Annotated in this window: 52 protein-coding genes and 1 tRNA gene (1 of these 53 only partly in view); 20 read left to right on the top strand and 33 right to left on the bottom strand. The window is 63.5% G+C overall.

Going from position 1 to position 56079, the window contains the following annotated elements; genetic code table 11:
* Nucleotides 1-800: the 5' portion of a tyrosine recombinase XerC gene (locus tag B5V03_RS10390; RefSeq protein WP_129269819.1), read on the bottom strand. It extends 166 nt beyond the left edge of the window; 800 of the gene's 966 nt are visible here — the first part of the coding sequence; the start codon lies at nucleotides 798-800; its stop codon lies beyond the left edge, outside the window.
* A gap of 122 nt (nucleotides 801-922) precedes the next feature.
* Between B5V03_RS10390 and B5V03_RS10385 the strand changes: the two genes are divergently transcribed.
* Nucleotides 923-3133, top strand: a complete 2211-nt coding sequence (locus tag B5V03_RS10385) for a primosomal protein N' (protein WP_129269817.1) — start codon at nucleotides 923-925, stop codon at nucleotides 3131-3133.
* A 389-nt stretch (nucleotides 3134-3522) separates the two neighbouring features.
* Here B5V03_RS10385 and B5V03_RS10380 read toward each other — a convergent pair whose 3' ends face one another.
* The gene (locus tag B5V03_RS10380; protein WP_129269815.1) at nucleotides 3523-4032 is read right to left on the bottom strand and encodes a septal ring lytic transglycosylase RlpA family protein; all 510 of its coding nucleotides are present in this window, start codon (nucleotides 4030-4032) and stop codon (nucleotides 3523-3525) included.
* 660 nt (nucleotides 4033-4692) lie between these two features.
* Here B5V03_RS10380 and B5V03_RS10375 point away from each other — a divergent pair.
* From B5V03_RS10375 to B5V03_RS10350, 6 genes are all read left to right on the top strand, one after another.
* Complete coding sequence (locus B5V03_RS10375) at nucleotides 4693-5253, top strand: F0F1 ATP synthase subunit delta (RefSeq protein WP_129269813.1); 561 nt, start codon at nucleotides 4693-4695, stop codon at nucleotides 5251-5253.
* Complete coding sequence (atpA, locus tag B5V03_RS10370; RefSeq protein ID WP_129269811.1) at nucleotides 5253-6782, top strand: F0F1 ATP synthase subunit alpha; 1530 nt, start codon at nucleotides 5253-5255, stop codon at nucleotides 6780-6782. The genes B5V03_RS10375 and atpA overlap by 1 nt, the downstream gene beginning before the upstream one ends.
* A gap of 173 nt (nucleotides 6783-6955) precedes the next feature.
* Nucleotides 6956-7831: a F0F1 ATP synthase subunit gamma gene (locus tag B5V03_RS10365; RefSeq protein ID WP_129269809.1), complete on the top strand. Its 876-nt coding sequence runs from the start codon at nucleotides 6956-6958 to the stop codon at nucleotides 7829-7831.
* A gap of 52 nt (nucleotides 7832-7883) precedes the next feature.
* The gene (atpD, locus tag B5V03_RS10360; protein ID WP_129269807.1) at nucleotides 7884-9326 is read left to right on the top strand and encodes a F0F1 ATP synthase subunit beta; all 1443 of its coding nucleotides are present in this window, start codon (nucleotides 7884-7886) and stop codon (nucleotides 9324-9326) included.
* 86 nt (nucleotides 9327-9412) lie between these two features.
* The gene (locus B5V03_RS10355) at nucleotides 9413-9820 is read left to right on the top strand and encodes a F0F1 ATP synthase subunit epsilon (protein WP_129269805.1); all 408 of its coding nucleotides are present in this window, start codon (nucleotides 9413-9415) and stop codon (nucleotides 9818-9820) included.
* 150 nt (nucleotides 9821-9970) lie between these two features.
* Nucleotides 9971-11653: an adenylate/guanylate cyclase domain-containing protein gene (locus B5V03_RS10350; RefSeq protein ID WP_129269803.1), complete on the top strand. Its 1683-nt coding sequence runs from the start codon at nucleotides 9971-9973 to the stop codon at nucleotides 11651-11653.
* A gap of 73 nt (nucleotides 11654-11726) precedes the next feature.
* Here the strand turns inward: B5V03_RS10350 and B5V03_RS10345 are convergent, their stop codons facing one another.
* From B5V03_RS10345 to proB, 10 genes are all read right to left on the bottom strand, one after another.
* On the bottom strand, nucleotides 11727-12227 hold the full coding sequence (locus B5V03_RS10345; RefSeq protein WP_129269801.1) for an RNA pyrophosphohydrolase: 501 nt from the start codon (nucleotides 12225-12227) through the stop codon (nucleotides 11727-11729).
* A gap of 64 nt (nucleotides 12228-12291) precedes the next feature.
* A complete protein-coding gene (locus B5V03_RS10340; protein WP_129269799.1) occupies nucleotides 12292-12795 on the bottom strand; it encodes an RNA pyrophosphohydrolase in 504 nt (167 codons plus the stop codon).
* Nucleotides 12796-12868: 73 nt separating this feature from the next.
* On the bottom strand, nucleotides 12869-14095 hold the full coding sequence (locus tag B5V03_RS10335) for a divergent polysaccharide deacetylase family protein (protein ID WP_129269797.1): 1227 nt from the start codon (nucleotides 14093-14095) through the stop codon (nucleotides 12869-12871).
* Between the two features lie 146 nt (nucleotides 14096-14241).
* A complete protein-coding gene (locus B5V03_RS10330; RefSeq protein WP_129269795.1) occupies nucleotides 14242-15600 on the bottom strand; it encodes a S41 family peptidase in 1359 nt (452 codons plus the stop codon).
* A complete protein-coding gene (locus B5V03_RS10325; RefSeq protein ID WP_129269793.1) occupies nucleotides 15597-16916 on the bottom strand; it encodes a murein hydrolase activator EnvC family protein in 1320 nt (439 codons plus the stop codon). Before B5V03_RS10325 ends, B5V03_RS10330 begins: the two co-directional genes overlap by 4 nt.
* A 33-nt stretch (nucleotides 16917-16949) precedes the next feature.
* The gene (gene rlmH, locus B5V03_RS10320; protein ID WP_129269791.1) at nucleotides 16950-17432 is read right to left on the bottom strand and encodes a 23S rRNA (pseudouridine(1915)-N(3))-methyltransferase RlmH; all 483 of its coding nucleotides are present in this window, start codon (nucleotides 17430-17432) and stop codon (nucleotides 16950-16952) included.
* Between the two features lie 80 nt (nucleotides 17433-17512).
* Entirely contained in the window at nucleotides 17513-17878 is a 366-nt protein-coding gene (gene rsfS, locus B5V03_RS10315; RefSeq protein ID WP_129269789.1) for a ribosome silencing factor, read from the bottom strand.
* A 206-nt stretch (nucleotides 17879-18084) separates the two neighbouring features.
* Complete coding sequence (locus B5V03_RS10310) at nucleotides 18085-18729, bottom strand: nicotinate-nucleotide adenylyltransferase (protein WP_129269787.1); 645 nt, start codon at nucleotides 18727-18729, stop codon at nucleotides 18085-18087.
* A gap of 18 nt (nucleotides 18730-18747) precedes the next feature.
* Complete coding sequence (locus tag B5V03_RS10305; RefSeq protein WP_129269785.1) at nucleotides 18748-20043, bottom strand: glutamate-5-semialdehyde dehydrogenase; 1296 nt, start codon at nucleotides 20041-20043, stop codon at nucleotides 18748-18750.
* A gap of 134 nt (nucleotides 20044-20177) precedes the next feature.
* Complete coding sequence (gene proB / locus B5V03_RS10300; RefSeq protein ID WP_129269783.1) at nucleotides 20178-21299, bottom strand: glutamate 5-kinase; 1122 nt, start codon at nucleotides 21297-21299, stop codon at nucleotides 20178-20180.
* A 201-nt stretch (nucleotides 21300-21500) separates the two neighbouring features.
* Here proB and B5V03_RS10295 point away from each other — a divergent pair, with 201 nt between their 5' ends.
* Complete coding sequence (locus B5V03_RS10295) at nucleotides 21501-22466, top strand: Bug family tripartite tricarboxylate transporter substrate binding protein (protein WP_129269781.1); 966 nt, start codon at nucleotides 21501-21503, stop codon at nucleotides 22464-22466.
* Between the two features lie 45 nt (nucleotides 22467-22511).
* Here B5V03_RS10295 and B5V03_RS10290 read toward each other — a convergent pair whose 3' ends face one another.
* The 3 genes from B5V03_RS10290 to B5V03_RS10280 all read right to left on the bottom strand — a co-directional run bounded on the left by B5V03_RS10290 (nucleotide 22512) and on the right by B5V03_RS10280 (nucleotide 25974).
* Nucleotides 22512-24146, bottom strand: coding sequence for an alkaline phosphatase family protein (locus tag B5V03_RS10290; protein ID WP_129269779.1), 1635 nt, complete (start codon nucleotides 24144-24146; stop codon nucleotides 22512-22514).
* Between the two features lie 219 nt (nucleotides 24147-24365).
* A complete protein-coding gene (gene obgE, locus B5V03_RS10285; protein ID WP_129269777.1) occupies nucleotides 24366-25406 on the bottom strand; it encodes a GTPase ObgE in 1041 nt (346 codons plus the stop codon).
* A gap of 85 nt (nucleotides 25407-25491) precedes the next feature.
* Nucleotides 25492-25974: a MaoC family dehydratase gene (locus tag B5V03_RS10280; RefSeq protein WP_129269775.1), complete on the bottom strand. Its 483-nt coding sequence runs from the start codon at nucleotides 25972-25974 to the stop codon at nucleotides 25492-25494.
* Nucleotides 25975-26242: 268 nt separating this feature from the next.
* Here B5V03_RS10280 and B5V03_RS10275 point away from each other — a divergent pair, with 268 nt between their 5' ends.
* Nucleotides 26243-27157, top strand: a complete 915-nt coding sequence (locus B5V03_RS10275) for a DMT family transporter (protein ID WP_129269773.1) — start codon at nucleotides 26243-26245, stop codon at nucleotides 27155-27157.
* A 161-nt stretch (nucleotides 27158-27318) separates the two neighbouring features.
* Here the strand turns inward: B5V03_RS10275 and B5V03_RS10270 are convergent, their stop codons facing one another.
* The 3 genes from B5V03_RS10270 to rplU form a co-directional block, all read right to left on the bottom strand.
* Nucleotides 27319-27912 (bottom strand): GNAT family N-acetyltransferase, encoded by a 594-nt coding sequence (locus B5V03_RS10270; protein ID WP_164987920.1) that lies wholly within the window; start codon nucleotides 27910-27912, stop codon nucleotides 27319-27321.
* A 150-nt stretch (nucleotides 27913-28062) separates the two neighbouring features.
* Nucleotides 28063-28332: a 50S ribosomal protein L27 gene (gene rpmA, locus B5V03_RS10265; protein WP_045004325.1), complete on the bottom strand. Its 270-nt coding sequence runs from the start codon at nucleotides 28330-28332 to the stop codon at nucleotides 28063-28065.
* A gap of 98 nt (nucleotides 28333-28430) precedes the next feature.
* Nucleotides 28431-28820 (bottom strand): 50S ribosomal protein L21, encoded by a 390-nt coding sequence (gene rplU, locus B5V03_RS10260; protein ID WP_129269769.1) that lies wholly within the window; start codon nucleotides 28818-28820, stop codon nucleotides 28431-28433.
* A 330-nt stretch (nucleotides 28821-29150) separates the two neighbouring features.
* On the opposite strand from rplU, the gene B5V03_RS10255 reads away from it, so the two are divergent.
* On the top strand, nucleotides 29151-30290 hold the full coding sequence (locus B5V03_RS10255; protein WP_129269767.1) for an ROK family protein: 1140 nt from the start codon (nucleotides 29151-29153) through the stop codon (nucleotides 30288-30290).
* Between the two features lie 429 nt (nucleotides 30291-30719).
* Here the strand turns inward: B5V03_RS10255 and B5V03_RS10250 are convergent, their stop codons facing one another.
* Nucleotides 30720-31583 (bottom strand): alpha/beta fold hydrolase, encoded by an 864-nt coding sequence (locus B5V03_RS10250; RefSeq protein WP_129269765.1) that lies wholly within the window; start codon nucleotides 31581-31583, stop codon nucleotides 30720-30722.
* Between the two features lie 199 nt (nucleotides 31584-31782).
* On the opposite strand from B5V03_RS10250, the gene B5V03_RS10245 reads away from it, so the two are divergent.
* From B5V03_RS10245 to hsdR, 4 genes are all read left to right on the top strand, one after another.
* Nucleotides 31783-31872 (top strand) — tRNA-Ser (locus B5V03_RS10245).
* 195 nt (nucleotides 31873-32067) lie between these two features.
* Entirely contained in the window at nucleotides 32068-33522 is a 1455-nt protein-coding gene (locus B5V03_RS10240) for an N-6 DNA methylase (protein WP_129269764.1), read from the top strand.
* Nucleotides 33519-34877, top strand: a complete 1359-nt coding sequence (locus B5V03_RS42020; RefSeq protein ID WP_206736138.1) for a restriction endonuclease subunit S — start codon at nucleotides 33519-33521, stop codon at nucleotides 34875-34877. Before B5V03_RS10240 ends, B5V03_RS42020 begins: the two co-directional genes overlap by 4 nt.
* A complete protein-coding gene (hsdR, locus tag B5V03_RS10225; RefSeq protein WP_129269763.1) occupies nucleotides 34874-37201 on the top strand; it encodes an EcoAI/FtnUII family type I restriction enzme subunit R in 2328 nt (775 codons plus the stop codon). Before B5V03_RS42020 ends, hsdR begins: the two co-directional genes overlap by 4 nt.
* A 505-nt stretch (nucleotides 37202-37706) precedes the next feature.
* Here hsdR and B5V03_RS10220 read toward each other — a convergent pair.
* Genes B5V03_RS10220 through B5V03_RS10195 form a run of 6 tightly spaced genes read right to left on the bottom strand, consistent with a single transcriptional unit; the run spans nucleotide 37707 to nucleotide 42274 of the window.
* Nucleotides 37707-38516 carry an ABC transporter ATP-binding protein gene (locus tag B5V03_RS10220; protein ID WP_129269761.1) on the bottom strand — a complete coding sequence of 270 codons (810 nt, stop codon included), beginning with the start codon at nucleotides 38514-38516 and terminating at the stop codon, nucleotides 37707-37709.
* The gene (rutD, locus tag B5V03_RS10215) at nucleotides 38513-39304 is read right to left on the bottom strand and encodes a pyrimidine utilization protein D (protein WP_129269759.1); all 792 of its coding nucleotides are present in this window, start codon (nucleotides 39302-39304) and stop codon (nucleotides 38513-38515) included. Before rutD ends, B5V03_RS10220 begins: the two co-directional genes overlap by 4 nt.
* Nucleotides 39305-39338: 34 nt before the next feature.
* Nucleotides 39339-40136, bottom strand: coding sequence for an ABC transporter permease (locus tag B5V03_RS10210; RefSeq protein WP_129269757.1), 798 nt, complete (start codon nucleotides 40134-40136; stop codon nucleotides 39339-39341).
* Nucleotide 40137: 1 nt separating this feature from the next.
* On the bottom strand, nucleotides 40138-40524 hold the full coding sequence (rutC, locus tag B5V03_RS10205; protein ID WP_129269755.1) for a pyrimidine utilization protein C: 387 nt from the start codon (nucleotides 40522-40524) through the stop codon (nucleotides 40138-40140).
* Nucleotides 40521-41261, bottom strand: a complete 741-nt coding sequence (rutB, locus tag B5V03_RS10200) for a pyrimidine utilization protein B (protein WP_129269753.1) — start codon at nucleotides 41259-41261, stop codon at nucleotides 40521-40523. The genes rutC and rutB overlap by 4 nt, the downstream gene beginning before the upstream one ends.
* Nucleotides 41258-42274, bottom strand: coding sequence for an ABC transporter substrate-binding protein (locus tag B5V03_RS10195; RefSeq protein WP_129269751.1), 1017 nt, complete (start codon nucleotides 42272-42274; stop codon nucleotides 41258-41260). Before B5V03_RS10195 ends, rutB begins: the two co-directional genes overlap by 4 nt.
* 137 nt (nucleotides 42275-42411) lie before the next feature.
* Between B5V03_RS10195 and B5V03_RS10190 the strand changes: the two genes are divergently transcribed.
* The 3 genes from B5V03_RS10190 (at nucleotide 42412) to B5V03_RS10180 (ending at nucleotide 45284) form a co-directional block, all read left to right on the top strand.
* The gene (locus tag B5V03_RS10190; RefSeq protein WP_129269748.1) at nucleotides 42412-43350 is read left to right on the top strand and encodes a LysR family transcriptional regulator; all 939 of its coding nucleotides are present in this window, start codon (nucleotides 42412-42414) and stop codon (nucleotides 43348-43350) included.
* Nucleotides 43351-43419: 69 nt separating this feature from the next.
* Nucleotides 43420-44691 carry a DUF2157 domain-containing protein gene (locus B5V03_RS10185; protein ID WP_129269746.1) on the top strand — a complete coding sequence of 424 codons (1272 nt, stop codon included), beginning with the start codon at nucleotides 43420-43422 and terminating at the stop codon, nucleotides 44689-44691.
* A complete protein-coding gene (locus tag B5V03_RS10180) occupies nucleotides 44688-45284 on the top strand; it encodes a GDYXXLXY domain-containing protein (RefSeq protein WP_129269744.1) in 597 nt (198 codons plus the stop codon). Before B5V03_RS10185 ends, B5V03_RS10180 begins: the two co-directional genes overlap by 4 nt.
* On the opposite strand, the gene B5V03_RS10175 is transcribed toward B5V03_RS10180, so the two are convergent.
* Complete coding sequence (locus tag B5V03_RS10175) at nucleotides 45281-46651, bottom strand: PLP-dependent aminotransferase family protein (protein ID WP_245502191.1); 1371 nt, start codon at nucleotides 46649-46651, stop codon at nucleotides 45281-45283. The two genes, B5V03_RS10180 and B5V03_RS10175, sit on opposite strands and share 4 nt — an antisense overlap.
* Before the next feature lie 163 nt (nucleotides 46652-46814).
* On the opposite strand from B5V03_RS10175, the gene B5V03_RS10170 reads away from it, so the two are divergent.
* Nucleotides 46815-47675, top strand: a complete 861-nt coding sequence (locus B5V03_RS10170) for a DMT family transporter (RefSeq protein ID WP_129269740.1) — start codon at nucleotides 46815-46817, stop codon at nucleotides 47673-47675.
* An 11-nt stretch (nucleotides 47676-47686) separates the two neighbouring features.
* Here the strand turns inward: B5V03_RS10170 and B5V03_RS10165 are convergent, their stop codons facing one another.
* The 3 genes from B5V03_RS10165 to B5V03_RS10155 all read right to left on the bottom strand — a co-directional run bounded on the left by B5V03_RS10165 (nucleotide 47687) and on the right by B5V03_RS10155 (nucleotide 51096).
* Nucleotides 47687-48901, bottom strand: a complete 1215-nt coding sequence (locus tag B5V03_RS10165) for an EAL domain-containing response regulator (RefSeq protein ID WP_129269738.1) — start codon at nucleotides 48899-48901, stop codon at nucleotides 47687-47689.
* Nucleotides 48902-49184: 283 nt separating this feature from the next.
* Complete coding sequence (locus tag B5V03_RS10160; RefSeq protein ID WP_129269736.1) at nucleotides 49185-49610, bottom strand: hypothetical protein; 426 nt, start codon at nucleotides 49608-49610, stop codon at nucleotides 49185-49187.
* Between the two features lie 322 nt (nucleotides 49611-49932).
* Nucleotides 49933-51096 carry a hypothetical protein gene (locus B5V03_RS10155; protein WP_129269734.1) on the bottom strand — a complete coding sequence of 388 codons (1164 nt, stop codon included), beginning with the start codon at nucleotides 51094-51096 and terminating at the stop codon, nucleotides 49933-49935.
* A gap of 341 nt (nucleotides 51097-51437) precedes the next feature.
* On the opposite strand from B5V03_RS10155, the gene B5V03_RS10150 reads away from it, so the two are divergent.
* Nucleotides 51438-52061 (top strand): helix-turn-helix domain-containing protein, encoded by a 624-nt coding sequence (locus B5V03_RS10150; RefSeq protein ID WP_129269732.1) that lies wholly within the window; start codon nucleotides 51438-51440, stop codon nucleotides 52059-52061.
* Between the two features lie 77 nt (nucleotides 52062-52138).
* Here the strand turns inward: B5V03_RS10150 and B5V03_RS10145 are convergent, their stop codons facing one another.
* The 4 genes from B5V03_RS10145 to B5V03_RS10130 form a co-directional block, all read right to left on the bottom strand.
* Complete coding sequence (locus B5V03_RS10145; RefSeq protein ID WP_129269730.1) at nucleotides 52139-52387, bottom strand: hypothetical protein; 249 nt, start codon at nucleotides 52385-52387, stop codon at nucleotides 52139-52141.
* Nucleotides 52388-52487: 100 nt separating this feature from the next.
* Nucleotides 52488-52865, bottom strand: a complete 378-nt coding sequence (locus B5V03_RS10140) for an Hpt domain-containing protein (protein WP_164987919.1) — start codon at nucleotides 52863-52865, stop codon at nucleotides 52488-52490.
* Nucleotides 52866-53019: 154 nt separating this feature from the next.
* A complete protein-coding gene (locus tag B5V03_RS10135; protein ID WP_206736137.1) occupies nucleotides 53020-53718 on the bottom strand; it encodes a Crp/Fnr family transcriptional regulator in 699 nt (232 codons plus the stop codon).
* 189 nt (nucleotides 53719-53907) lie between these two features.
* Nucleotides 53908-54618, bottom strand: coding sequence for a Crp/Fnr family transcriptional regulator (locus B5V03_RS10130; RefSeq protein ID WP_129271166.1), 711 nt, complete (start codon nucleotides 54616-54618; stop codon nucleotides 53908-53910).
* A 435-nt stretch (nucleotides 54619-55053) separates the two neighbouring features.
* Here B5V03_RS10130 and B5V03_RS10125 point away from each other — a divergent pair, with 435 nt between their 5' ends.
* Nucleotides 55054-55533 (top strand): response regulator, encoded by a 480-nt coding sequence (locus B5V03_RS10125; protein WP_129269724.1) that lies wholly within the window; start codon nucleotides 55054-55056, stop codon nucleotides 55531-55533.
* Nucleotides 55534-56079 lie beyond the last annotated feature (546 nt).

The raw sequence follows: 56079 nt of genomic DNA, 5'->3' as shown, positions 1-56079 counted from the left end.
TGCGGCGTGGCGCTGTCAGGCAGGCCGAGCGCGCCGCGCAACCGCTCCATCGCGAGCTGGATGATGCGCGGGCTGAGCGGGCCGCCGCGGGCGCCGAGGAAGATCGGGCCTTCCGCCGGCAGCGGATACGGGCACATCCCAACATATTCGTCGACCAGCGCCAGCACGTTTTGCAGCACCGGCACCATGCGGGTCTTGTTGCCTTTGCCTGTGACGATCAGCACGTCGCCTTCGCCGGGCCGCGGCACCTCGCGGCGCTTCAGGCCGAGCGCCTCGGAGATGCGCAGGCCCGATCCATACAACAGCGCCATCACCGCAGCGTCGCGTGCCAGGATCCAGGTCTCGCGGTCCTCGCCGGCGCGCTCGTCGGCATCGGCCAGACGCTTTGCGGATGCCATCGGCAGCGGCTTCGGCAAGGTCTTGGCCACCTTCGGCGCGCGGATCGCCGAGAGCGCGCCGACCTTGCCCTTGCCCTCGCGTTCGAGAAAGCGGCCGAACGAGCGCAGGCCCGCGAGCGCGCGCATCAATGAACGTCCCGCAATATCGTCAGCGCGGCGCATCGCCATGAAGGCGCGCACGTCGGTGGCCTCCAGCGACGCGAAACGTGCGAGCGTCACGCGTTCGCCCCAATAGGCGCAAAGAAAATCCAGGCACTGCCGCAAGTCGCGGCCATAGGCCTCCAGCGTCTTCGGCGACAGCCGCCGCTCGGCGCCGAGATGCGACAGCCAGCGCGTCATCTCCAGCGCGATCGAGGGATCGGCGCTGGCGAGCTCGATTTGTGGGGCCGCGGCTTTGCTCATGCGCTCTGGACGTAATGATTCCGCACAGTATATCGCATCACACCAGTTTACTGTTCGCTAAGGCTGCCCCGGGGCGCTAGCCTCAAGGCCCAAGGTTCCGATTCTTCCTCCAAAGACCATTGATGGATCACTCGTCCCGCAGCACGACGACCCCCGCCAACGCGACCCGCATGGTCGACGTGCTGGTGCCGGTCGCGCTCGACCAGACCTATTCCTACAAGGTGCCGCGCGGGATGGAGTTGAAGGCGGGCGATCTCGTCGGTGTGCCGCTCGGCCCGCGCGAGGTGCTGGCCGTGGTCTGGGCGGAAAACGCCAATCCCGATCCGCGCCTGCACAATCGCCTGAAGGAAGTCAGCGAGAAGCTCGACCTTCCGTCTTTGAAGCCAGAGTTGCGCTCCGTCGTCGACTGGGTCGCCAATTACACGCTCAGTCCGCGCGGCATGGTGCTGCGCATGTGCCTGCGGATGGGCGAGAATCTCGGCCCCGAGCGGGTCCGCGCCGGCGTGCGCCTGGTCGGCGATCCCCCCAAACGGCTGACGCCGGCGCGGCAGCGCCTGATCGAGGTGCTGTCGGACCGGCTGCTGCACGGCAAGTCGGAAGCCACCAAGGAAGCCGGCGTTTCCGCCGGTGTGGTCGACGGGCTCGTCGACGAAGGCACGCTGACGGTCGAGCCGATGCCGCCGCCTGCGCCGCCGCCCGCGCCCGATCCGGATTTCGGCCGGCCGGATTTTTCGCCGCTGCAGCGCGCTGCGGCCGATACGTTGCGCGCGCTCGCGGCCAACGGCACGTTCCACGTCGCGCTGCTCGACGGCGTCACCGGTTCGGGCAAGACCGAGGTCTATTTCGAGGCGGTCGCGGAAGCGATCCGACGCGGAAAACAGTCGCTGATCCTGATGCCGGAGATCGCGCTCACCGGCCAGTTCCTCGATCGCTTCGCGCAGCGCTTTGGCGTGCGGCCGATCGAATGGCATTCGGAGCTGACGCCGCGCACCCGCGCGCGCAATTGGGCGGCGATTTCGGAAGGTTCCGCGCCGGTCGTGGTCGGGGCGCGCTCGGCGCTGTTTCTGCCTTACGGCAATCTCGGCCTCATCATCGTCGATGAAGAGCACGATCAGGCCTACAAGCAAGACGAGGGCGTACATTACCACGCCCGCGACATGGCGGTGGTGCGCGCGCATATCGCAAAGATTCCGATCGTGCTGGCCTCGGCGACACCCTCCGTCGAATCCGAGGTCAATGCACGCAAGAATCGCTATCAGCGCATCGCGCTGCCGTCGCGGTTCGGCGGCCAGCATATGCCGCATATCGAGGCCATCGACATGCGCCGCGAGCCGCCTGCGCGCGGCCGCTATATTTCACCACGTTTGGCCTCCGAGATCAGAAGAGCGATCGAGAAGCGCGAGCAGGCGCTGCTGTTCCTCAATCGCCGCGGCTATGCGCCGCTGACGCTGTGCCGTGCCTGCGGCCATCGCTTCGCCTGCACCATCTGCGATGCCTGGCTGGTCGATCACCGTTTTCGCCAGCGGCTGGTCTGCCATCATTGCGGCTTCTCGATGCCGCGGCCGCCGACCTGTCCGCATTGCGCGGCGGAAGAATCGCTGGTGGCGGTCGGGCCGGGCGTCGAGCGCTTGCAGGAGGAGGCGGCCGCGCTGTTCCCGGACGCACGCACCATGGTGCTGTCGAGCGATCTCATCACCTCGATCGAGACGATGCGCAGCGAGCTTGCCGAGATCGCGGAGGGCCGCGTCGACATCATCATCGGCACGCAACTCGTCGCCAAGGGCCACAATTTTCCGCGGCTCAATCTGGTTGGCGTGGTCGATGCCGATCTCGGTCTTAGCAATGGCGATCCGCGCGCGGCGGAACGCACCTGGCAATTGCTCAACCAGGTGATCGGCCGCGCCGGCCGCGAGCAGGGCCGCGGCGTCGGCTATTTGCAAACGCACCAGCCCGATCATCCCGTGATGAAGGCGCTGATCGCCTGCGACCGCGAGGCCTTTTACGACAGCGAGATCGATCTGCGCGAGCGCACGCTGTATCCGCCGTTCGGCCGGCTCGCGAGCCTGATCATCTCGGCCGGCGACCGCCCGAGCGCCGAGGGCCTTGGCCGCAGGCTCGTGGCCCTCGCGCCGCGCGACGAGCGCGTGGTGGTGCTGGGCCCGGCGGAAGCCCCGCTCGCGGTGATCAAGGGCCGTTATCGTTTCCGCATCCTGGTGAAATCGGCGCGCGGTTTCGACCTCTCGGATTATCTGCGCAACTGGCTCGCGGTGTGCCCGAAGCCGAAGGGCAATCAGAAGCTCGAAGTGGACATCGATCCGCAGAGCTTTTTGTAGAAGCCACCGCACTCTCCCCGTCATTGCTTCGCTGCGCTCGCGATGACGGTGTTGATGCAGCTGTGAGCGAAAACCCAGTCTCGTGCCCCGGACGCAGCGCAGCGCCTCTTCGGCGGTGCGGTGCAGAGCCGGGGCCCATGCCGTAGCGGTCCGTGTCGCTTTCTGGGTCCCGGCTCTGCGCAGCAACGCTACGCGCTGCAGCGCGTCCGGGACACGAGCGAGACGAGTGCCGCTGCTCTAATGAAAAGGCAAACAAAAAGCCCGCCGTCCCCCAAGACGGCGGGCTTGTTTCGGCCGTGCTGATCTCGCCGCTCACATGTCCCCGGACAATGACGAGAATCCCCGGACAATGACGAGAACTGCGCTTTGAGGTGAGGCGCTGAGCGCCGTTAGGAGACGACTTCCGCGGTGACGCGGCCGACGCCGGCGCCGGTGAGGCCGATGGCGCGGGCGGCACCGGTGGAGAGGTCGAGGACACGGCCGCGAATGAACGGGCCACGGTCATTGATGGTGACGATGACGCTCGAGCCGCCATGGGTGACGCGCAGCTTGGTGCCGAACGGCAGCGAACGGTGCGCTGCGGTCATGGCGTTCTGGTTGAAGCGCGCGCCCGAGGCCGTGCGGCTGCCGGACTCGTTGCCGTAATAGGAGGCCATGCCGGAGAAGCTGTGGCCCGAGCCCGACGACGGCGTCATCGCCGCGTTGGCGTTGCGCCAGTCGGAGGTCGCGTTGATGTCAGCCTGGGCGTGGTGGCGGTGATGATGGTGAGAGGCCCGGTGGTGATGCCGGGATTTGGCGGAAGCTTCGGTGGCAGTTCCACCAACGAGGAAAGTTGCAGCAACGAAAGCGATCGCCGTACGCGGCCGGGTCACAGAGCCCAGCGTCTTCAAAGACAGCATTTAGTGGTCCCTAAGCTAGTATTGCCACATATGTGGCCAGTGGAGCCCCCATCGGTTTGTGAGCGATTTGGCGTTTCGTTGGGCAATGAGGCGTGAATTGGGCAGTAAATCTGTTCCGTGTCATCATGAAACATCTTGTTACTGGCATCGATATTGCAGCCGATGTTCCGTAAGCTTGCGCTTTAATAACTCCTTAACCGAATTATTACTTCTGAATACTGTAAAATAAAGTCATTCCATTCCAAGTTTAGAATTGCGTAAGTATTCGGGAGGAGTTGGCAACTCGCCGGGAATCACGCCTCAGCGATCCGTGTTCATGGCCGCTATGCGCTGAGGGCGGGAACGAATGGGAGGCGAATGGGCGGGATGGCGCCGTCAGGCTCACGGCAATTCCGTGGCGTGGCAGGTCGTCATCCGGATCACCGTCGAAGCGTCGTGGACTGCGACGAACTGGCGAGAAAGAGCCGGGCCTTTAAGTTGCCGTCATGTTGCACGTGCGCGCCTGCTATGTTAGCAAAGCCGCGATTTTAACGGACCCGGCACTTCCCGTGTCGGCCGAAAATCGAAGTCCCGCTTGAATTCCAAGGGCTTGGATCGCTAGGCGCCGCTTTGTGGCGACGGTTTTTCCCTTGCGAATTTGACAGCACAAAGAGCGCGTCTGTGGCTGCAGAAGATACCTCCGTTTCCGGTGTGTCCGGCCGTTATGCAACGGCCTTGTTTGAACTGGCCCGCGACCAGAAAGTGGTCGACGAGGTCAAAGCCGATCTTGAGAGGTTCGAGGGCCTGCTGAACGAAAGCGCCGATCTCAAGCGCCTCGTCCGCAGCCCGGTGTTTGCGGCCGAGACCCAGTCCAAGGCCCTTTCGGCCGTGCTGGATAAGGCCGGTATCGCCGGCATCTCCGCCAATTTCCTCAAAGTGCTGACCGCCAACCGCCGCCTGTTCGCGGTGGCTGACGTCATCCGCGCCTACCGCGCCCTGGTCGCAAGGTTCAAGGGCGAGGTGACGGCCGACGTCACCGTGGCGGAAGCGCTTTCGGACAAGAATCTCGACGCCCTCAAGGTTGCCCTGAAGTCGGTGACCGGCAAGGACGTCGCGCTCAACGTGAATGTCGACCCCTCGATCATCGGTGGCCTCGTGGTGAAACTTGGCAGCCGCATGATCGATAGTTCGCTTCGCACCAAACTCAATTCGATCAAGCACGCGATGAAAGAGGCAGGCTGATGGACATCCGCGCCGCGGAAATTTCCGCGATCCTCAAGGACCAGATCAAGAATTTCGGCCAGGAAGCTGAAGTCTCCGAAGTCGGACAGGTGCTGTCCGTCGGCGACGGCATCGCCCGCGTCTACGGTCTGGACAATGTCCAGGCCGGTGAAATGGTCGAGTTCGAGAACGGCACGCGCGGCATGGCGCTGAACCTCGAGACCGACAACGTCGGTATCGTTATTTTCGGCGGCGACCGTGAGATCAAGGAAGGCCAGACCGTCAAGCGCACCCGCGCCATCGTGGACGCGCCGGTCGGCAAGGGCCTGCTCGGCCGCGTCGTCGACGCGCTCGGCAACCCGATCGACGGCAAGGGCCCGATCCAGGCCGACAAGCGCATGCGCGTCGACGTCAAGGCGCCCGGCATCATTCCGCGCAAGTCGGTGAGCGAGCCGATGGCGACCGGCCTCAAGGCGATCGACGCCCTGATCCCGATCGGCCGTGGCCAGCGCGAGTTGATCATCGGTGACCGTCAGACCGGCAAGACCGCGATCGCGCTCGACACCATCCTGAACCAGAAGCCGCTCAACGCGCAGCCCGACGAGAACATCAAGCTGTATTGCGTCTACGTCGCGATCGGCCAGAAGCGTTCGACGGTTGCCCAGTTCGTGAAGGTGCTGGAAGAGCAGGGCGCGCTCGAGTACTCGATCATCGTCGCCGCCACCGCGTCCGATCCGGCGCCGATGCAATACATCGCGCCGTTCACCGGCTGCACCATGGGCGAGTATTTCCGCGACAACGGCATGCACGCGGTCATCATCTATGACGATCTGTCCAAGCAGGCCGTCGCCTACCGCCAGATGTCGCTACTGCTGCGCCGCCCGCCGGGCCGCGAAGCCTATCCCGGCGACGTGTTCTATCTGCACTCCCGCCTGCTCGAGCGCGCGGCGAAGCTGAACAAGGACCAGGGCTCGGGCTCGCTGACGGCGCTGCCGGTCATCGAAACCCAGGCCAACGACGTGTCGGCCTACATCCCGACCAACGTCATCTCGATCACCGACGGCCAGATCTTCCTGGAAACCGACCTGTTCTTCCAGGGCATCCGTCCTGCCGTGAACGTCGGTCTGTCGGTGTCGCGCGTCGGTTCGTCGGCGCAGACCAAGGCCACCAAGAAGGTCGCCGGCAAGATCAAGGGTGAGCTCGCGCAGTACCGCGAAATGGCGGCGTTCGCGCAGTTCGGCTCCGACCTCGACGCCTCGACCCAGCGCCTGCTGAATCGCGGCTCGCGCCTGACCGAACTTCTGAAGCAGCCGCAATTCGCGCCGCTGAAGATGGAAGAGCAGGTCTGCGTGATCTGGGCCGGTACCAACGGCTATCTCGATCCGCTCCCGGTCAACAAGGTGCGCGCGTTCGAGGATGGTCTGTTGTCGCTGCTGCGCGGCAAGAACGTCGAGATCCTCAATGCGATCCGCGACAGCCGCGATCTCTCGGACGACACGGCCGGCAAGCTGAAGTCGGTTGTCGAGGGCTTCGCGAAGTCTTTCGCATAAGTGGGCCGTCATGGCCGGGCTGAAGCGCGAAGCGCGTCTTCGCACTTCAAGTCCCGGCCATCCACGCCTTGACTGCGTGGAGACGAAGACGTGGATGCCCGGGACAAGCCCGGGCATGACGACAAGATAGGGTCGCGGTCCAGCCACAGGCTGATCGCCGGGGTGAACGAAGAATGGCGTCACTTAAAGACATGCGGGTCCGCATCGCCTCCACCAAGGCGACGCAGAAGATCACCAAGGCCATGCAGATGGTCGCCGCGTCCAGATTGCGTCGCGCCCAGCAAGCGGCCGAAGCGGCGCGGCCCTATGCCGACAAGATGAGCGCGGTGATCTCCAACATCGCCAGCGCTGCTGCGGGTTCGCCCGGCGCGCCGGCGCTGCTGGCCGGCACCGGCAAGGACCAGGTTCATTTGCTGCTGGTTTGCACTGGCGAGCGCGGCCTGTCCGGCGCCTTCAACTCCTCGATCGTGCGCCTCGCGCGCGAGCGCGCCCAGGCGCTGATGGCGCAGGGCAAGGACGTCAAATTCTTCTGCGTCGGCCGCAAGGGCTATGAGCAGCTTCGCCGTCTGTTCGACAAGCAGATCGTCGAGCATCTCGACCTGCGCAGCGTTCGTCAGCTCGGCTTCGTCAACGCCGAGGACATCGCCAGGAAGGTTCTGGCGCGCTTCGACGCCGGCGAGTTCGACGTCTGCACGCTGTTCTACGCGCAGTTCAAGTCGGTGATCGCCCAGATCCCGACCGCGCAGCAGATCATTCCGCTGGTCGTGGAAGAAAAGGCGGCGAACGCGCCGTCGACGTCCTACGAATATGAGCCGGAGGAGGACGAACTCCTCACGGGCCTTTTGCCGCGCAACATCGCGGTGCAGATCTTCCGCGCGCTGCTGGAAAACAACGCTTCGTTCTACGGCGCGCAGATGAGCTCGATGGACAACGCCACCCGCAACGCCGGCGAAATGATCCGCAAGCAAACCCAGATCTACAACCGAACCCGTCAAGCCCAGATCACCAAGGAGCTGATCGAGATCATCTCCGGCGCCGAGGCGGTCTGACGCACGAACCAAACGACGGTCGTTCAAGTAAAGAATTTCGAAGGAGAGCTTCATGGCTACAGCAGCTAACCCGGTCGGTCGCGTCACCCAGGTCATGGGCGCCGTCGTCGACGTTCAGTTCGAGGGCCACCTCCCGGCCATTCTCAATTCGCTGGAAACCAAGAACGGCAGCATCCGCCTCGTGCTGGAAGTTGCGCAGCATCTCGGTGAATCCACCGTGCGCACCATCGCGATGGACGTGACCGAAGGTCTGGTCCGCGGCCAGGAAGTGACCGACACCGGCCAGCCGATCGCGGTTCCGGTGGGCGCCGGCACGCTCGGCCGCATCATGAACGTCATCGGCGAGCCGATCGACGAGGCCGGTCCGATCCAGGCCGAAGGCAAGCGCGCCATCCACCAGGAAGCGCCGAGCTACACCGACCAGTCGACCGAAGCTGAAATTCTCGTCACCGGCATCAAGGTCGTCGATCTCTTGGCTCCGTATGCGAAGGGCGGCAAGATCGGCCTGTTCGGCGGCGCCGGCGTCGGCAAGACGGTGCTGATTCAGGAGCTGATCAACAACGTCGCGAAGGCGCACGGCGGTTACTCTGTGTTCGCAGGCGTCGGCGAGCGTACCCGCGAGGGCAACGACCTCTATCACGAGTTCATCGAGTCCAAGGTCAATGCCGATCCGCACAATCCGGATCCGAGCGTGCAGTCGAAGTGCGCGCTGGTGTTCGGCCAGATGAACGAGCCCCCGGGCGCCCGCGCCCGCGTCGGCCTCACCGGTCTGACCGTCGCCGAACATTTCCGCGACCAGGGCCAGGACGTGCTGTTCTTCGTCGACAACATCTTCCGCTTCACCCAGGCCGGCTCGGAAGTGTCGGCTCTGTTGGGTCGTATTCCTTCGGCCGTGGGTTATCAGCCGACGCTCGCCACCGACATGGGCGCGCTCCAGGAGCGCATCACCACCACGCAGAAGGGCTCGATCACCTCGGTGCAGGCCATCTACGTTCCGGCCGACGACTTGACCGATCCGGCGCCCGCGACCTCGTTCGCGCATTTGGACGCGACCACGGTGTTGAACCGCGCGATCTCGGAAAAGGGCATCTACCCGGCCGTGGACCCGCTCGACTCGACCTCGCGCATGCTCTCGCCGCTCGTCGTCGGTCAGGAGCATTACGACACCGCGCGCATGGTTCAGCAGGTGCTGCAGCGCTACAAGTCGCTCCAGGACATCATTGCCATTCTCGGCATGGACGAGCTTTCGGAAGAGGACAAGCTGACGGTGGCCCGCGCCCGCAAGATCGAGCGCTTCCTGTCGCAGCCGTTCCACGTCGCCGAAATCTTCACCGGCTCGCCCGGCAAGTTCGTCGACCTCGCGGACACCATCAAGGGCTTCCGCGGCCTCTGCGAAGGCAAGTACGATCACCTGCCCGAAGCCGCCTTCTACATGGTCGGCACCATCGAAGAAGCCGTCGAGAAGGGCAAGAAGCTGGCGGCGGAAGCAGCCTAAACTGGCGAATTGCGAATGGGGAGTGGCGAACAGCCGCTCCCTGTTTTTGCACTCGCCATTCGCTACTCACCATTCGCAGGTTCTCCATGGCCACCTTTCACTTCGATCTCGTCTCACCGGAAAAGCTCGCATTCTCGGGCGAGGTCGACCAGGTCGACATCCCCGGCATCGAGGGTGATTTCGGCGTGCTGGCAGGACATGCCCCGGTCGTGGCTGCAATCCGCCCGGGCATCCTCACCATCACCACCGCTGGCCGCCACGAGAAGGTCATCGTGCTCGGCGGCCTCGCCGAAGTCTCCGAAAAGGGCCTGACCGTGCTCGCCGACGTCGCAACGTCGCTGGCCGAACTCGACCGCGCGCAATTCGCCGCGACGATCTCGGAGATGGAAGAGGGTCTGAAGGAGCACGAAGGCGGCGAGCTCGATCAGGCCATCGAGCGGCTCGACCACTACAAGAGCATCCAGCAGCAGCTCAACTCCACGGCTATGCATTAAGCCCCGGCGCACTGCTCCGGGGCTCAAGCCTAAAATTCCTGAACAGGCTCAGCGCTCGTCACGAAAGTGGCGGGCGCTGAAACTTTGTTGCGCCGCGCCGGAGATAGCGGCATTCTGCCGCCGCGGATGAGGTTCCAAGGCGGGTCGCAGATGAAGCGCAAGATCGCAGCGATTTTCGCGGCCGATATTGCCGGCTATTCAAGGCTTGTGGCGGAAGACGAGGAGGAGACGCTGCGGCGTCTGGCGTCCTACCGTGAAGTCATCGACGACTTCATCGCAAAGGCAAACGGGCGCATCTTCAATACGGCGGGCGACGCCGTGCTCGCGGAATTTCCGAGCGCCGTCGACGCGGTGCGCTGCGCGATCGACATCCAGGAATCCTTGCGAACCCGCAACATGGCCTATCCGCCGAGCCGGCAGATGTCGTTCCGGATCGGGATCACCATCGGCGACGTGGTCGAGCGCGACGGCGATCTCCTAGGGGATGGCGTCAACATCGCAGCACGGCTGGAGGGCCTCGCCGAGGTCGGCGGCATCTGCGTCTCCCGCGCCGTGCACGAGCAGGTCGCCAACAAGCTGTCGGTGCAGTTTGCCGATATCGGCGCACAGGAAGTGAAGAACATCCCGACGCCGGTGCACGCCTACATGGTGGCGATGCGGCGCGAGGATGGGACCTACACCACGCCGAAGGTGAAGAAGGCGGCCTCCAAGATGGCCGCGGCACCCGTGTGGATGTGGCCGCTGGTGGTTGCAATCGTCTCGGTCGTCGCCATCCTTGTCACCGGCTTCCTCTACAACACCAAGCTCAAGCAGACGGTCACCGCGGCCGTGACGCCGGCCGCCGCGCCAAGTGCTGCACCGATCCCGGCGCCGACGGCAGTGGCTGCGGCGCCGAGTCCAGCTCCGGCTCCCGCGCCGACCCAGCTCGCCAAGGCGCAGATGGCTCCGTCGAATGCCGGCGCCGCCATGGCGCCGGTGCCCGCGCCGTCACCATCCGCATCGCAGCTCACAGGCAAGCTTGCTGCCGACAGCGTGCCCTTCATCAACGAGCGCGTGCGCAGCTATCTGGCGGGCGACTACTCCGCCTCCGGTGACTACAAGGCCTTCGCACTCAATATCGGCGGCTTCACCGGCTCGGTGTTGAACCAGCCGAGCGAAGAGGCCGCGCGCAACGGCGCGCTCGAGCAGTGCCAGAAGCGCGCCGATGCCGCGCAATCGCCGCGGCGCTGCGAGCTCTATGCGGTCGGCAACAATGTGGTCTACACGCACGGCAAGCCGCCGATGCCGCCGTCTCCTTTTTTCCGGCACGATGCCATGACCGAGCGGGCCTTCGTGTCGAAGGATTTTCCGATGGTGCGGGATCCGGCAAAGGTCCGGCTCGAGAACATGTTTGTGCCGGCGGCGAAATCGCGGACGGTCGCGCTCGGCCCGGGCGGTCAATATTTCATGACGTTGGGCGCACCATCAACCGACGATGCGGCGCGGCGTTCGCTGGAATCCTGCGGCGCGATCGCCGGCGTCGCCTGCATGATCGTCGCGGTCGACGATAATTTTGTCGTGCCGATCCCGACCCTGCTCAGGATCACCGGCTTCTTCCATGCTGCCAGCAATTCCTCGATCGTGGCGGACGCCCGCGACGAGGTCGTACGCAAGCTCGGCGATGCCATGGGCTGGAACGCCGTCGCGGTCGGCACCGCGGGCCGGCCCGGCCTCGGCCTGAAGGCCGCAGATGAGCAGACCGCGGTCAATTCCGCCCTCGCCGACTGCGTCAAGCGCGACAGCGACTGCCACGTCATCGCGATCGGCCCGTTCACGGTGGGGCCGACGAATTAGGGCCGCCGATCGCGGCGAAAATCCCCTAATGATTTCAAACCCATTCCACTGTGCATGGGGTTGTTTCGCAGTTTCAGTTTGCGAAGGGCGCGAACTGCTTCGCCACGGCCTGATAAACCTCGCGCCGGAACGGCACGACGACATCGGGGACACGCTCGAGCCGCTCCCAGCGCCAGGCATCGAACTCCGCCGGCTGGTCGTTGCGCGGCGTCAGCGGGTCGATCTCGTCGTCCTTGCCGGTGAAGCGCAGCGCGAACCATTTTTGCCGCTGGCCGCGGAATTTCGCCAGCCGATGCGTCTGGGGTCCGTCGTAAGGCGGGAACTCGTAGGTGAGCCAGTCCGTCTCGCCAAGATAGCTCGCGCTCTTGACGCTGGTCTCTTCCCAGAGCTCGCGCATCGCCGCATCGCGCAGATCCTCGCCCTCGTCGACGCCGCCCTGCGGCATCTGCCAGTCGAGGCCCGGCAGGATGATCTCGGGTCCGTCGCCCTTGAAGCGATGGCCGATCAGCACGCGGCCTTCGGCATTGAACAGCGCAATGCCGACATTGGGACGGTAGGGCTTTTCATTGGTCACGCGCGGATCTCTCGTCGTCATTCCAGGCGATGCCTTAGCACCGAACTCGGGATGACAATTTGATTTACTGGTCCGCCAGCGCAGAAAATTCCTTCACCACGCGCTCATAGACCGGGCGCTTGAACGGAATGATCAGCTCGGTCAGGTTCTTCATCGGTTCCCAGCGCCAGCTGACGAATTCGGCCTTGTGACCGCCGCCGGGGTTCTCGACATTGATCTCGCTGTCCTTGCCGGTGAAGCGGACCGCGAACCATTTCTGGCGCTGGCCGCGATAGCGGCCCTTCCAGGCGCGCCCCGCGACCGTGCGCGGAATATCGTAGATCAGCCAGTCCTGGACCTCACCAAGCCGCTCGACCGAGCGCACGCTGGTCTCCTCGTAGAGTTCACGCTTGGCGGCGGCCCAATTGTCCTCGCCGGGATCGACGCCGCCCTGCGGCATCTGCCAGACATGGGTGTCGTCGATAGGGTCGATGCCACCGGCACGGCGGCCGATGAACACCAGCCCCTTCGTGTTGATCAGCATCACGCCAACGCAGGTCCGGTAGGGCAGATCCTCGTAACGCGCCATTCCGCCAGACCTCTTGTGCTCTCGGTAGGGCTCGAACAGGCCCGCCGGACCCCTGCCATACCAATCCGTTGATTTAGCTGGATTTTGATTTCAGCATCGCGGTTGTCAATGGCACCAAAAGGATACCTCGGTCGCCCAATGTCTTGGTCCAGGCGCCGATGCGTTCGATCGAGACGGGCAGGGCCGAGGCGGTACCGACGGCGACGCCCCGCTCGCGAGCCGCCGATTCGAGCTTGTTCAGGGCGCGGTCGATCTCGGTCGGGGTCGGAACTGCGTCGATCGCGATGTCGCCCTTGCCGAACGGCATCGCCGCGCTGGCGGTGGCCTGGGGCGCGATGCTGCGGGGCGAGGCGCCATCGTCGAAGAAGCCGAGGCCGCGCTTGGCCGCCTCGCGGATGATCGGCTGCATCGCCGCATCCGTCGCGATGAAGCGGGCGCCCATGAAATTGGCGAGGCCGGCATAGCCCTGCATTCGGCTCAGATGCCAGTACAGGCGGTCCATGTTCTGGTCGGCGCTGAGCGAGGTCAGCAGGGTCTGCGGCCCCGGATCGTTGTCCGGGAAGTCGTAGGGCTCCATCGGGATCTGGAGGAAGATCTCGTGGCGCTGGGCGCGGGCCCGCTCGGCGAGCTTTCCCGGATCGGAGCCATAAGGCGTGAACGCCAGCGTCACCGCCGGCGGCAGCTTCATGATCGCGTCGGTGGTCTTGGCGGCGCCGACGCCGAGGCCGCCGATCACGATCGCGACCACCGGCATCTTGGCGGCCTTGGCGCGGTCGGCCTCGGCCGCATAGACGTTGAACGGCTTCAGGTCGCCGGCGACCACCGGGATCATGCCGTAGCGCGATTTCTCCAGCAGTTTTTGGTCGATCCCGGCCATGACCGGCGGCGGAGCGGAAGCGGCCGCCGCCTCGCCCTTGTCGGCGGCATCGCCGGCGCCGATCACCACGTCGTGGCGCGCACCCGTAGAGCCGTCGATCATGGTGACGGTCTTCTGGTCGCCCGCCTGCTTCGGCGCTTCCTTGGTCTCGTGCTTGTTCTCCTGCTTGGTCTCCTGGCCATGGCCGGAGGCCGCGGGTTTCTCGTCGGCGGCCTTGCCGGGTTCGCGAATCGCGAGCCGCGTCATCGGCTCGCCGCCGAGCGGATCCTTGTTGAAGATGGCGAAGCCGGCAAAGGCGACCAGGAACAGGCCGAGCAGGGTGGCGAGCAGCTGCATGGCCGTGAACGGAAGCCGCAGCCGCCGTTTTCGGCGCGGCTTGTCCTGTCCGAGCGGGGTGCTCAGATCATCGGCCGTTTCAGTCATGCGCGATCCCGAATCACTCACCCATGACGATACCACGCCGGGGTCAAGCGGCGGCAGGCCGGGAGAGGCCGGGGATGTCAGCGTTCCAAGCAAAAAGGGCGGCTCTGGGAGCCGCCCTTTCGTGAGATCGCGTGGATCGCGCCGACCTAGTTCGCCGCCTTCGGCCTGTCGGCCGTGGCCTTGTTGTCGTTGCCCGGCGTCGGCGCCGCGGAGGCGCTGTTCTTGATGCCGTGGAGCAGATCGTCGGCGAGCTTGAGCGCCTTGTCGTCCTTGGCGTCCGGCGGGACGTAGGACTGCGAGCCGGTCTTCTCATCGCCGTCGTTCTTGAGATGGCCGCGCAGCGAAGCCTCGCCCTTGGTGTCGGTGCGCGACTTCAGCTCGTCCGGCACGTCCTGCAGCACCTCGATGTCGGGCACGATGCCCTTGGCCTGGATCGACTTGCCCGACGGCGTGTAGTAGCGCGCCGTGGTCAGACGCAGCGCGCCATTGCCCGAGCCGAGCGGAATGATGGTCTGCACCGAGCCCTTGCCGAACGAGCGCGTGCCGACGATGGTCGCGCGCTTGTGGTCCTGCAGCGCGCCGGCGACGATTTCCGACGCCGAGGCCGAGCCGCCATTGACCAGCACGATGACAGGCTTGCCCTTGGTGAGGTCGCCGGCATGCGCGGCGCGGCGCTGGGTTTCCTCGGCATTGCGGCCGCGGGTCGACACGATCTCGCCCTTCTCCAGGAACGAGTCGGAGACAGTGACCGCTTCCTCGAGCAGGCCGCCCGGGTTGTTGCGGAGGTCGATGACGTAGCCCTTGAGCTTGTCGCCGATCTGATTCGAGAGGTTGGCGACCTCGCGCTTCAGGCCTTCGGTGGTCTGCTCGTTGAAGGTGGTGATGCGGATATAGGCGATGTCGTCGGCCTCGATGCGGGCGCGCACCGAGCGGACCCGGATGTTGTCGCGCACCAGCGTGACGTCGATCGGATTATCCTGGCCCTTGCGGATGATCTTCAGCTTGATCTTGGTGTTGACGGGGCCGCGCATCTTCTCGACCGCCTGGTTCAGGGTCAGGCCCTGCACCGCTTCGTCGTCGAGATTGGTGATGATGTCGTTGGCCATGACGCCGGCGCGCGAGGCGGGCGTGTCGTCGATCGGCGAGACCACCTTGATCAGGCCGTCTTCCATCGTGACCTCGATGCCGAGGCCGCCGAACTCACCGCGGGTCTGCACCTGCATGTCGCGGAAGCTCTTGGCGTCCATGTAGCTCGAATGCGGATCGAGGCCGGTGAGCATGCCGCTGATGGCCGATTCGATCAGCTTGGTGTCGTCGGGCTTCTCGACATAGTCGGAGCGCACGCGCTCGAAGACGTCGCCGAACAAATTGAGCTGGCGATAGGTGTCTGCGGTCGCGGCCCGTGCGCTGGAGCCCATGAAGACCGCGCGCGGCTGGGTCACGAACAGCGTCAGCGCCGCACCGGTGGCCGCGCTGAGGAGGATAACTGAAGTCTTGCGCATCATCCGCGAACCTTCTCGCCTTCATTTGCGGCCCACCATGGGCCTGGATCGATTGGAGTGCCGTCCTTACGGAACTCGACATACAGCACAGGTTGACTCGCGTTCGTGGCGAGAATGGAAGCGACTTGAGAGGTCGACCCCATCGTCGCCACCGGCTCCCCCGTGAGCACAAACTGACCGATGTTGACCGAAATGCGCTCCATCCCGGCGATCAGGACATGATACCCGCCACCGGCGTTGAGGATCAAGAGTTGTCCATAGCTGCGGAACGGGCCTGAATAGACCACCCAGCCGTCACACGGCGTTGTGACCTGGGAGCCGGGCTTGGTTGCCAGCGAAATGCCCTTCTGGACCCCGCCGACCCCGTCGGAACCGCCAAAGTCCCTGATCTTGTTACCGTTAACCGGAAGCGGCAGGAGGCCCTTGGCCGACGCGAAGGCGATCGCCGGGGTGGTCCGGGACCGGTCCTTGAAAGTGCCCGGGCCGGGTTTGGCGTTGGCGGCGGCTTTTGCCTCGGCCTGCCTTGCGGCCTCGGCCGCCTTCTCGGCAGCCTTGGCGGCGCTTTGCAGGTCCTGCTCCATCTTGGCGATCAGCCCCTGGAGATCGCCGACCTGCCTTGAGAGTGTGATCGCGCGCGCGTTCTCGGCATCGAGGTCTTTTTCGCGCGAGGCCTGCTGGCGTTGCCGCTCGTCGACCAGGGCGGTGAGTCGGGTCTGGTCGGTGCGAACCTTGTCGCGATCGGAGGCGAGCTGATCGCGTTCGGCGGCGATGGTCTTGCGCAGGGCCACGAGCTCGCCGAGCTCGCCTGCGATCTTTTCCGCGCGGCCGCGCAATTCCGGCACGACGGCGCCGAGCAGCATCGCGGTGCGCAGGGATTGCAGCGCGTCTTCGGGGCGGACCAGCAGCGCCGGCGGCGTGCGCCGGCCGGCGCGCTGCAACGCTGCCAGCACCTCGACGATGTCGGCGCGGCGCGAATCAAGCGAAGAGCGCATCTGCTGCTCGCGGCCGTTCAACGTCTTCAGCCGCGTTTCGGCTTCGTCGATCTTGGTTTCGACGGCGCGCACATTGGCGGCGGTGTCGATCAATTGCTGATTGAGCTGGGTGCGGTCCTGGCCGAGCGAAGAGATCTCCGACTTCAGCTTGGCCTGCGCCTCTTCCGCACTCTTCTTGCTCGCGCGCGCGGCTTCCAGCTCCTGCTCGCGCTGCTTGATCGCGTCGGGCGAGACGGCTGCGGTCTGCGGCGCCGGCGACTGAGCTTGCGCGAGGCTTGCGCCTGACACGCTCGCGATCAGCAGCAGGTTGATGACAGGCGCTCGCATCGCTCTAGACAAAGGTGCTCGTTGTGGCGCGCATCACGCGCGGTGATAGGGGTGGCCGGCCAGAATGGTGGCGGCCCGATAAAGCTGTTCCAGAAGCATGACGCGGACCATTTGGTGCGGCCAGGTCGCAGAGCCGAACGCGATCGCGAGCTTGGCCTTACGGCGCAATTCGGGCGAAAGTCCGTCCGCCCCTCCGATCACGAAGATAGTATGTCCGGCCCCCTCGTCGCGCCAGCGCCCGAGATGCCGTGCGAATACGGTGGAATCGAGATTCTGGCCGCGCTCGTCCAGCGCCACCAGGATCGATTTTTCCGGAAGGTGCGCGGAGATCGCCGCGGCTTCCTCGGCCATCCGCGTCGCGGTGTCGCGCGCGCGGCTCTCGGGGATTTCGTGGATCAGCAGCTCGCGGAATCCGAGCTTGCGGCCGGCCTCGTCGAACCGCTCGAAATAGCGGTCGGCAAGCTCCCGTTCGGGGCCCTGCTTCAGCCGGCCCACCGCAATGACAGCAATACGCATCTTGGAGTCGTGCTTTCAAGGCCGCACGCAAATTGCGCGCGCACGACGCTAGCATGCGCATCAGCCGATTCGAAATCGGCCTAGGGAGCCTGGATCGCCTTCGCCGCCCCTGGGCCCTGCGTGTACAACCGCTCGAGGTTGTAGAACTCGCGGACCTCGGGTCTGAACACGTGCACGATCACATCGCCGGAATCGATCAGCACCCAGTCGCAATTGGGCAAGCCCTCGACGTGGATGTTCTTGATGCCGTTTTCCTTGAGGCCCTTGGCGACGTTTTCCGCGATCGCGCCGACGTGCCGGTTCACCCGGCCGGTGGTGACGATCATGTAGTCGGAGTACGCCGATTTGCCGCGAAGGTCGATGGTGACCGTCTCTTCCGCCTTCATGTCGTCGAGGCGGGAGAGGATCAGGCTCAGCGTCTTGTCGGCGTCGGGTTGCGCCTTCAAGGCCGCAGCTTGGGTCGATGTTTTACGCGTAGGCTTGGCAACCTTGGGTAAAACAGACTTGGACAATACAGATGTGGTCAGGGACCATTCCTTTCACTGTATCGCGAACGCGAATCCGGCGCTCACTGGTTACACTACATCATGTGGGGTTAAGGGTTTCAATATGCCAGAGAGTCCAAAGCCTACCCCCGTCCCCACAGTCTGACTCACTTCGTACCTTTCCAGCTCCCGTCCGGGTTCCGCAGGCCGGTTGAGGACAAATTGAGCTTCAATCCGGTCAGAAACACCCAGGCCGGCGCCGGCTGATCCGCAAGCAGGGCTGCCTTGTTCTCGGGCAGGCGGTAGCGCGCGAGCGCCTGGGCGGCGGGAGAGGCGAGGGCACGAAAACTCTGTGGCGGGCGATCGATGACCGCAAGCGGCACCTGGTCGGCGATACGCCGCCAGTGCTGCCAACGATGGAATTGAGCGAGGTTGTCGGCGCCCATAATCCAGACAAAGCGCAAGCCCGAGAGGCGGCGGCGCAAGGTGTTGATCGTGTCGATAGTATAGCGGGTACGAATGACGGATTCGAGACAGCTCACCTCGATCCTGGAATCGTTGGCGACGTCGCGCGCGGCCTGCATGCGCTCGCCGAGCTCATGCAGATTGCCGTTCTCCTTCAGCGGATTGCCGGGGGTCACCAGCCACCACACGCGATCGAGTTGGAGGCGTTTCAGCGCGAACTGGCTGATCGCGCGATGGGCCTGGTGCGGCGGATTGAACGAGCCGCCGAGCAGGCCAACGCGCATGCCTTCTGTGTAGGGTGGTATGGCCTGCGCGAAGAAACGCGGCGCGACGAAATTGTTGCTCAATGCCCGCGCCTCACGACTTTACGGCCGCGTTTGCCCGGTGCCGTGAACGCGATATTTGAAGCTCGTCAATTGCTCGGCGCCGACAGGGCCGCGTGCGTGGAAGCGGCCGGTGGCGATGCCGATCTCGGCGCCGAAGCCGAACTCGCCGCCATCGGCGAACTGCGTCGAGGCGTTGTGCAGCACGATCGCGGAATCGACCTCGCTCAGGAATTTGTTCGCAGCCGCTTCATCCGCGCTCACGATCGCATCGGTATGATGCGAGCCGTGGCTCTGGATGTGCGCGATCGCGCCGTCGACGCCGTCCACTACCTTCGCGGCAATGATCGCGTCGAGATATTCGGTGTCCCAATCGTCTTCGCTTGCGGCCTTCACGCGCGCATCGGCCTTTTGCACGGCGTCGTCGCCGCGCACTTCGCATCCCGAGTCGATCAACATCTCGATCAGCGGCTTCAGGTTCTTGTCAGCAGCAGCGCGGTCGACCAGCAGCGTCTCGGCCGCACCACAGACGCCGGTGCGCCGCATTTTTGCATTGAGCACGATCGACTTCGCCATGGCGAGGTCAGCGCTGGCATCGACATAGACGTGATTGACACCTTCGAGATGTGCGAACACCGGCACGCGCGCTTCCTGCTCGACGCGGGCGACGAGGCTCTTGCCGCCGCGCGGCACGATCACGTCAACGGTGCCGTTCAACCCTGATAGCATCATGCCGACCGCGGCACGGTCGCGCGTCGGCACCAGCGTGATCGCAGCTTCGGGCAGGCCCGCTTCGCGCAGGCCCTGCACCAGGCATTGATGGATCGCGCGGCAGGACCGAAAACTGTCGGAGCCGCCACGCAGGATCACGGCATTGCCGGACTTCAGGCACAGCACGCCGGCGTCCGCCGCAACGTTCGGCCGGCTCTCGAAAATCACGCCGACGACGCCGAGCGGCACGCGCACGCGCTCGATGGTCATGCCGTTCGGGCGCTGCCAGCTCTCGGTGACGATGCCGACGGGATCGGCGATGCCGCGCACGATGCTGATGCCCTCGGCCATCGACTCGACACGTGCCGGCGTCAGCGTCAGGCGGTCGATGAAAGAGGAGGTGGCATTGCCGGAGGCGCGGGCATCCGCGACGTCCTCGGCGTTAGCGGCGAGGATGGTGGCGGCATGCTCTCGGATCGCCCGCTCCATGGCTTCCAGCGCCCGGTTCTTCTGCTCCGGCGGCGCCAGCGCCAGCACGCGCGCAGCCGCGCGGGCACGGGTGGCGAGATCGGACATCAGCGCCTGGAGATCGGCAGTGCCGTCAACGGCTTTGAGGGGGGCGGCCATGGGGTTTTCAACCTTTGCTAAGGCGGTGTCCTAGCACGGAAATCCCGCTTTTGCGAAGGGTCCGGAGGGTATGGCAGGTACCCCCGGTGGCGCCCGGCTGGGTCAGTGGCCCACTAGAAAGGACCGCAGCGGCCTTACCCGCCCATCACGAGATCGTCGCGGTGGATCATCTCCGACCGCCCGCTGATGCCGAGGATGGACATCACATCAGGAGAGGAACGGCCCTTGATCCGTTCGGCGACCTCGGCGTCATAGGCGATCAGGCCGCGGCCGATCTCGCTGGTGTCGGGGCCGCGCACGATCACGGCATCGCCGCGGGCGAACTGGCCCTCGACCTTGATGACGCCGGCCGGCAGCAGGCTGGCGCCGGCGCGCAGCGCCGTCACTGCGCCGGCATCGATCGTCAACGTGCCCTTCGGCTCCAGCGTGCCCGCGATCCAGCGCTTTCGCGAGGTGATGGGATTGGCCGGCGTCAGGAACCAGGTGCAGCGGCCGCCATCGGCGATCGCCTGAAGGGGATGCTCGATCTTGCCGGACGCTATCAGCATGTGGGTGCCGCCGGTGGTCGCGATCTTGGCGGCCTCGACCTTGGTGCGCATGCCGCCGCGCGAGAGCTCGGACTCGGCATCTCCCGCCACGGCCTCGATCTCCGAGGAGATGCTGTCGACGACGGGAATAAGCTTTGCGTTCGGATTGTTCTTCGGCGGGGCGTCGTAGAGCCCGTCGATGTCGGAGAGCAGCACCAGCAAATCCGCGCTCGCCATGGTGGCGACGCGCGCGGCGAGGCGGTCGTTGTCGCCGTAGCGGATTTCGTTGGTGGCGACCGTGTCGTTCTCGTTGATCACGGGGATCGCGCGCCATTCCAGCAGCTTGCCGATGGTGGAGCGGGCGTTGAGATAGCGGCGGCGCTCCTCGGTGTCCTGGAGCGTGACCAGAATCTGGCCGGCGCCGATGCCGTGTGCGCCCAGCACCTCCGACCAGATCCGCGCCAGCGCGATCTGGCCGACGGCGGCAGCAGCCTGGCTCTCCTCGAGCTTCAGCGGCCCGCGCGGCAATTTGAGCCGGCTGCGGCCGAGCGCGATCGAGCCCGAGGACACGACCAGCACGTCGCGGCCCTCGCGGTGCAGCTTGGCCATGTCGTCCGCGAGCGCGGCGAGCCAGGACGCCCGCACTTCGCCCTTGTCGGAATCGACCAGCAGCGCGGAGCCGACCTTGACGACGATGCGGCGGAATTGACTGAGTTCGGGGCTGGCCATGTGTGGTTGTGTTGGCGCGTGTGACGAATTGCTTGGAAAACGGCGGAGCGAAAAGGCTGCGCCGGTAAGGCCTGCTTTTGCAGCAGGACGACGGCCGGCGCAAGGCGGCCGGGATGGTAAACGGCACCAATGTCGGCCTTGTGTCGGGCGTCTGCCTGGCTCTAATTGCCGCCAACGAAAATCAAGCAAAAGAGGAAACGAATGGATCGCCGCAAATTCATGGGCGGATGTCTCGGGCTGCCGCTGCTGGCGCAGGCGGGCGAGGTGCAAGCGCAGGCCGGGCTGAGCAAGTTCATCTTCCCGTTCGCGGCAGGAGCGGGCGGCGACGCGCTGTGCAGGCTGATCGCGCAGGAGATGGCGCCGGTGCTGCAACGGACCATCGTGGTCGAGAACCGCACCGGCGGCGATGGCCTGATCGGCATCAAGGCGGTCAAGGGCGCGAGCCCCGACGGCAGCATGGTGCTGGTGACGACGGGCCCGACCATGTATCTGCTGCCGATGGTGGAGACGGCGCCGAGCTTCGACACGGCCAAGGATTTCATGCCGGTGTCGCTGCTCGCGCGATTCGAGTTCGCCGTCGTGATCGGCCCGGGGATCGAGGCCGCCGATTTCAAGGGATTCGTCGCCTGGTTGAAGGCGCATCCCGACAAAACGTCGTTCGGCGTGCCGAGCAACGGCACCATTCCGCACTTCATGGGCTCCAAGCTCGAGAAGGATCTTGGCATCCCTCTCACCCGCGTGCCCTATCGCGGCAGCGCGCCGATCCTCAACGACATCATCGGTGGCCACATTTCTTTCGGGATCACCACGCTGGCCGATGCGCTGCCGCAGCACCGTGCCAAGGGCGTGAAGATCATCGCGGTGTCGAGTGCGGAGCGTTCGCCGTTCGCGCCCGACGTTCCGACGTTGAAGGAGAGCGGCATTGATCTCGTTGCGGACGCCTGGTACGGCATGTGGCTTCCAGCCGGCAGCCCGCCGGAGTTTGCGAGCAAGCTCGGTGCCGCCGCGAGTGCCGCGCTCGCCAAGCCCGAGGTGAAGGGGAAGCTCACCGCGATCGGGCTGATCCCGGTTGGCAGCAATGCGGATGGACTGACGAAAGAACTCGCCGCCAACACGGCGTTCTGGCAGCCGATCGTCAAGGCGACGGGATACAAGATCGAGAATTGAGGTCTTCTCCCTCTCCCAGCAAGCGGGGGAGAGGCGAAGAGCGGCTTACATCTTCGCGCGCTGTGCGATGCCGTCCTTGATCGACGCGAGTTCTGCTTCATCCCAGATGCCGATCAAAACCCCGCCCTTCACCTGGAGCTGGTTGTCGGCGTAGTTCGCGATCTTCTCGTGCGGCGTGGTGATGTGATCGTTCGGATGCAGTGCCCAGTCGAACAGCTCGGCCTGCAACCGCGCGATGATGCCGGCGCACTCGGGATCGTCGCCGCGATCCAGAAATTCTTCCGGATCGGTTTCGAGGTCATACAGCATCGGGCGGAAGCCGGAGGCGTGAATGTATTTCCAGCGGCCGTCGAACACCATGAACAGGCGGCAGCGCTCGATCGGTTGGTTCAGTTTCAGCCGCACGTCCTGCATGGCGTAGTCGTATTCTGAGAACGCCACCTTGCGCCAATCCGGCGGCGTCGGCCCGCGCAGCAGCGGTAGCAGCGAGCGCCCTTCGAGGATGTGGCCCGGCACCTTGCCGCCGAAATAGTCGACGAAGGTCGGCGCGAGATCGATACCTTCCACCAGCGCCTCGCTGCGCGTGCCGCGCGTCGGGTCGGCTTCCTTCGATGGATCGATGATGATCAGCGGAATCTTCGCGGATTGTTCGTGGAATAGGTCCTTCTCGCCCATCCAGTGGTCACCGAGATAATCGCCGTGGTCGGAGGTGAACACGATCATCGTGCTCTCGAGCAGGCCGCGCGCCTCCAGGAATTTCATCAGCACGCCCATCTGGTCGTCGATCTGGGTGATCAGGCCCATATAGGTCGGGATCACCTTCTCGCGGGCATCGTCGCGCGCCATGTTGCGGGAGTAGCGCATGTCCATGTAGGCGCCGAACACCGGATGCGGGTTTTGCCGCTCACGGTCGGAGCGGATCACCGGGATCATGTCGTCGGTCGAATACCTGCTCGCGTAGGGCTCGGGCGCGATGTAGGGCCAATGCGGCTTGATGTAGGACAGATGCAGACACCACGGCCGGCCGTCTGTCTCGGCTTCGCTGATGAAATCCATCGCCCGCCGCGTCATGTAGGGCGTCTCCGAATGTTCATCCGGCACGCGCGCGGCCTTGTCGGCGTGCACCAGCAGCCAGCCGTTCTGCAAGGAGCCGTCTTCCGCCGCGCCTGAGTTGGCCCAATGCTCCCACGGATTGGTGGCTTCAAAACCCTGCTGGCGCAGATACTCATCGTATTTCGGGCGCGGCCGTCCGGTCGGATGCAGGCCGTCGTCGCGCTCATACGGTTCAAAACCGCATTCGGCGACATGCACGCCGATCATCGATTCCGGCGGGATGCCGAGCGCCTTCATGCCTTCGATATCAGGGGCCATGTGGGTCTTGCCGACCAGCACATTGCGTACGCCGATCTTCTTGAGATGATCGCCGAGCGTGGGCTCGCCGACACGCAGCGGCCAGCCGTTCCAGTGCGAGCCGTGCGAGCGCATGTAGCGCCCGGTGTAGAACGACATCCGCGATGGGCCGCAGATCGGGGATTGCACGTAAGCTTTCGAGAACAGCACGCCACGCTTGGCCATGGCGTCGATGTTCGGCGTCTTCAGTGTGGGATGGCCGGTGCAGCCGAGATAGTCATAGCGAAGCTGGTCGCACATGATCCAGAGAACGTTCTTCGCGCGCGCCATGCGTCATCCCTGCCGTTTCTTGATTGTTCGATGCTGCGCTATTGCGGTCGCGATGGCAACCTGTTGCCGTATACTCCGCTGTCGTCCCCGCGAACGCGGGGACCCATAACCACAGGGCGTGATTTGGCGAGGACTCCTCGTGTGGGACTACAAGCATCCGCAATCGATAGATCACGCGGTATGGGTCCCCGCGTTCGCGGGGACGACGGCTGAGAGAGATCAAACCGACCAAGGCTCAGCTTCGGCCGCACTCTTCGCCTTGGTGGACACGGGGGCCTCGCCAATCACCTCGACAAGCGCGCGCAACGCTTCCTTGACGCCATCACCGGTGACGCCCGAAAGCAGCAGCGGCGTCTTCTTGGCGGCGCGCTTCAGCCGGTCCTTCTGCTTCTTCAACTCGTCCGGCTCGACTGCGTCGATCTTGTTCAGTGCGACGATCTCGATCTTGTCGGTGAGCAGCCCGCCATAGGCATCGAGCTCCGCTCGCACCGTCTTGTAGGCCTTGCCGGCATGCTCGCAGGTTGCGTCGACGAGGTGCAGCAGCACGCGGCAACGCTCGACATGAGCGAGGAAACGGTCGCCGAGGCCCACGCCTTCATGCGCGCCCTCGATGAGACCCGGAATGTCGGCCAGCACGAATTCGCGGCCGTCGGCATTCACGACGCCGAGCTGTGGATGCAGCGTGGTGAAGGGATAGTCGGCGATCTTGGGCCGTGCTGCGCTGACCTTGGAGAGGAAGGTTGATTTACCCGCATTGGGCAGGCCGACGAGACCGGCGTCCGCGATCAGCTTCAGCCGCAGCCAGATCCAGCGCTCCTCGCCGGTCTGGCCGGGATTGGCGTTGCGCGGCGCGCGGTTGGTCGAGGTCTTGAAATGGGCGTTGCCGAAGCCGCCATTGCCGCCTTCGGCGAGAACGAACTTTTCGCCGACATTGGTGAAATCGTGGATCATCGTCTCGCGATCTTCGTCGAAGATCTGCGTGCCCAAGGGGACCTTCAGCACGATGTTCTTGCCGTTGGCGCCGTGGCGGTCCGAGCCCGAGCCGTTCTCGCCCTTCTGGGCCTTGAAGTGCTGCTGGTAGCGGTAGTCGATCAGCGTGTTGAGGCCGTCGGCGACCTCGATGATCACGTTGCCGCCGCGGCCGCCATTGCCGCCGGAGGGACCGCCGAATTCAATGAATTTTTCGCGGCGGAACGCCACGCAGCCGTTTCCGCCGTCACCGGAGCGGATATAGACCTTTGCTTCGTCAAGGAATTTCATGGGCCATAGGTAGGCCAGCCGGGCACGCCCGGCAACCCGGACTTATCCCTGAATCGGCCGAAATTCCGCGATTTTGGGGTCGTGATTAACCAGTCGGCCGGCGCCGGATCAGGAATTTCTGCGTGCCCTCCAGCACCAGCTCCTTGCGCTGGTTGAACACGGTGCTCTTCAGCGTGACCGCACCCGTCGTGCGGCCCGGCACCAGCTCGGTCACCTCGAGCGCGGGATAGATCGTGTCGTCGGCGAACACGGGCTTGAGGAACCGGCTGGACTGCTCAAGGAAGCCGACCAGGGAGTCCTCGACCATGAACGGAAACAGCCCCGCGCCTGGCGCGGTGTGGATCAGGGTCTGGAAACCGTGGGCGAGCAGATGCGGCATGCCGCGGCTGCGGCAATATTCGACATCGTAGTGCACGGGATGGGTATCGCCGCTTGCGGTCTGGAACGCCGCGAACACCGCATTGGTCTGGGTCCGGCTTGGCAGCACGAAGCGCTCGCTGACCACGAAATCCTCAAACCAGCGTTGCGCGGGGATCATGCGATGCTGGGTCGGATCGAAGTCGGTCATGTCCATGCTCTCTGTTCGTGGGCGGCCTATCGCTACCGCGACGCGAAGAGTGCGACAATCCGTTCAATTCGGCTTGCGCGCGCTTGTCGCGGCCGCCTGCGCCATTAAAACGACCGCAAGCGACTCTAGTCGCTGGTTTCCGACGCTCCCTCCGCTCGTCATTGCGAGCGAAGCGAAGCAATCCAGTCTGTCTCTGCGGAAGCAGACTGGATTGCTTCGTCGCAAGCGCTCCTCGCAATGACGAGTCCACGAACTCACACGCGTATCAATGCCCTTCTTCAAGAACCTCTCCGCCTATGACGACCGATCGGCGCGGCTGGCCGGCATCGGGCTCATGGTGCTGTCGATCTTCATGTTCTCGTTCGGCGACGCCATGGGCAAGTTCCTGGTCGGGACCTATTCGGTGGGGCAGCTGCTGTTCCTGCGCGCCTGCGCGGCGCTGCTTCTGCTGCTGCCGATCATCTGGCGGCATCGGCAGGATTTCGTTCACATGGAGCGGCCGTGGTTGCAGCTCGTCCGCGTCACGCTGTCGACGCTGGAGGTCGCGGCCTTCTTCATCGCGACGGTCTATCTGCCGCTTGCCGACGTCATCACCTATTATCTCGCCGGTCCCATCTTCGTCACCGCGATGTCGGCGGTCTTTTTGCGCGAGAAGGTCGGCTGGCGGCGCTGGACCGCGATCCTGATCGGTTTCTGCGGCGTCGTGATTGCGCTGCGGCCGTCGGCGCAGACCGTCAGCCTGCCGGCGCTGATCGCGCTCGGCGGCAGCCTGTCGTTCGCAACCCTGATGCTGATCACCCGCAGCTTGCGCAAGACGCCCGACATCGTGATGGCGTCCTCGCAATTCGTCGGCACGTTCCTGCTCGGTGCGGTGCTGTCGGCATTTCACTGGGTGCCGCCGACCCCGGGCAGCCTCGTGATCTTCGCGCTGGCGGGGGTCATTTCGGTGACCGCGCTGTTCTGCGTCAACCGCTCGCTCAAGCTTGCGCCGGCGAGCGTGGTCGTGCCGTATCAATATTCGATGATCGTCTGGGCTGTGATCTTCGGCTTCGTCGTGTTCGGCGACGTGCCGTCAATCGCGACCATCGTCGGCGCCGCCATCATCGTCGGCGCCGGGTTCTATATTTACTTGCGCGAGCGCGATCTCGGCCGCGCCAGCGCAGAGGTGAATCCGCCGGCTTAGCTCCATTCGCGCTGTCGTCCCGGACAAGCGAAGCGCAGATCCGGGACCCATGCCCACAGGCAGATGTTTTGCGAGGACTCGGAGTGGGAGCTTTGCGCCACACTCCTCCCTGTGGTTATGGGTCCCTGCGTTCGCAGGGACGACGGCGGAGAATGATGCCGCTACCTCATCCTTCGCGCACTGCTCCAGTTCTTCAGCGACGACCACACCCCGCGCGAGAGGCGGAAGCAGTCGACCGGCGTGGACGACCCCAGCGCCAAAAATCGATGCAACTGCACGCCGCTCCACTGGAAGCCGCACTTCTCCAGCACGTTGCGCGACGACGGATTGGTGACGCGCGCGCCCGCATAGAGATGGTCGTCCTCGAACTCCTCGAAGAAGAAGTCGATCGCACCGCGCGCGGCCTCGGTGGCATAGCCCCGGCCCCAATGCTCGACGCCGAGCCAGTAGCCGAGCTCGGCATTGCCAGGCGTGGAGTTGTCGATGCCGACCATGCCGACCGGCCCGCTGTCATGCTCGATCAGGAACACGGTCTCGCTGCCGAGCGCGGAGGTGGCGCGGATGAATGCGACGGCGTCGTCCTGCGAATAGGGATGGGGGAGGCGGCGGGTGTTTTCCGCGACACGGCGGTCGTTGGCGAGGTGGGCAATGGTCCTGACGTCGGCGAGGGTCGGCCGCCGCAAGGTCAGCCGCTCGGTGGCGACGACGCTGGGTCTCGCCTCCTGCAAGGTCACGCTCGAGAAATCCTGCAACATGTCGGGCTCCGTCGAAGTCACTAAGTGAAAAGTGAGCACGTCAAACGAAAGGGGAGGCCGGTTTCCCGCCTCCCCTGGAGCCTTCGATCTCTATGATCTGGACTCCGCCGGTTCGGTAGGACCCGGCGGACTCCAAATTTGGTCCACCGTCTATTCAGCCGCCTCTGCGAGCGGGAGCACCGATACGAAGGTGCGACCGTTGGCTTTGGCCTGGAACGTGACGCGACCCTCGACCTTGGCGAACAGAGTGTGGTCCGTACCCATGCCGACATTAAGGCCCGGGTGCCAGGTGGTGCCGCGCTGACGCGCAATGATGTTGCCGGGAATGACGACTTCCCCGCCGAACGCCTTGATACCGAGGCGCTTACCCTTGGAATCGCGACCGTTGCGCGATGAACCGCCTGCTTTTTTGTGAGCCATGGCTCGTCTCCGAAATCCTGCGTATTTCTAGGTCAATTCCTTGACGGAATCATTTCAAAATCTCTCACGCATCAATTCGTGAATGCGCGTGATCGATTTCAGGCGGCGTCGGCTTCCTTGTCGGCTTCCTTCGCGACCTTCTCCCGCTTCGGACGCGGGCCCTTGGTGGGCTTGGCGCCGTCGGTCAGGATCTCGGAGATGCGGAGGACCGTGATCTCGTCGCGATAGCCGCGCTTGCGGCGCGAGTTCTTGCGGCGGCGCTTCTTGAACGCGATGACCTTGGGTCCGCGCTTGTGGTCGAGCACCTCGACCGCAACGGAGGCGCCGGCCACCGTCGGAATGCCCAAGACCGGCGTGTCGCCGCCGACCACCAGAACTTCATTCAGCTGGATGATCGAGCCGACTTCGCCTTCGATCTTGCCTACTTCGAGAACATCATCCGGCACGACGCGGTATTGCTTGCCGCCGGTTTTGATGACTGCGAACATCGTTTTTTCTCCGTGTTCAAATCCCGGCCTCGCGACGGATACGTCCGGGCCGGCTTTTTGTCAGTCGCTATGGGTTTATTGCGAGTTTTGTGCGGGCGGGAGTTATCCCTTTGAAAACCCACGCAAAAACAAGCGGCGCGAGAAACGCCCCGCGCCGGGTGTGGGACTTATAGCCGCCAAGCGCGAAGAGTCAAGGAAAACCGCGGAAAAGGCCCGGATTTGAAGGATTTGAGGCCCTTCCACCGGACGGGCCGAATCTGCCGTCGGTTTGCAACTTCGGGGTTCCCGCGCCGTTGTCCCCGCGAGTTGACACGCGGGCAAGGGCTTCCCATGGCAACGGACGAACTGGTCAAGACGACGACGGGCATCGCCCATCATGGCGCCGAGCGGCTGCCGTCGGTGGACGTGGATAGCTTCAACATCGAGATCAAGGACGAGGACGGCTTTCTCGGCGACCGCGCCAGCAAGGGTGCGTTCCGCAACATTCTCGACCGCTGGCGCAAGCCGCTGCGCAAATCGGGCGAAGACCCCTTTGGCAAGGAGCCCTCGGAGAGCATCAGCAAGAAGACCCTGGATGCCATCCTGATCGGCGACGACACCGAAGCCTCGGCGGTGGTGCACAGCGCCATCGAGGAGTTCGCGCAGGAGCTCGCTTACGTCACGCGTCGTTTCCTGAAGACAAAAGCCTGGGCCAAGACCGAGCGCATCGTGGTCGGCGGCGGCTTTCGCAATTCGCGGCTCGGCGAGCTCGCGATCGCGCGCACCGAGATCATCCTGAAATCAGAGGACTTCAAGATCGACATGGTGCCGATCCGCCATCACCCCGATGAAGCCGGCCTGCTCGGCGCGCTGCATCTGGCGCCATCCTGGATTTTCGAGGCCTATGACAGCATCCTCGCCGTCGATATCGGCGGCACCAACATCCGCTGCGGCCTGGTGGAGACCGGCTGGAAGAAGGCAAAAGACCTGTCGAAGGCGAAGGTCGTCAAATCCGAGCTGTGGCGTCATGCCGACGACGAGCCGACGCGCGAAGGCGCGGTGAAGCGGCTCACAAAAATGCTGAAAGGGCTGATCACCGAGGCCGAGACCGAAGGCTTCAAGCTCGCCCCCTTCATCGGCATCGCCTGTCCCGGCGTAATCAACGCGGACGGCTCGATCGAGAAAGGCGCGCAGAACTTGCCGGGCAATTGGGAGAGCAGCAAGTTCAACCTGCCGGCGAGCCTGATCGAGGGCATCCCCGCGATCGGCGAGCACGACACCGCGATCGTGATGCACAATGACGGCGTGGTTCAGGGCCTCTCCGAGGTGCCGTTCATGCAGGACGTCGAGCGCTGGGGCGTGCTCACCATCGGCACCGGCCTCGGCAATGCGCGCTTCAGCAACCGCCGCAAGGAGAACGGGAAAGACCGTGATTTGACCGAGAACGGCAAGGAAACGAACAAGAAAAAGGCCAAGGCGGACAAGGAGTAACCTTGACTGGTTAGGTTAAGGGACGGATTGCGTTGCGGCGCCGGGGCCGCACGCTAGGGTCGAACCGTCGCCTCACCTGACCAGCGAAGCCGCCCTTCCTGGCCAGAGTTTCAATGAGCGGCACGGGACCGCCAGTGTTTACCGCGTCTGGCGGTCCCACCCCCTGCTTCCAGAGCATGATGATGAGACGGGACTAGCGCCCCAACAAAGGTGCGTTCCCTCCCCCCTTGCGGGGGAGGGTTAGGGAGAGGGGTAGCCCAGGAAGAGGTGACGGTTGTTGGATGGTATGGCGTGGTACGCGACGGAGAGAATCCCCGTGTGGCACCCCCCTCCCTGCCCCTCCCCCACGAGGGGGGAGGGAATAGAGAGAGCGCTGCTGTCGGCCAAACGCGATCGACTTCAACCCATCACGCTCCAGCTTCCCTGCCTTCAGCTCCAGCCAATCCGCTGAAAGAACGCCGCGATCTCCGCGGCCGCGCGATCGGGGTCTTCCCGATGCGGGAAGTGGCCGACGCCGGGAAACATCGCGAGATCGACGTTACTGAAGGTCTCGCTCAGCCGATCCGTCCACGCATAGGGAAACAGCGGATCGTGCTCGGCCCAGCGCACGCAGGTCGGCAGATCGATCGGCGCCAGCTGCAGCGCTTCGCCCTTCATCATCGCGATACGTCCGGCATGCGCGGCGCGATAATACGCAAAGCCGCCGGCGAGGTTGCCTTCCTCAAGGAAATTGTCGGCGAAGGCGTCGAGCACGTCATCGAAGGCGTTCTTGCGATGCGCCCAGCCCTTCAGGAAATGACTGAAATAGAGCCGGCAGCTCTCGCGGCTGGCGCCGACCAGCGCGGGCGCCATCTCCATCTGGTGGAAGGATTGATACCAGATGTGGTTGAGCCGATCAGGCGCCGCCATCCGCGGCCCGATGCCGGGATAGACGAAATCGAAGAAGAACAGCCCCGCGAGCCGCTTGGGCGCCCGCCGCGCCAAAGGCTGCATCACGGCGCCGCCGACATCGTGGCCGACCACCCCGAATCGGTCGATGCCCAGCCCCTCCATCAGCGCCAGCATGTCGGCGGCATGGCCGTCCGCCCCAAAAGGCCCGTCCGGCTTGTCGCTGTCGCCAAAGCCGCGCAGATCGGGCGCGATCAGCATGAACCGGTCGGCCAGACGCGCTATCACCGGCTCCCAGGTCAGCCAGAATTCCGGCCAACCATGCAGCAAAAGCAGCGGTTTGCCCCGCCCGGCACGGACCAGGTGGAAATCGGCGCCATTGGCCTTGAGGGTGAGATGCTCCACGGCAGTTCCTCCCGACAAAGCGTTTTCAAGCGAAGGGGACACCGGTTCGCGTCAAGAAAACGCGTTAAAACAAGAATCTGGCTGGTGCGGGGCTGAAAGAGGCAGCGGATTTTCCCCTTTCGCGCCTTGTCTGGCCCGCCATCCTCGCCTATTAACGCCCCCAACCACAGGGGCCCTGCTCCTACATATGGCGCCTTCAGGAGAGGTGGCAGAGTGGTTGAATGCACCGCACTCGAAATGCGGCATAGGTGCAAGCCTATCGGGGGTTCGAATCCCTCCCTCTCCGCCATATCGCATTTCAGATCAGTGTTTTAAATGCCTGATAGCGGGTCGACCCCCGGTTAGACCCCCATGCCTGCAAGGCCGTGGACAGTGGCAGGACGGCGAGCGAAGGAGCGCCACCGTGCCCTAATCCACCTGTGTATGGACATGGCGCCAGAGCGGCTCATCTTTTATGGTGGTCCACCAACCGGGGGCAGGAAGCGTGTTTGAACAGACCTTTAAGAACATTGACGACGTCTTGTGGAAGGAGGCCGGCTGCGCCACCGAACTCGACTATACAGAGCAAACGTCGTGGATTTTGTTTCTCAAGTACCTGGATGATCTCGAGCGGGCGAATGAGCAAAAGGCCGAGCTTCAGAGCAAGAAATACACGTACATCATTGACAAGAAGTACCGCTGGTCGGCGTGGGCCGCACCAAAGAAGCGCGACGGGACTTTCGATCACGACAAGGCGCTGACCGGCGATGACCTCATCGACTTCGTCAATCGCGATCTGTTTCCGTACCTGCAGAACTTCAGGACCCGTGCCGAAGGTTCCAACACCGTCGAATACAAAGTTGGCGAAATTTTTGGCGAGATAAAGAACCGCTTTCAAAGCGGCTACTCGCTGCGTGATGCGCTCGAACTGATGGATGGTCTGAGCTTCCGCTCCCAAGACCAGAAGCACGAGCTGTCGCATATCTATGAAGCCAAGCTCAAGAATATGGGCAATGCGGGCAGGAACGGCGGCGAATATTACACGCCGCGCCCGCTCATCCGCGCAATGATAAAGGTGGCGCGACCGGAAATCGGCCAGCGTATCTATGACGGCGCGTGCGGTTCCGCGGGCTTCCTGTGCGAGGCCTATGACTACCTGCGTGCCAAGCCCGACCTGTCGACCAAGGACTTGAAAACGCTTCAGGAGAAAACATTCTTCGGCAAAGAGAAGAAGAGCCTCGCCTACGTCATCGCGATCATGAACATGATCCTGCACGGTATCGAGGCGCCGAATGTTCTCCACACCAACACCCTCGCCGAGAATATCAACGACATCCAGGAAAAGGACCGCTTCGATATCGTGCTGGCCAATCCGCCCTTCGGAGGCAAAGAGCGCCCGGAGGTCCAACAAAATTTCCCGATCAAGACCGGCGAAACAGCGTTCCTGTTCCTTCAGCATTTCATCAAGTCGCTAAAGGCCGGCGGTCGCGCCGCCATCGTCATCAAGAACACTTTCCTGTCGAATAGCGACAACGCCTCGGTTGCTCTTCGCAAGGAGCTGCTGGAAGGCTGCAATCTGCACACCATACTCGATATGCCGGGCGGCACGTTTCAGGGCGCAGGCGTGAAGACCGTTGTGCTGTTCTTTGAAAAAGGTGCGCCCACTCGCAAGGTCTGGTTTTACAAGCTCGATCCCGGCCGCAACCTTGGTAAGACCAATCCACTCAACGACGAGGACCTGAAGGAATTCGTCGCGTTGCAGGCGAAGTTCAAGGACAGCGAGAATTCGTGGACGGTCGATGCGAAGAGCATCGACACGACGACCTTTGACCTCTCGGTGAAAAATCCCAACAAGGCTGACGAAGACGAGTTGCGCGATCCGAAGGACATCATCGCAGAGATGGTGGCGCTGGATGCGGAAAGTGCGGAAATCCTCGCGAGCATCGGGAGGATGCTTTGAGATACGAATGGAAATCGAAACCTCTCGGAGATGTGACGAGCTTCCTGAATGGCTTGTGGAAAGGTGAAAAGCCTCCGTTTGTCACCGTAGGTGTCATTCGAAATACGAATTTTGCCAAGGACGGCTCAATCGACGATTCGGACATCGCTTGGCTAGATGTTGAGGCGAAGAAATTCGAAAAGCGCAAACTTAAATTTGGCGACATCATCTTAGAGAAGTCCGGCGGCGGCCCCAAGCAACCGGTAGGAAGGGTTGCCCTCTTTGAGAAAGAAGAGGGTGATTACTCGTTCAGCAATTTTACTTCTGCGATTCGGGTGGACGACCCGCAGGAACTGGATTTTCGATTTCTGCATAAATTTCTCTTTTGGAAGTACGCATCTGGCGTCACGGAGTCGATGCAAAGCCATTCGACCGGAATCAGGAACCTGAATGCGGACGCATACAAGGAGATTGCCGTCCCGCTTCCTCCGCTCGCTGAGCAACAACGCATCGTCGCCATTCTAGACGAGGCGCTTGCGGGGCTGGCGACGGCGGCCGCCAACGCCGAGAAAAATCTCAAGAATGCACGCGAGTTATTCGAAGTGGTTCTTTACGCTGCATTGAAGGGTGAAGTCGCCTCTGATGACAGCGTGCAGCCTGAGCCCTCAGGGAACCCAACGGAGGAGCGATGTGCGATCAAACGTATGGAAATCCCTTTCGCGATTCCGGCCAACTGGCGATGGTGTCGTTTCGGTTCTGTTGTTAAATTCCTGAATGGTGATCGGGGAAAGAACTATCCAAATAAACATGAGTACGTTCCGGTTGGGATGCCGTGGATAAATACTGGACACATCGAGGAAGACGGGAACCTTGATACTCAGTCGATGAATTTCATCACGAGAAAGAAGTTTGACTCCCTAAACGGAGGAAAGATTCAGCTAGGCGACCTCGTCTATTGTTTAAGGGGCGCGACCATCGGCAAAACGGCATTCGTTGAGCCCTATTCCGAAGGTGCCGTAGCCTCTTCGTTGATGATAGTCAGGCCGGGCCCTGCGATTGACCGTAGATATGCATACTATTTTTTGGTCAGTCGACTGGGCCGTCAATTGATAAAGCGTTTTGACAATGGAGCGGCCCAACCAAACTTGGCTGGCGCAAGCGTCGCAAAGTACGTGACTCCATTACCTCCATTGGAGATTCAGAAGGCTATAGTTCAAGCGCTCGATGCGTTGGTTGAGAGGCGAAAGTCTCTTGAAGCGATCTACTACAAGAGGCTTGAGGCTGTTAAAGACCTCAAGAAATCCATCCTGCAGAATGCCTTCTCCGGTGCACTGACCTCGTCGCCGTCTCACGCGGCCAAAGAGGCCGCCGAGTGAACGAGGCAGAAACCCGCGCTGAACTGATCGACCCAGCGCTGCGGTCGGTGGGATGGGGCGTCGTCGCCGATAGTCGAATGCGTCTGGAAGTGATCTGCCCGGGCCGCATCGAAGGCGCCGGGTATCGGGGCAAGAGTGACGTTGCCGACTACGTGCTCACCTTCCGCAATCACAAACTGGCAGTGATTGAGGCCAAGGCGCGCGACAAGCCCGACACCGAAGGTGTGGCGCAAGCCAAGGCGTATGCCAAGAAGCTGCAGGCACGCTTCGCCTATTCGACAAATGGACGGCGCATCTACCAGATCGACATGCAGACTGGTGCGGAGGGATATGTTGATACATATCCGACGCCGGACGAACTGTGGGCGAAGACCTTTGCCGCACCAAACGAATGGCGCGACCGCTTTTCTTCCGTTCCATTTCCCGACAAGAGCGGTAGCTGGTCGATCCGTTATTATCAGCAGAACGCGGTAGAAAATGCCCTTGAGGCGGTTGCGGCAGGTCGCAAGCGCATTCTTCTGACCCTCGCCACCGGCACCGGCAAGACGTCGATAGCTTTTCAAATTTCTTGGCTACTGTTTCAAACGCGTTGGAACCTCGGTGGCGAACCCACGCGGCGACCGCGCATACTGTTTCTGGCCGACCGCAACAATCTGGCCAATCAGGCCTATAACGATTTTACCTCGTTCGCAGCGTTCGAGGAAAAGGCGATGCTCCGGATTAAACCGGACGAGATTGCGAAGAAAGGTAGTGTACCCAAGAACGCCAGCATCTTTTTCACGATTTTCCAGACCTTCATGAGCGGCACCGGCGTTGACGGGCAGCCTGCTCCGTATTTTGGTGCGTATCCCAAGGACTTTTTCGATTTAGTTATCATCGACGAATGCCATCGCGGCGGCGCAAACGACGAAAGTAACTGGCGCGACATTCTCGACTATTTTGAACCGGCGGTTCAACTTGGCCTCACCGCAACACCGAAACGGCGCGACAACGTAGACACTTACGCCTATTTCGGCGAACCGGTTTACGTGTATTCGCTCAAGGAGGGTATCAACGACGGGTTCCTCACTCCGTTCAAAGTGAAGCAGATCGCCACCACGCTCGACGAATACATCTATGTGCCGGACGACAAGATCATCGAAGGGTTGGCCGAAGAAGGGAGACGATACCGGGAGCCGGAGTTCAACCGCACCATCGAGATTGAAGAGCGTGAGCGCTACCGCATCAAGCTGTTCATGGACCAGATCGACCAACGCGAGAAGACGTTGGTGTTCTGCGCAACTCAGGCCCACGCCCTGATGGTGCGCGACATCATCAACCAGTTGAAGACAAACACTGATCCGAATTACTGCGTGCGGGTCGCGGCCGACGATGGTGAACGTGGCGAGCAATGGCTGCGCACGTTTCAGGACAACGACAAGACGATCCCGACCATCCTGACGAGTTCGCAAAAGCTCTCGACTGGGGTCGATGCCCGCAACGTGCGCAACATCGTTCTGATGCGTCCGATAGGCACCATGATCGAGTTCAAGCAGATCATCGGGCGCGGCACGCGGCTATTTGATGGCAAGGATTACTTCACAATCTATGATTTTGTGAAAGCGTACGAGCATTTCAGCGATCCCGAATGGGATGGCGAACCGCTTGATCCAGTCGAACCCAAGCCAAAGAAGCCCGCAGGGGACGATGCCGATCCCGAACCGAAAGGCGAGGGAGAGGATGATCCAACAGAACGACCAAAGAAGATCAAAATAAAGCTGGCGGACGGCAAAGAGCGCACTATCCAAAACATGATAGCAACCAGCTATTGGAGCCCCGACGGCAAACCGATCTCGGGTGCCCAAATGGTGGAAAGGCTGTTTGGAGAAATTCCACGCTTCTTCAAGGATGAAGACGAACTGCGGCAAATTTGGAGCAAGCCGGATACGCGCAAGGCTTTACTTGATGGGATGACCGAGAAGGGCTTTGGCCGCGCACAGCTAGCTGAAATTAGCCGCCTCATCAACGCGGAGAACAGCGACGTATACGACGTGCTGGCCTATATCGCATTTTCACTTGCTCCGATTGCGCGTTCCGAGAGAGTTGAAGCGAGGCGCGGCGAAATTTTCTCTCACTATGAAAGTAAGCTCCAGGCGTTTCTCGATTTCGTCCTCGGACAGTACGTAAAACAGGGTGTAGATGAACTCGATCAGGAAAAACTCGCGTCGTTGCTCCAGTTGAAGTATCACACCGTAGACGATGCGCTCGCGCAATTGGGTAGCGCTGCCGCGATACGCGATGCCTTCGTGGGATTTCAGCAATACCTTTACACTGATCGAAAGTAACTTCTCGATCATTCAGCCCAGCCGGGTTTAGCGGCAGGTTTCGGCCGCACCAGCGGCCGATGTGCAGCCCGCCCTGCACCGGCTTTGAAGGTCGGTGACAGCGCACAAAATTGTGCTGCACGCCCGACAGACCATAAGCGCGCCTGAACTAGGTAGCGTGTCATACACCAGCTGGAAGCGTGCCCCGGCGCGCGGACGGCCCGATCAGGCGGGAATTAACGCATTTCGGAATTCTGGCATAATGCCACTGTTTTGCCCGACGTGTCAAACGACGAGCGACATCGTCCGAAATTCACCGCGACTGCGATCGCCGCTTATCGCTGCCGACCGCCAAAGGGCGTCTGGAAGCCGGGCAGCAGCGTCGGCAAACGCGCGCTCCAGCACCGATGCGGCCCAACGATCACTCCGTGCGTATTGCCCCACGTAAGTCATTGATTTTGTAGTCGCCGTCTACTGTGCATGGGGTTGTTTTCGAATTTTGCGTTGTCGAGGCCCCGCCCACTCGTCACACCACCCCCACCGGCTTCTCCAAATCCGTCCATATCCTCGCAAAATAATCCTGGAACGCCGCATCCGTCCGCAAGCCCGCCGGGTCGCGCCCCGCCCGCGGCAGCTCGATCACATGCCACGCCCGCACCGCCGCAGGCCTCGCGCTCAGCACCAGCACGCGGTCGGCCATGGCGATGGCTTCGCCGATGTCGTGGGTGACGAGGATGGCGCTCTTGCCGCGTTCGGCGATGATGCGGGAGACGTCGGCCTGCATCAAGAGGCGGGTCTGGAAGTCGAGCGCAGAGAACGGCTCGTCGAGCAGGATCACCTCGGGGTCGAAGGCGAGCGTGCGCATGATGGCGACGCGCTGGCGCATGCCGCCGGAGAGCGCCGCGGGTTTGGCGTGCTCGAAGCCGGCGAGGCCGTAAGTCCGGACCAGCTCCAGCGCGATCTCGCGGGCACGCGGCTTCGGTACTTTCCGGATCTCCAGCCCGAGCATGACGTTGTCGAGCACGCTGCGCCACGGCAGCAGCAGATCCTTTTGCAGCATGTAGCCGACATGGCCGGCGGCATCGTCGACGCGGCGCCCCGCCACCTCGACATGGCCGCGGGTCGGCCGCGGCAGGCCGGCAATGGCGTTGAACAGCGTGGACTTGCCGCAGCCGGAGGGGCCGACGATCGCCAGCGTCTCGCCGCGGCGTAGCTCGAAATCCACCTTGCGGATCGCCTCGACCGGGTGGCCTGCGCCATCGAAGGTGACGCCGACATTTTCCGCACGCAGCACGATCGGCGCGGCATCGGTGATGTTATGCGCGAGCGCGTTCATCGGTCCACCGCCTTGCAAAAGTCGAGCAGCGTGTCGTTGAAGATTTTTGGCGTGACCACGCTGAAGGCGTGCGCGCCCCAGTCGACCTCGTGCACGCGGGCGCCGGGAATGACGCTAGCGAGCTCGCGGCTGAGATAGGCCGGCACCAGCGCGTCGTCCTTTGCCGAGGACAGCAGCGTCGGTACGTTGATCTCGCGGAGGCGCCGGCCGCCCTCGAACGCCAGGAACATGTCGATCCGCTGGTTCATCGTCGCGACCGAAGGGAAGTACTTCAGGATCTTCTCTTCCTCGGCGTCGAGATGCGCGATGTTCTCCGAAATCCATTGCGGTGGATAGAGGAACAGCGGCTGCGCCCGCACATAGGCCTGCGGACCGGACTGGTTGAGCAGCGCCTTGCGGATCTCGAAGCAGCGCCGCAGGAACGGATCGGCGCGGCCCCAGCCGTTGACCACCGTGAGGCTGCGCAGACGCCTGGGATGACGCAGCGCGAGCTCGATGCCGACGATGCCGCCGATGGCGTGGCCGACCACATGGGCGGCATCGACGTTCGCATGGTCGAGCACGCTCGTGATGTCGTCGGCCATGCCGGCGATGCTGCGGCTGCCGGCGGCGCTGCGGCCCGTGCCGACGTGGTCGTAGAGAATGACCTGGTGGCGCGCGGCAAGCGCCTCGAGCTGCAGCGCCCAGAACGAACCGCTGCCGCCCATGCCGGCCGAGAGCAGAACCGGCGTGCCGTGCCCGTGAACTTCGTAATAGATCTCGGCATCCTTGCCGCGTGCAAAAGCCATGACGTCCCAGCGATTGGAGTGATGTGGTTTCGGATCAGGAGAGCAGGCGCCGCTCGATCAGATCGATCGCGCCATACATCAGCAGCGCCACCACCATCAGCGTCGCAATACCCACCCAGACCGCGTTGAGGTCGTAGAGCACGCCGGCGTAGTAGATCATGTAGCCGAGGCCCTCCTTGGAGGCGATGTACTCGCCGACGACGGCGCCGATCAGGGCGAAGCCGACATTGAGGCGGAAGGCCGCGACGATCCACGGCATCGCGCCGGGCACGATCACTGTGCGCCAGGTTTTTATGCGGGAGGCGCCGAGCGAGCGCAGCAGCTTGACGAGATCGGCGTCGACCTCCTTCGCGCCTTGCAGCGCGGTGATGACAGCGACGATGAAGGTGATGATCGCGGCGATCGCGATCTTCGAAGACAGGCCGATGCCGAACCAGACGATGATCAGCGGCGCCAGCGCGATTTTTGGCAGGCCGTTGAGCGCAATCAGATAAGGCCGCAGCACGGCGGCGCCGGTCGGGACCAGCCACAGCGACAATCCGGCCGCGCTGCCGAGCACCGTTCCGATCAGGAAGCCGGCGATCGCTTCCCACGCCGTCAGCGCTGCGTCGCGCAACAGTTCGCCGCTGCCGATCAGCTTGGCTCCCTTGGCGATGATGCCGCTCGGCTGGCCATAGAGATAGATCGCGATCAGGCCGAACCGGATCGCGAGCTCCCACGCGGCGAGCAGCGCCACCAGCAACGCGATCTGGAGCAGCGCGATGCGCAACGCGGACGGCAGCCTGAATCGCGCGCCCGTCACTGCGGCCTGGCCAGCGTCGAGCACGGCCATTTCACGGCCTCTTGTGCGCGATCGAGGCGATCTCGACGAGGCAGGCCGGCTTCACCAGGCCGCACTGGATGCAGTAGCGCGCCGGCTTCTCGCCCGGAAAATACTCGGCATAGACCTTGTTGACCGCGGCGTAGTTGGCCCAGTCGGTGATGAAGATCGAGTTGAAGGTGACGTCGGCAAGGCTCGAGCCTGCCGTCTCCAGCACGCGCTTGATGGTCTCGAGGATGTGGCGAGTCTGACCGGCCGCGTCGCCCTCATGGACGACGTCGTTGTTGGCATCGAAGGCCAGCGTGCCCGACACGTAAATCACGTTGTCGGCCATCATGCCCGGCGAGAACGGGGCGATGGGGGCGTGGGTGCCCGGCGGAATGACGGCGCGGTCGGTCATGGCGTGTCCTCTTTTGCTAGAACGGCTTCGGTCTGGGCAAAGGCGCGGCGGAAGTCGCTCGCACTGGAGACCCAGCCGAAGAATGTCTCGATGTTGAAGACCGAGGCCTTCTGGATGTAGTCGGGGCCGGCCTGATGCGTCGCGTCCTCCAGCATCACGCCGAAATATTCGAGGTGAAAGCCGTCGCGCAGCGTCGACTCCACGCAGACATTGGTGGCGATGCCGCAGAACACGAGGTTGCGGATGCCGCGGGCGCGCAAGATGCTGTCGAACTGGCTGTTGAAGAAACCGCTGTAGCGCGTCTTCGGCACCACGATGTCACCGGGCTTCGGCTGGAGATCGTCGACCAGCGCATAGTCCCAGCCGCCCTTGGCGAGCAGCTTGCCTTGCAGCTCGGGCCGCTTGCGCATCGTCTTCAGCGCGTTCGACTTGTGCCAGTTCGGCGAGCCTGGCCCGCCGGCCTCGACATAGTCAGCGTCCCAGCCGTTCTGGAAGAAAATCACGGGAACGCCGGCGCCGCGCGCAACGCTCAGCACGTCCTGAATCGCCGTGATCGCGGCCTTGGCGCCGGAGATGTCGAAGCCGGCGAGATCGAGATAGCCGCTCGGCGAGGCGTAGGCGTTCTGCATGTCGACGACGACCACAGCGGTCTCGTCGACGGCGAGACGGAGCGGCTCAGGCCGCGCCGGCAGCGTGACGTAACGCGGCTCGCGCGCGGGAGAGGTATTCACTGTCATGACGCGAGACCAAACTGCTTGGTGGCCTGCTCGGCAAAGCGATTGTCGACCATCTGCGCATAGGGGAGGGCGGATTGCACTGCGCCGCCGCCCTGTTCGAGCTGCATCGCGCGGTCCCATTCGTCGGCCGAGATGGTGGGGTTGCGCGGGATCGCGGTCCTGGACCCGAAGAAGTTCTTGGTCGCGCTGGCGACGACCGACGGCGTGACCTTCGGGAAATACTTTTCGGCGACTTCGGTGAAGACGGAATTGTTCTCGTGCATCAGCTTCTGCGCTTCCGCGATGGCGTTACAAAAACCCTGCACCGCGGCCGGGTTGCTCGAGATGGTCTCTTCCGTCGCCATCGCCGTGGTGAAGCAGAGCGACCCCAGCGCGTCCGCAAAGGACAGCACGGGAACGAGGCCGAACTGCTCGGCGGCGATGCTGACGTCCCATTCGAAGGCGGTGGCGATATCGGCGCGGCCATCCTTCACTGCGGCGGCCTGCGCGCCCGGCGGCAATTCGAGGAAGGTGACGCCGGCCTCCTTCGGATCGAACTTGCCGATGGTCTTGATCGCGTAGGTCGGCACTTGAATGGTCGAGGACGGGAACTTCAACGTGGCAATGGTCTTGCCGCGGAGATCCTCGATCGTCCTGATCTTGCTGTCGGGCTTGGCGATGCCCCACATCGACACGCCGCCGACGATCTTTGCGAGGTTCTTGATCTTGCCGCCCTCGCGGACCGCGTTGACCGACATGCCCGGGCTGGTCACTCCGATCTGGCCGCGGCCGGAGAGCAGGATCGGGACTGGCAGCGCGATGCCGCCGGCGGTGGAGAGGTCGGCATCCAGGCCGTGCTTGGCGAACAGCCCCTTGTCCGCGGCGACATAGAGCGAGTTGTACATGCCGAGCCGCAGCGCCTCGGCGATCGCCAGCTTGGTGCCGGCGGCGAAGCCCGGGGTGCTGAGGCCGGCCAGCGGTGCGGTCGCCGCACCGAGCAGCGAATATTTCATGAGGTCGCGTCTGTTGATCACGTCCCAGTCCTTTGCTTAGAGAACAATGAGTTAGCTCGTCGTCTGCCTAATTGGTGGTCATTCCCGGTCCTCGCCCAAAATCCTTGCATTGAAGATTTTCATTAACAATCCGGAACAGAGAGATATATTTATAAGCAATGCTGATAGATCAGATCGACCTGAAACAGCTCCGCGCCTTCGTCCGTGTCGTCGAGACCGGCAGCTTCAGCGCTGCGGCGCGCGCGCTCGGGATGTCGCAATCCGCCGTCAGCCAGGCGGTGCGGCAGCTCGAGGATGGCTTGCGCGTACGGCTGCTCGACCGCACCACGCGGAAGCTCCAGCTCAGCAAGGTCGGCGCGGATTTCATGCCGGGCATCCAGCGCCTGCTCGCCGATCTCGATCGCCAGCTGCAGGATCTGCGCGATCTGCGCGAACATCGTCGCGGTCATGTCACGGTGGCCTGCGTGCCGTCGGTGGCGCTGCGGCTGATGCCGCGCGTGCTCGCGGCGTTTCAGCGCGAGCATCCGATGGTCGCGGTCACGCTGAAGGAAATTTCCCGCCATCAGATTTTTGCGGCGCTGCGCGGCGGCGATGTCGATCTCGGCATCGCCAATGTGCCCGGCGATGATCCCGAGCTCGATGCCTCGCGCCTGCTGGTCGACAATTTTGCCCTGGTGATGCGCCGCGATCATCCGCTCAGCGCGCGCGACGCGGTGAGCTGGGCGGAGGCATCCAAGGCTGGCCTCGTTGTGATGGCATCGGGCACCGGCATCCGGCTTGAGATCGAGCGCGGTGTCGCTGACCTCAATCAGGGCACGCCGATCCACGAGGCCGAGCATCCAGCGACCTTGCTGGCGCTGGTCGAGGCCGGCGTCGGCGTTGCACCGCTGCCGAGCCTTGCCTGGCCGGAGCCTGATCATCCCGTGCTCACCTGGCGCAAGCTGGTCGAGCCCGTGATCGAGCGCGAGCTCTATCTGCTCTGGCGCATCGGCCGCGATCTCTCCCCGGCCGCACGCGCGCTTCAGCGCGGCATTTTGGCAGGCGCGCAGGCGATCCGTGAACGAAGTTTGGTCGGCCCACGGTCGGTGTTAGGTTGAACCTGTTAGCGGCGGGCGCCGACCTAGCAACAGCCCGCCGGCGGGCACGGAATCAGGTAGTTCAAGACAATGTTCGACAAAGCCTACCGGCAGCGCCTCGAAGCTGACCTTGCACAATGGGAGGCCGATGGCGTGATCGCGCCGGCCGCGGCCCTCTCCATCCGCAGTGCGCTGCCGCCGTTGTCGCCCGGCATCAACATCGCGGTGGTCGTCGGCATCGTCGGCGGCCTGTTGATCGCGGCTGCCTTCCTCGCCTTCGTCGCGGCGCACTGGACCGAGATCGCGCGGCTGCTGCGGTTCGCAATCCTGCTCGCCGGCATGATCGTCGCCGCCGGCCTCGGTGCGTGGTTCGCTGCGTCTGGCCGCGCTGTCCTCGCCGATCTCTGTGCGAGCATCGGCGCCATCATCTTCGGCGCGGGCATCGCGCTGGTCGGCCAGATGTATCATCTCGGCGACGACTTCGCCGGCGGCATGCTGCTGTGGTCGATCGGCGCGTTCGCGGCGGCGCTGCTGACCGGCTCGCGCGGCGCGCTCGCGGTTGGCCTCGTCGCCGCCTGCGTCTGGACCTGTATGCGCAGCTATGATGCGCCCGATGTCCTGCATCTTCCGTTCGTGGCGGTGTGGCTGATCGCCGCCGCTCTCGCCTTTGCATGGAATTCCCGCGTGGCTGCCCACCTCGTCGCGATCGCGGTGCTGCCGTGGTGGATTGCGACGTCGCTTCGCTTCGACTTCGACGGCCTTCAGCCGTCATTCGTGCTCGCAAACGGTGCGGCCCTGCTGTTCGGCGCCGGACTCGCGGTTGCCGCTGCGCCATCACCGAGAGCGCTCCGTCTCGGGAGCGTTCTGTCGATCTACGGCGCGTTTGCGCTGGCCGTCGTTGCCTTCCTGGAGGTGACGACGGTTGACGACCTCATTCGCTTCCGGACCAGCACTGGTCCAGCCCAGCCGCTGTGGGCGATCCTGTGCGGAGCTGCCGGTGTGATCCTTGCACTCGCGTCCGCCGGAATTACCAAACGCACGGGTGAAATCCTTGCAGCATGTGCGATCGGGCTCGTGCTGCTCGCGGCGCCGATCTGGCCGGCATCCGCGGCCGGAGAGCCCTGGTTCGCCTATGCCGCGCTGCTCTGCGCCATGCTCTGTCTCGTCGTCTCCGGCATGCTCGACGACGTGCGTCCGCGCATCGTCGCCGGCTGGCTCGGGATCGCCGGCGTCATCGCAGGGATCACCTGGGCGGTGAAAGGCTCGCTGCTGCGCCGTTCGGCCTTCCTTGCGGCGGCCGGCATCATCGCCGTCGCCTTTGCAACCGCGCTCAATCGCATGCTGCCGAGGGCTCCGCGATGATCGAGTCCATCACAAAATTCTGGCAACGCATCCCGAAAGCCGTGCTGTTCGGCGTCGCGGTCCTGCTTCAATGCGTGCTGCTGGTTCTGATGGTCGCCGATCGCATGCAGATCCTGCGCGAAGGCCGTGTGGTCACCTTGCAGACGCAGCCGGTCGATCCCCGCGATCTCCTGCGCGGCGATTACGTCGTGCTCCGCTATGACATCTCGCAGCTGCCGGCCGGCGCACTCGCCGGCAAGACGGCCGAGACGCGCAATCCCGTCGTGTTCGTCAAGCTGGCGCCCAATGCCAACGGCCTTTACGAGGCGGTCTCGGTGTCGGCCGAGCCCGTCACCGTCACGGCTCCCGAAATCCTGATCCGCGGCCGCGTCAGCTATTCCTGCGGCTCGAGCGTTCGCACCTTCTGCGACAAGCTGACGATCAAATACGGTCTCGAAAGCTATTTCGTGCCCGAAGGCGAGGGCAAGAAGCTCGAGCAAGCCCGCAACCAGCAGAAGCTGCGCGTCGTCGCCGCCGTGCTCCCCTCCGGCCGCGCCGCCATCAAGCGTCTGCTGCTCGACGGCGAACCGGTGTATGAGGAGCCGTTGTATTAGCGGCCGGGCGGTTTCGCCTTCAACGCTCGCCGCAAGACATCCCACATCCGCGGATCGCTCATATGCGCAACGTTGAACCGCATGAAGCTCGATGCCGTCTGCGACACGCTGAACACGTTGCCCGGCGCCAGCACGACATCCTCTTCGAGCGCTGCGCGTGCGACCGCCGTGGCATCCTGCCCGTCGGCGAGGCGGCACCAGAGGAAGAAGCCGCCGCGTGGCATCAGCCAGGGCTCGATGCCGAGCGCCTGAAGTTTTCGCGCGACGTCGCGGCGTGTGCGCGTGAGCTTCTGCCGGAGTTCGTCCATGTGCTTGCGATAGCTGCCGCCGGCCAAAACTTTGGCGACGATCTCGGTCGCGACCGGGCTCGGGCCGCCAAAACTGGTTGCGACCTGGAGGTCGACGAGATGGTCGATCCAGTCGGCGCGACCCGCGATGTAACCGCAGCGCACCGAGGCCGACAGCGTCTTGGAGAAGCTGCCGATGCGGATCACGCGGTTCAAGCCGTCGAGCGCGGTCAGGCGCGGCGAGCGTTCCGGTTCGAAGTCGCCAAAGATGTCGTCCTCGATGATGGTGAGGTCATGCGTTGCAGCCGCCGTCAGAAGCCGGTGCGCGGTCTGAAGCGAGATCGTCGCACCGGTCGGATTGTGCAGCGCTGAATTGGTGATGTAGAGCCGCGGTCGCTCGGCCGCGAGAATCTCTTCGAAGCGGGTGATGTCAGGGCCCGACGGCGTATAGGGCAGGCTGACGATCCTGGCCTGATGCGCCCGCAGCAACGCGCGAAAATTGAAGTAGCAGGGATCATCGACCAGCACGGTGTCGCCGGGACGAAGCAAGAAGCGGCAGATCAGGTCGGTTGCCTGCGTGCCCGAGCCCGTCAGCATCAGCCGGTCGACCGAGGCTTCGATCTCGTCTTCGGCGAGGCGCGTCAGCAGCAGCCGGCGCAGCGCGGGAGAGCCGGATGTCGAGCCGTAATTGGTCAATACGCTCGCATCAGTGCGAGCAAGTCCGCGGGTTGCGCGGCGCAAGGCCGCTTCCGGCATCCACTCCGGCGGCAGCCAGCCGCAGCCGGGTTTTGGCACGGCATCGTCCGTGTCGAGAGATTGTCTGGAGACCCAGAACGGATCGACCTCGCGGTCGCGGCGCGGTTCGACTTCGGTCAACGCCAGCGGTGGCGTGACGGTCGGTGAGACATAGAAGCCCGAGCCGCGGCGCGCGCGGATCAGGCCTTCGGCGGCGAGGCGATCATAGGCTTCGACCACGGTCGAGGGCGAAACGCCCATCGTCGTGGCAAGGCTGCGGATCGATGGCAGGCGATCGCCGGCACCGAGCGCACGGCCCGCGACCTTGGCGCGGATCGCGCTCATCACATCGATCGTTCGCGTTCCGCCACGTCCCTTCGATTGCGGTTCGATGTCCAATGTGTATCACCTTCCATACCCATACAGATCTGCCAGATTGTACTGGATTGTCACTGGTCCCGCCACCGCAGAAGGCCGAAGATCAGCGTCGAAAGAAGGTAAGGCGGAAATGCAATCTCCGGGCAGCGGCTGGGGCAACGGGCTTCTCGGCGTCATCATCTTCAGCGGCTCGTTGCCGGCGACGCGCGTGGCCGTCGGCGGTTTCTCCGCGCTGTTCCTGACGTCCGCGCGCGCCGTCATCGCGGCGTTGATCGGTGTGGCCGTGCTCGGCTTGCTTCGTCAGGCGCGCCCCGAACGAAGGGATCTCCTCTCGCTCGCCATCGTCTCCATCGGTGTCGTGGTCGGCTTCCCCTTGCTGACAGCGCTCGCGCTCCAGCACGTCACCTCCGCGCATTCGATCGTCTTCATCGGCCTGCTGCCATTGTCGACGGCGATCTTCGCGGTGCTGCGTGGCGGCGAACGGCCGCAGCCGCTGTTCTGGCTGTTCGCGATCCTCGGCAGCGCAACGGTCGTAGGCTTTGCCCTCTCCAACGACGGCTCGGCATCGATCACCGGCGATCTGCTGATGGTCGCCGCGGTCGTACTGTGCGGGCTCGGCTATGCCGAGGGCGCTGCGCTGTCGCGCCGTCTCGGCGGCTGGCAGGTGATCTCCTGGGCGCTGCTGCTGGCGCTCCCGCTGATGGTGCCGGTCGCGATCTGGACATGGCCTTCGACCTGGAGCGGCGTCAGCGTGCCCGCCTGGATCGGGCTCGCTTATGTCTCGATCTTCAGCATGTTCGTCGGCTTCATCTTCTGGTATCGCGGCCTCGCGGTCGGCGGCATCGCCCGCGTCGGTCAGTTGCAACAGCTCCAGCCATTCTTCGGCCTCGCGCTCGCAGGCTTCCTGCTGCACGAGCCGGTGGCCTGGAGCATGATCGCCGCGACCGCGCTGGTCGTCCTCTGTGTCTTCTTCGCGCGGCGGTTTGCCTGAGGCGGTGCGCCTCAGGCCGGGTCCATCACCGTTCGCGTCAGCGCGCTCCGCGCAAATTTCTTCAGCGGCATCGGCTTGCCGAACAGAAAACCCTGCACGAGGTCGAAGCCGAGTTCGTTCGCGGCGACGAGGTCGGCGCGGCTCTCGACGCCTTCGGCCACCGTGCGGACGCCGTAGCCCTGCGCGAGCTCGACGATGTGGCGGCACACCGTGCGCTTGAGGCGGTCACTGCCGCTGCCGGTGACGAAGTGGCGGTCAGCCTTCAGGTTGATGAAGGGAATCCTGGCCAGGTCCATCAGCTCCGGCCAGTTGGCGCCGAGATTGTCGATCGACAGGCCGATATTGTGCAGGCGCATTTCGCGCGCGATCTCGGTGAGGAATTCGAGGTCGCGGATCGCCTCCTCGCTGGCGATCTCGATCGTCAGTCCACCGAAGGCCGGATGCGTCGGCATGTGGCGGCAGAGATCGTGTACGGCTTGCGGCTCCTTCAGATACGACGCCGGCAAATTGATCGAGAGATCGACCTGGCTCTGCCGCTCCAAGAGGTAATGCCAGTCCCGCAGGGCCCGCTCGATCACGAATTCCGAGAGGTCTCGGAAGTGCGGATCGTGCGCCTCGGGAATGAAATAAGCCGGCGGCACCACGCCCCAGGTCGGATGCCGCATCCGCACCAAGGCTTCGGCACCGCTGCGGACCAGCGTGCGTGCGTCGATCTTGGGCTGGTACCACAGCTCGAGCCAGCCGGCGTGCAGGGCCTCGCCGACATGCACGGCCGGGCTCGGCGCCGGCTCCTCCGGCAACAACATGGCGACGCGCTCGCGCAGCGTCTCCGCGGCGAAAGGCGTGGTCAGCGGCGGCAGCATCGCAAGGCCATATTCCTCGCCGACCTGCTGCACCGCCTTGACGATGATCGACTCGCGGGCGCCGACGGCCAGGACCTTGCCCTCGAAGGCCTCGCGCACCAGGATCTCCAAAAATTTCCCCGGCTCGATGCCATCGGCGGCGATGCCGAGCAGGATCAGATCCGGCAGCTCATTGGCCAGCGTCGCTTGCAGCTCGTCGGCGCTGCCGCACTCGCTGGTGACGAAGCCGAGATCCTCCAGCACCTCGCTCATGAAGGCACGCAAGTGGCGTTTGCCGTCGGCCACGCAGGCGCGCGGCGTCACCTTTCGCCGTCCGAAGGTCTTTGGCCTTCGTTCGGCGAGTTCAACAATTTCATCGTTCATCGCAAGCCACTCCCGTTCCGTGTCGGTGTGTTAGCGACGTGAGCAGTTTCAAATATGGAGGGCTTCAGTCGATTGTTGAATTATCTGGGTAACGTTAAAGCCCGCATCATGTCTAAAATTGTCCTGATCTCGTTGCAGAAGTTTTTACATCTGCGCGCGCGTCGCGCGCCCGAGGGCGGCAATCACCGGAGATTTCGCGACGTGTAGTGCGACGGTATGCAGACACAGTGCCCCGTAATTGGACGAAGCCGCGCGCGCTTCGCCCAATTGAATAACGGACGCCTCAATTGCTCGTGGCCTTGTCGTGTTGAGCCATGCCGACCGCCTTGTAATCGTAAGTCGGATAGAACTCGGTGCGATAGGGACCCCACGCGGTGTCCTCGACGATGCGATTGACTTCGCGTAAGCGCGAGGCCGGCAGGCGCAGCGTGATCACTTGGCCGATGCCCATCATCACGTACCAGCTCACGACCTCGATTCCGGGCGGCGGGAAGGATTTGTAGTAGCCCTGCTTGTCGAGCTGCGCATTCAGCTCGTTCAGCGGACGGGACTGGTCGTGTTTGAAGAACACGGTGAGCAGGACTGCATTGTCGGCGGTCGGCGCCGCATTGCCTTGCGGCGGCGAGGTCTGTGCCATTGTCGTCGATGTGAGTGCCAGCGCGCCCGCCAGCAAGGCTGCCACCGTCCATGTCCTTCGGTTCGATCTCATCGCGGATTCCTTCCCAATGCTCATGCGATGGATCGGAGACTAAGGGAGGGGCGCATCGCCGACGAGCTCATTTTCGCGCGATGCGCGCATGTTTCGCCTTCGCTCGTGACGGTTCTGCGACAATGCGCGCCGGCCCAACAGCGCGAGTGTGAAGCACATCACATGCGTATTGCTGCGCCTGCGCTATGGGTCCGGATAGCCGGTGGTGGGCTGTTTAGGATTACAGCTATGTCGATGCGGCGAATGATGACTTGGTGGTTCAGATTGGTGCTGTCAGGGCGGTTTATGGATCGCTTCCTGTGCCTGCCGCGCTAGCGCCAGATCAGGTCGCCCCGATCAATTTGCGAAACGCCGCCGCGCCATCCTGCACAACGTCGCGTCCCTTCCAGGCCAGGTAGGAGAGCTTACCGCCCAGCGTGTCGTGGCTGCGCAGCCGGCGCGAGCCGAGGATGTGTCCGACATTGGAGGGGAAACGGCTGACCTCGGCGGACACCAGCGCGCCGATCGCGTCCATCAATTGCTGCAGCCGGACGCCCCATTCGCAACTCTCGATCCCGTCGATGCGCACCTTGAGCGCATATTCGGTGTCGTAGATCTCGGCGAGCAGGTCGCGGGCGACCAGCACTCGGTTGTGCCGAAGTGCGATCCGTAACGCCAGCCGCTTGTCGTCGAGCCGGTCGAGCACCATGGGAACGACGCAGGCATAGGGTGTGGCGGCGATGTCGGCTGCGCTCTTGCTGGCGGCAGGCTTGGTGGCGAGGCGCACCAATTGCCAGGACGTCTTCATGCGCCGCGCCACCAGCGCCAGCGCGAAGGGCAGCGCATAGGGATGGGATTTCTTGAAGGCGTCGAGCTGAGCGGTGATCTGGGCAACCTGGCCGTCGTCGAATTTCGCGATCTTCTCAGGCAGTTTTGCGTTGAACTTCGGCAGCGCGTCACCGGCGCGCAGCACGTGCTGCATCTTTCTCACATCGTCGAAGGCGGTGCGCGAAGCGGTGTACTGCGCGAGCTTGCCGCGGGCGAACTCAGCGCTCTCGGCCGAAGCCAGCGTATTCTCGAGCACCTTGACGACCTTGGTCTGGAACGTCGACGCGATCTTCAGCACTTCCTTGGGATTGTTGGCGGTGACCTGGTCATTGATCGCCTTGATGTAGTCGCGCGCCATGGTCGGAAGCAGGTCGCGGCAGATCCACTCCCAGATCGGGGTCAGCGTGTTGCGCGAAATCCGCCCCATATTGGCGTGCTCGGGCGCACCGTCGATCAGCAGCAGCTCAAGCGGGGCAAAGAAGTAGCGTGAGGGATTGGTGGCGCGTGCGTGGGTCGATCCGTCCTTGCGAAACTCGGCGCGCAGCTTGGCCTGAACGCCAGCCGAGCCCGGCATGTCGATGCCGCAGAGCTCGAGCCGCTCAAGCTCGCTGAGCAGACAGCTCCGCGACAGCGGCGTCAGCTTTTGCAAGAACTCCGATAGCTGGTCGATTTCGTTCATGGCACGCAATCTTCCGCAGCGTTTCCCGCGTAGACTATCAGCCCGGCGCGGGGAGGCATTTGCGCGCTCTCAAGTGTGACATAGAGAAGCAAGTTGCCGTTAATTTATCCGTAAAAATCGGGAGATGCGGATATCGGCGCGGATGCAGCTGTTAAGGACGATTTTGTCCGCCTGCCCATCATCTGAGCAGGTTTATCAACCTCAGCGTGGTTGGGGGCGATATCACTCAAGCATAAATTGTGCCGACGCCGGTGTTTTAGCGCAAAATCGCCAAAATCACCGTAGTCTTACGGAGCAAAAAGTTAACTACAGATCGGCCCCGGTTCCGCTAAACAGGTCACATGGGGTCACAGAATGATACGGCCATCGATTCGCGGCCGTCGGAATGGTACGAAAACAGCACCGCTCCAGCTGAAGAGCTCGATTTCGTCCGCCTGAATGCCGCCCGCGCCAAGGCGGCCGACGAAATGGCCGCCGCCATCGCCCGCGAGCTCAACGGCCCTCTGACTGCGCTCCTGCTCTACATGGGCGAAATCAAGCACCACAGCGATCAGCTCGCGCCGGTTTCCAGCGATCGGGTCTATTTGCAGCGGGTCGTCGAAAATGCGCTGACGCAGACCGAGCGCGTTTGCGGGCTGGTCAAGCAGCTTGCCGGTCCTCACAAGGGTGGCTTGCCGGTCTCGTCGGTGACCGAGGACGCGGAATCGAAGGCTGCTCGCGCGCAGCAGCCGCAACGCGTGCCAAGCGCCGAACTGCTGGGCCTGTCGGGCCAGAAGCGGCTGACCAAGCGCGAGCGCGAGGTGCTGCGGCTGATCAGCGAGGGTTATTCGAACAAGCAGGGCGCGCTTCGCATGCAGATCAGCCCGCGCACGTTCGAGAGCCATCGCGCCGAGGCGATGCGCAAGCTCGGTGCCCGCAACACCGCGGACCTGGTCCGCGCGGCGTTGCTGCATTCGATCGACTGAGGTTCTTGTGCGCCGCTGGCGGCGTGATCAAGCCCGAGAAAGGCTTGATGCAGAAAGGTTCGGGGACCCGATCGCGCTCAGAGATAGTCTTCGGCGAAAGGACGCGCGCGCGATGTGGGCCGCAGCGGCGTGATCTCTTCCTTCGGCGTGTTCGGGATGATCGTGATGGTCCAGCGCGGGGGCGTGCTCGATTCCTGCTCCAGCACCGAGCGCACGAAGCCAGTCACCTTCGCCTCGCCAGACGTCACCGTCGCCATGCGGCCGTTGAACTGAGCGATGCGGAAGCGACGGACTTCCTTCTGGTCCGCAGTCTCGTAGGTGAACATGGAAACCCTCCTGGTTTCCGGCGACTATCGCCTGCCATGATTAGCCATCTGTGAAAATCGCCAACCGTAGAAGTACGGCGGGTTTTGCACGCACGCCCCGTTAGGCCAGCGGCTCCTGCGCGCGCGCGGCATCGTAGGCGGCATCCATCAAGTCCAGGAGATGGTGGAATTTGGCCTCGCCGAGTGTCTCCGCGGACTTCTCCAGTTGCAGCGCCAGCGCCGCGAGCCTGACATAGCCGAACGTTGCGGCTGCGCTCTTCAGCGAATGCGCTTCGCGCGCGATCCTGGCGTTGTGCTGCGCTAGCGAAAGCGTGCGGAACAGTTGCAGCCGCCCGCAGGTTTCGCTCCAGAACACGGCGCGCACCTCGCCGGCGCCGTCTTCACCGATCTCGCGCACGAGCGCCGCATAGGCGCCCGGCTCGCGCGCGGGTTCGGCATCCAGCGCCTTCTGCGCCGGCGCGACGGTCACTTCAAACATGGGTCTGCCTGTCCTGGTCACGGTTCTCTGTCGCGCGGCCTGTCCGGCGCGCGGCACCTCCGTGTCTACGGCATCGAGATTTCAGTTCCGGTAGCAGGACGATCCGTGTTTGCAGGCCGGCGTTAGCCGCAGGTTTACCACGCGGCCGCGCCGGTCAGCGCGGACCGAGCAGCCGGTCGTACTGGGCCTTCACGGTGGCGTAGCACTCGCACGCCGTTTGGCGCAGGCCGTCCAGGTTCAGGATCTGGATGTGTCCGCGGCTATAGTGGATGAAATTGGCCTGCTGCAAGGTGTTGGCGACCAGCGACACGCTGTTGCGCCGCGCGCCAATCATCTGCGCCATCGCCTCCTGGGTCAGCAGCAGCCGGAAGTCGCCGGACAGGTCATGGGTGTGCAGCAAGCAGCGTGACAGCCGCGACTCCACCGGGTGAGCGGCGTTGCAGCCCGCGGTCTGCTGAACTTGCGCATAGACCGCGAGCCCGTGGCGCGTGAGCAGCGTCCGCAGGGTGCTGCTCTGGTCAGCCGCGCCGCGCAGCCGGTCGAGATCCATCACGGAGGCGACGCCGGGAACCAGCACGATCGCCGTGTTCAACGCGCAGGCATCGCCCATGGTCGAGAGCGTTCCGAGCAGGCTGTCGCGGCCGATCATGGCGACCTGCACATGCTCGCCCTTGGCGAGCTTCACCACCAGCGAGATGACGCCGCGGTGCGGAAAATAGGCGCGCTTGAGCGTCTCGCCGGTTTCGACCAGCAGGGCCTCGTGTGGCAGGTCGATCGTGCGCAGATATGGGCGGATCAATTCATAATCGTCCGCCGACAGCGCGGACAGGAAACCGTTGGATGGACGCACCATCGTTTCCAAAGTTGCCTCCCGTCTCCTGCGCCGGTCGGTCGCGGCGAGCGAACTCATTCCCAGCACGAGTAAGTGCCATCATGTTCACGTCGGGATATATTGGCAATTGGTACATTGTAATCCGGGCGACTACGTCGCAGGCCGCATTGTGTGCACGGCGGCATGCAGTCCATCGCATCGGCGTCGGTGTCATTGCCGGATTCCGAGTATGGCGGCGTGGTGGGCCTTCACGGCCGCATAGCAATCACAGGATGTCGTCTGCAGCGCGGGCAGGTCGATGATTGTGATCTGTCCGCGGGCGTAATGGATGATGCCGGCGCGCTGGAGTGCATGCGCGACGAGGGAAATGGCGTTGCGCCGTACGCCCATCATCTGCGCCAGCGCCTCCTGCGTCAGCGGAAGGATCTCGCTGTCGGAGAGATCGCGGGCACGCAAGAGCCAGCACGCGAGCTGTGCCTCGACCGGGTGCTGCGTATTGCAGAGCAACGATTGCTGCGCATGCGCGAGCAGAACTTGCTCATGGCGGATCATCAAACTGCGAAACGGGATGCTCACGGCCGCGACGGTGCGGAAAGCTGCTATTTCCAGCATGGAAGCAGTCCCGGGGAACAGCACGACAGGGTCCGCCGATGCGATGCCGTCGGCAAGTGCGGCACCGCCACCGACGACATTATCGCGCCCCAGCATCGCCACCTCGATTATCTGTCCTTCGGCCAGGCCGACCGTGATCGACACGGATCCAGCGTGGGGGAAGTAGATATATCTCAGCGCGGCGCCCGCCTCGCCCAGGACAGATTCCCTGACCATTTCGACCGTCGCCAGATGAGGGCGCAGCAGATCGAGATCAGCCGCGTCGAGCATTTGCAGCAACTGGTTGGGCGGGCGGCCGCTCGCGGTCATGCAGACCTCAATCCGACGCATTCGATGGACGATCGGCGCCGCGCGCGGTTCGTCATCCAGTTGCACGGCGAAATAATCATATTCTAAAGGTTGTGGCGTCGTCCATATACCTGTTGGGGGGCAGACAGCCTGCTGCATTTACGGCGGAATTAAGAATGGCGCGCCGATTCGTTCCTGAACCCGCGCGCCGCTCCTGCAACAGACTTGCGGGAAAACGTGGCAGGGGGGCCTCGTGAGCCGGAACCATTGCATCCGCGCCGCAATCGGACGTCGCACGACCTCGTTCGCTGAACGAGTGGTCACGGTGATCAGCCGTCGCTCCGAACCATGGCGCCGCATGGCCGCAGAGCTCGCGTTCATCGTCTCCGCCTCGCTGGTCGCCCCCGCCGACCTTCGCGACCGTCAATTCTTCGATCCAGACCAGAGGAGAAAGGCGTGCCCCACGATTCAATTATTGAATCGCCGAAACGGGAAACTCAAACGGGAACAGAAAGTCTGCACCATATTCTCGTTGTCGACGACGACCCGATGGTGTGCATGGCCATCGAGGTCTATTTGCAGCGAAACCATTTTCGAGTGACGATTGCCGGAGGAGGTGAAGCAGGACTGCGCGCTCTCGAGCACGAGCAGTTCGATCTGATGATCATCGATATCTTCATGCCGCACATGCGCGGGTTCGAATCGATCAGGATCTTCCACGAGAGGGCGCCCGCCATTCCGCTGATCGCGATGTCCGGCTACGCTTTTGCAAATCTGAATTCGCCCGCGCCCGATTTCCTCCGGATGACGCTGGAGCTCGGTGCGGCGCGCTGTCTGCGCAAGCCGTTTACGCCGCACGCGCTTCTTGCTGCCATCAACGATTGCCTCGCGGAGCACCGTCCCGACGACGTGACCCTGGCCGCGCGCCTGGGTTAGCGCGGCGCCGGCCGCGGCAGCGGCGAGGTAAGCGTTCGTTTACCGCGAATCCGGACCGTGCGACTTCTGGGCGTGCTCGAAGTTGCGGCCGCGGGAGCCGATCCGATTGCGGGTGATTTGCTTCGATTTCACGCGGGCCGCGCGTATCGCCCTTCACGGGCAGACTTTTTTCGCCCGCATCGACCTGCCGTTATCGGCGCGTTTACCTAACGTTGGTTGCGGTCACGGCCCGGCGCGGGTTTTGCCGAAAAGCGCTCTCGCATGCAGTCGAACCGCAAACTTGTCTTCAATATCCGTATTAGCACGGAGGATGAAATTAACGGGACCGTGAAAGGGGTTGTCTAACGATCGAAGGCGAAGACTTCCGCCGATGCCAGACGTGGCACAGGCGTCGAAGCTCAGCTCAGTAAGGCGTACCCCATGGATGATCTGTTGCGGGAGTTCTTGACGGAGACCAGCGAGAGCCTGGACACCGTCGACAATCAGTTGGTGAAGTTCGAGCAGGAGCCGAACAACGCCAAGATCCTGGATAACATCTTCCGCCTG

The sequence above is a fragment of the Bradyrhizobium betae genome (assembly GCF_004123905.1).
Taxonomy (GTDB): Bacteria; Pseudomonadota; Alphaproteobacteria; order Rhizobiales; family Xanthobacteraceae; genus Bradyrhizobium; species Bradyrhizobium betae_A.
The sequence above is the reverse complement of the archived record's forward strand: the minus strand, read 5'-3'. Positions and strand labels throughout refer to the sequence as shown.

Bases quoted from the DNA above. Each gene is read 5' to 3' on its own strand.
- B5V03_RS10340 (WP_129269799.1), bottom strand. From the start codon at position 12,795: ATGGCGCGTTACGAGGATCTGCCCTACCGGACCTGCGTTGGCGTGATG.
- B5V03_RS10350 (WP_129269803.1), top strand. From the start codon at position 9,971: ATGAAGCGCAAGATCGCAGCGATTTTCGCGGCCGATATTGCCGGCTAT.
- B5V03_RS10295 (WP_129269781.1), top strand. From the start codon at position 21,501: ATGGATCGCCGCAAATTCATGGGCGGATGTCTCGGGCTGCCGCTGCTG.
- B5V03_RS10270 (WP_164987920.1), bottom strand. From the start codon at position 27,912: ATGTTGCAGGATTTCTCGAGCGTGACCTTGCAGGAGGCGAGACCCAGC.
- B5V03_RS10160 (WP_129269736.1), bottom strand. From the start codon at position 49,610: ATGAGATCGAACCGAAGGACATGGACGGTGGCAGCCTTGCTGGCGGGC.
- B5V03_RS10145 (WP_129269730.1), bottom strand. From the start codon at position 52,387: ATGTTCACCTACGAGACTGCGGACCAGAAGGAAGTCCGTCGCTTCCGC.
- B5V03_RS10185 (WP_129269746.1), top strand. From the start codon at position 43,420: ATGTTCGACAAAGCCTACCGGCAGCGCCTCGAAGCTGACCTTGCACAA.
- B5V03_RS10140 (WP_164987919.1), bottom strand. From the start codon at position 52,865: ATGTTTGAAGTGACCGTCGCGCCGGCGCAGAAGGCGCTGGATGCCGAA.
- B5V03_RS10355 (WP_129269805.1), top strand. From the start codon at position 9,413: ATGGCCACCTTTCACTTCGATCTCGTCTCACCGGAAAAGCTCGCATTC.
- B5V03_RS10335 (WP_129269797.1), bottom strand. From the start codon at position 14,095: ATGACTGAAACGGCCGATGATCTGAGCACCCCGCTCGGACAGGACAAG.
- atpA (WP_129269811.1), top strand. From the start codon at position 5,253: ATGGACATCCGCGCCGCGGAAATTTCCGCGATCCTCAAGGACCAGATC.
- obgE (WP_129269777.1), bottom strand. From the start codon at position 25,406: ATGAAATTCCTTGACGAAGCAAAGGTCTATATCCGCTCCGGTGACGGC.
- rpmA (WP_045004325.1), bottom strand. From the start codon at position 28,332: ATGGCTCACAAAAAAGCAGGCGGTTCATCGCGCAACGGTCGCGATTCC.
- B5V03_RS10280 (WP_129269775.1), bottom strand. From the start codon at position 25,974: ATGACCGACTTCGATCCGACCCAGCATCGCATGATCCCCGCGCAACGC.
- B5V03_RS10220 (WP_129269761.1), bottom strand. From the start codon at position 38,516: ATGAACGCGCTCGCGCATAACATCACCGATGCCGCGCCGATCGTGCTG.
- rutC (WP_129269755.1), bottom strand. From the start codon at position 40,524: ATGACCGACCGCGCCGTCATTCCGCCGGGCACCCACGCCCCCATCGCC.
- B5V03_RS10190 (WP_129269748.1), top strand. From the start codon at position 42,412: ATGCTGATAGATCAGATCGACCTGAAACAGCTCCGCGCCTTCGTCCGT.
- B5V03_RS10325 (WP_129269793.1), bottom strand. From the start codon at position 16,916: ATGCGAGCGCCTGTCATCAACCTGCTGCTGATCGCGAGCGTGTCAGGC.
- rutD (WP_129269759.1), bottom strand. From the start codon at position 39,304: ATGGCTTTTGCACGCGGCAAGGATGCCGAGATCTATTACGAAGTTCAC.
- rplU (WP_129269769.1), bottom strand. From the start codon at position 28,820: ATGTTCGCAGTCATCAAAACCGGCGGCAAGCAATACCGCGTCGTGCCG.
- B5V03_RS10330 (WP_129269795.1), bottom strand. From the start codon at position 15,600: ATGATGCGCAAGACTTCAGTTATCCTCCTCAGCGCGGCCACCGGTGCG.
- B5V03_RS10175 (WP_245502191.1), bottom strand. From the start codon at position 46,651: ATGAGCGCGATCCGCGCCAAGGTCGCGGGCCGTGCGCTCGGTGCCGGC.
- B5V03_RS10275 (WP_129269773.1), top strand. From the start codon at position 26,243: ATGCCCTTCTTCAAGAACCTCTCCGCCTATGACGACCGATCGGCGCGG.
- B5V03_RS10290 (WP_129269779.1), bottom strand. From the start codon at position 24,146: ATGGCGCGCGCGAAGAACGTTCTCTGGATCATGTGCGACCAGCTTCGC.
- proB (WP_129269783.1), bottom strand. From the start codon at position 21,299: ATGGCCAGCCCCGAACTCAGTCAATTCCGCCGCATCGTCGTCAAGGTC.
- B5V03_RS10255 (WP_129269767.1), top strand. From the start codon at position 29,151: ATGGCAACGGACGAACTGGTCAAGACGACGACGGGCATCGCCCATCAT.
- B5V03_RS10165 (WP_129269738.1), bottom strand. From the start codon at position 48,901: ATGAACGATGAAATTGTTGAACTCGCCGAACGAAGGCCAAAGACCTTC.
- rlmH (WP_129269791.1), bottom strand. From the start codon at position 17,432: ATGCGTATTGCTGTCATTGCGGTGGGCCGGCTGAAGCAGGGCCCCGAA.
- B5V03_RS10135 (WP_206736137.1), bottom strand. From the start codon at position 53,718: ATGGTGCGTCCATCCAACGGTTTCCTGTCCGCGCTGTCGGCGGACGAT.
- B5V03_RS10155 (WP_129269734.1), bottom strand. From the start codon at position 51,096: ATGAACGAAATCGACCAGCTATCGGAGTTCTTGCAAAAGCTGACGCCG.
- B5V03_RS10210 (WP_129269757.1), bottom strand. From the start codon at position 40,136: ATGGCCGTGCTCGACGCTGGCCAGGCCGCAGTGACGGGCGCGCGATTC.
- atpD (WP_129269807.1), top strand. From the start codon at position 7,884: ATGGCTACAGCAGCTAACCCGGTCGGTCGCGTCACCCAGGTCATGGGC.
- B5V03_RS10180 (WP_129269744.1), top strand. From the start codon at position 44,688: ATGATCGAGTCCATCACAAAATTCTGGCAACGCATCCCGAAAGCCGTG.
- B5V03_RS10150 (WP_129269732.1), top strand. From the start codon at position 51,438: ATGGGGTCACAGAATGATACGGCCATCGATTCGCGGCCGTCGGAATGG.
- rutB (WP_129269753.1), bottom strand. From the start codon at position 41,261: ATGACAGTGAATACCTCTCCCGCGCGCGAGCCGCGTTACGTCACGCTG.
- B5V03_RS10305 (WP_129269785.1), bottom strand. From the start codon at position 20,043: ATGGCCGCCCCCCTCAAAGCCGTTGACGGCACTGCCGATCTCCAGGCG.
- B5V03_RS10380 (WP_129269815.1), bottom strand. From the start codon at position 4,032: ATGCTGTCTTTGAAGACGCTGGGCTCTGTGACCCGGCCGCGTACGGCG.
- B5V03_RS10170 (WP_129269740.1), top strand. From the start codon at position 46,815: ATGCAATCTCCGGGCAGCGGCTGGGGCAACGGGCTTCTCGGCGTCATC.
- B5V03_RS10130 (WP_129271166.1), bottom strand. From the start codon at position 54,618: ATGACCGCGAGCGGCCGCCCGCCCAACCAGTTGCTGCAAATGCTCGAC.
- B5V03_RS10365 (WP_129269809.1), top strand. From the start codon at position 6,956: ATGGCGTCACTTAAAGACATGCGGGTCCGCATCGCCTCCACCAAGGCG.
- B5V03_RS10385 (WP_129269817.1), top strand. From the start codon at position 923: ATGGATCACTCGTCCCGCAGCACGACGACCCCCGCCAACGCGACCCGC.